The sequence below is a fragment of the Kitasatospora sp. NPDC059646 genome (genome assembly GCF_042734615.1).
Taxonomy (GTDB): Bacteria; Actinomycetota; Actinomycetes; order Streptomycetales; family Streptomycetaceae; genus Kitasatospora.
The window spans coordinates 3,683-53,549 of the sequence record NZ_JBHWDS010000011.1; the positions used below are offsets into that span (position 1 = coordinate 3,683).

The 49,867-nt window shown below is 75.1% G+C and carries 45 protein-coding genes and 1 pseudogene; 23 read left to right on the plus strand and 23 right to left on the minus strand.

Annotation, left to right across the window (positions count from 1 at the left end; all coding sequences use genetic code 11):
- Window positions 1–450 (plus strand): annotated as a pseudogene (locus tag ACFV1L_RS09670) (hypothetical protein); the annotation flags it as partial.
- 60 nt (window positions 451–510) lie between these two features.
- Here ACFV1L_RS09670 and ACFV1L_RS09675 read toward each other — a convergent pair.
- Complete coding sequence (locus ACFV1L_RS09675) at window positions 511–1,908, minus strand: NAD(P)/FAD-dependent oxidoreductase (RefSeq protein WP_380364527.1); 1,398 nt, start codon at window positions 1,906–1,908, stop codon at window positions 511–513.
- A 153-nt stretch (window positions 1,909–2,061) separates the two neighbouring features.
- Entirely contained in the window at window positions 2,062–2,724 is a 663-nt protein-coding gene (locus ACFV1L_RS09680; protein WP_380364529.1) for a TetR/AcrR family transcriptional regulator, read from the minus strand.
- 238 nt (window positions 2,725–2,962) lie between these two features.
- On the opposite strand from ACFV1L_RS09680, the gene ACFV1L_RS09685 reads away from it, so the two are divergent.
- Genes ACFV1L_RS09685 through ACFV1L_RS09700 form a run of 4 tightly spaced genes read left to right on the plus strand, consistent with a single transcriptional unit; the run spans window position 2,963 to window position 8,553 of the window.
- Window positions 2,963–4,216 carry an MFS transporter gene (locus tag ACFV1L_RS09685; RefSeq protein WP_380364530.1) on the plus strand — a complete coding sequence of 418 codons (1,254 nt, stop codon included), beginning with the start codon at window positions 2,963–2,965 and terminating at the stop codon, window positions 4,214–4,216.
- A gap of 38 nt (window positions 4,217–4,254) precedes the next feature.
- Window positions 4,255–6,051 carry a glycoside hydrolase family 3 protein gene (locus ACFV1L_RS09690; RefSeq protein WP_380364532.1) on the plus strand — a complete coding sequence of 599 codons (1,797 nt, stop codon included), beginning with the start codon at window positions 4,255–4,257 and terminating at the stop codon, window positions 6,049–6,051.
- A complete protein-coding gene (gene surE / locus ACFV1L_RS09695) occupies window positions 6,048–7,106 on the plus strand; it encodes a 5'/3'-nucleotidase SurE (protein WP_380364534.1) in 1,059 nt (352 codons plus the stop codon). The genes ACFV1L_RS09690 and surE overlap by 4 nt, the downstream gene beginning before the upstream one ends.
- Before the next feature lie 19 nt (window positions 7,107–7,125).
- Window positions 7,126–8,553, plus strand: a complete 1,428-nt coding sequence (locus ACFV1L_RS09700) for a carboxylesterase/lipase family protein (protein ID WP_380364536.1) — start codon at window positions 7,126–7,128, stop codon at window positions 8,551–8,553.
- Between the two features lie 54 nt (window positions 8,554–8,607).
- Here the strand turns inward: ACFV1L_RS09700 and ACFV1L_RS09705 are convergent, their stop codons facing one another.
- The 3 genes from ACFV1L_RS09705 to ACFV1L_RS09715 form a co-directional block, all read right to left on the minus strand.
- A complete protein-coding gene (locus tag ACFV1L_RS09705; protein ID WP_380364538.1) occupies window positions 8,608–10,443 on the minus strand; it encodes an alpha-keto acid decarboxylase family protein in 1,836 nt (611 codons plus the stop codon).
- Entirely contained in the window at window positions 10,440–10,937 is a 498-nt protein-coding gene (locus ACFV1L_RS09710; protein ID WP_380364540.1) for a hypothetical protein, read from the minus strand. Before ACFV1L_RS09710 ends, ACFV1L_RS09705 begins: the two co-directional genes overlap by 4 nt.
- Before the next feature lie 1,130 nt (window positions 10,938–12,067).
- Window positions 12,068–12,577, minus strand: coding sequence for a GNAT family N-acetyltransferase (locus ACFV1L_RS09715; RefSeq protein ID WP_380364542.1), 510 nt, complete (start codon window positions 12,575–12,577; stop codon window positions 12,068–12,070).
- Window positions 12,578–13,063: 486 nt separating this feature from the next.
- Between ACFV1L_RS09715 and ACFV1L_RS09720 the strand changes: the two genes are divergently transcribed.
- Window positions 13,064–13,285 (plus strand): hypothetical protein, encoded by a 222-nt coding sequence (locus ACFV1L_RS09720; protein ID WP_380364544.1) that lies wholly within the window; start codon window positions 13,064–13,066, stop codon window positions 13,283–13,285.
- 16 nt (window positions 13,286–13,301) lie between these two features.
- Entirely contained in the window at window positions 13,302–13,508 is a 207-nt protein-coding gene (locus ACFV1L_RS09725; RefSeq protein WP_380364545.1) for a hypothetical protein, read from the plus strand.
- 222 nt (window positions 13,509–13,730) lie between these two features.
- Here ACFV1L_RS09725 and ACFV1L_RS09730 read toward each other — a convergent pair whose 3' ends face one another.
- Window positions 13,731–14,372, minus strand: coding sequence for a carbonic anhydrase (locus tag ACFV1L_RS09730; protein ID WP_380364547.1), 642 nt, complete (start codon window positions 14,370–14,372; stop codon window positions 13,731–13,733).
- 287 nt (window positions 14,373–14,659) lie between these two features.
- On the minus strand, window positions 14,660–14,941 hold the full coding sequence (locus ACFV1L_RS09735; RefSeq protein WP_380364549.1) for a hypothetical protein: 282 nt from the start codon (window positions 14,939–14,941) through the stop codon (window positions 14,660–14,662).
- Window positions 14,942–15,372: 431 nt separating this feature from the next.
- Between ACFV1L_RS09735 and ACFV1L_RS09740 the strand changes: the two genes are divergently transcribed.
- Window positions 15,373–16,104, plus strand: coding sequence for a class I SAM-dependent methyltransferase (locus ACFV1L_RS09740; RefSeq protein ID WP_380364551.1), 732 nt, complete (start codon window positions 15,373–15,375; stop codon window positions 16,102–16,104).
- Here ACFV1L_RS09740 and ACFV1L_RS09745 read toward each other — a convergent pair.
- From ACFV1L_RS09745 to ACFV1L_RS09755, 3 genes are all read right to left on the minus strand, one after another.
- Window positions 16,086–16,775, minus strand: a complete 690-nt coding sequence (locus tag ACFV1L_RS09745; RefSeq protein WP_380364553.1) for a YoaK family protein — start codon at window positions 16,773–16,775, stop codon at window positions 16,086–16,088. The two genes, ACFV1L_RS09740 and ACFV1L_RS09745, sit on opposite strands and share 19 nt — an antisense overlap.
- Before the next feature lie 284 nt (window positions 16,776–17,059).
- Complete coding sequence (locus tag ACFV1L_RS09750; RefSeq protein WP_380364555.1) at window positions 17,060–17,539, minus strand: hypothetical protein; 480 nt, start codon at window positions 17,537–17,539, stop codon at window positions 17,060–17,062.
- 232 nt (window positions 17,540–17,771) lie between these two features.
- Window positions 17,772–19,205, minus strand: a complete 1,434-nt coding sequence (locus ACFV1L_RS09755) for an FAD-dependent oxidoreductase (protein ID WP_380364557.1) — start codon at window positions 19,203–19,205, stop codon at window positions 17,772–17,774.
- A 401-nt stretch (window positions 19,206–19,606) separates the two neighbouring features.
- On the opposite strand from ACFV1L_RS09755, the gene ACFV1L_RS09760 reads away from it, so the two are divergent.
- Both ACFV1L_RS09760 and ACFV1L_RS09765 read left to right on the plus strand, forming a co-directional pair.
- The gene (locus tag ACFV1L_RS09760; protein ID WP_380364558.1) at window positions 19,607–20,008 is read left to right on the plus strand and encodes a hypothetical protein; all 402 of its coding nucleotides are present in this window, start codon (window positions 19,607–19,609) and stop codon (window positions 20,006–20,008) included.
- 447 nt (window positions 20,009–20,455) lie between these two features.
- Window positions 20,456–21,940, plus strand: a complete 1,485-nt coding sequence (locus ACFV1L_RS09765) for a SulP family inorganic anion transporter (RefSeq protein ID WP_380364560.1) — start codon at window positions 20,456–20,458, stop codon at window positions 21,938–21,940.
- Between the two features lie 68 nt (window positions 21,941–22,008).
- Here the strand turns inward: ACFV1L_RS09765 and ACFV1L_RS09770 are convergent, their stop codons facing one another.
- From ACFV1L_RS09770 to ACFV1L_RS09785, 4 genes are all read right to left on the minus strand, one after another.
- Window positions 22,009–23,046, minus strand: coding sequence for a hypothetical protein (locus ACFV1L_RS09770; RefSeq protein ID WP_380364562.1), 1,038 nt, complete (start codon window positions 23,044–23,046; stop codon window positions 22,009–22,011).
- Complete coding sequence (locus tag ACFV1L_RS09775) at window positions 23,043–24,008, minus strand: ABC transporter ATP-binding protein (protein ID WP_380364564.1); 966 nt, start codon at window positions 24,006–24,008, stop codon at window positions 23,043–23,045. Before ACFV1L_RS09775 ends, ACFV1L_RS09770 begins: the two co-directional genes overlap by 4 nt.
- Window positions 24,005–24,433, minus strand: a complete 429-nt coding sequence (locus ACFV1L_RS09780; RefSeq protein WP_380364566.1) for a GntR family transcriptional regulator — start codon at window positions 24,431–24,433, stop codon at window positions 24,005–24,007. Before ACFV1L_RS09780 ends, ACFV1L_RS09775 begins: the two co-directional genes overlap by 4 nt.
- A gap of 117 nt (window positions 24,434–24,550) precedes the next feature.
- A complete protein-coding gene (locus tag ACFV1L_RS09785; RefSeq protein ID WP_380364568.1) occupies window positions 24,551–26,287 on the minus strand; it encodes a glycoside hydrolase family 15 protein in 1,737 nt (578 codons plus the stop codon).
- A 179-nt stretch (window positions 26,288–26,466) separates the two neighbouring features.
- Between ACFV1L_RS09785 and ACFV1L_RS09790 the strand changes: the two genes are divergently transcribed.
- Together ACFV1L_RS09790 and ACFV1L_RS09795 are read left to right on the plus strand one after the other, a co-directional pair.
- Window positions 26,467–27,186, plus strand: a complete 720-nt coding sequence (locus tag ACFV1L_RS09790) for a hypothetical protein (protein WP_380364569.1) — start codon at window positions 26,467–26,469, stop codon at window positions 27,184–27,186.
- Between the two features lie 597 nt (window positions 27,187–27,783).
- Entirely contained in the window at window positions 27,784–28,026 is a 243-nt protein-coding gene (locus tag ACFV1L_RS09795) for a hypothetical protein (protein WP_380364571.1), read from the plus strand.
- A gap of 110 nt (window positions 28,027–28,136) precedes the next feature.
- Here the strand turns inward: ACFV1L_RS09795 and ACFV1L_RS09800 are convergent, their stop codons facing one another.
- On the minus strand, window positions 28,137–29,090 hold the full coding sequence (locus ACFV1L_RS09800) for a helix-turn-helix transcriptional regulator (RefSeq protein ID WP_380364573.1): 954 nt from the start codon (window positions 29,088–29,090) through the stop codon (window positions 28,137–28,139).
- 245 nt (window positions 29,091–29,335) lie between these two features.
- Here ACFV1L_RS09800 and ACFV1L_RS09805 point away from each other — a divergent pair, with 245 nt between their 5' ends.
- The 4 genes from ACFV1L_RS09805 to ACFV1L_RS09820 all read left to right on the plus strand — a co-directional run bounded on the left by ACFV1L_RS09805 (window position 29,336) and on the right by ACFV1L_RS09820 (window position 31,396).
- Window positions 29,336–29,707: an STAS domain-containing protein gene (locus ACFV1L_RS09805; RefSeq protein WP_380364575.1), complete on the plus strand. Its 372-nt coding sequence runs from the start codon at window positions 29,336–29,338 to the stop codon at window positions 29,705–29,707.
- A 143-nt stretch (window positions 29,708–29,850) separates the two neighbouring features.
- The gene (locus ACFV1L_RS09810; protein ID WP_380364576.1) at window positions 29,851–30,051 is read left to right on the plus strand and encodes a hypothetical protein; all 201 of its coding nucleotides are present in this window, start codon (window positions 29,851–29,853) and stop codon (window positions 30,049–30,051) included.
- Window positions 30,052–30,262: 211 nt separating this feature from the next.
- A complete protein-coding gene (locus ACFV1L_RS09815; protein WP_380364577.1) occupies window positions 30,263–30,955 on the plus strand; it encodes a D-glycero-alpha-D-manno-heptose-1,7-bisphosphate 7-phosphatase in 693 nt (230 codons plus the stop codon).
- 207 nt (window positions 30,956–31,162) lie between these two features.
- The gene (locus ACFV1L_RS09820; RefSeq protein ID WP_380364579.1) at window positions 31,163–31,396 is read left to right on the plus strand and encodes a DUF6296 family protein; all 234 of its coding nucleotides are present in this window, start codon (window positions 31,163–31,165) and stop codon (window positions 31,394–31,396) included.
- A gap of 45 nt (window positions 31,397–31,441) precedes the next feature.
- On the opposite strand, the gene ACFV1L_RS09825 is transcribed toward ACFV1L_RS09820, so the two are convergent.
- On the minus strand, window positions 31,442–31,924 hold the full coding sequence (locus ACFV1L_RS09825) for a hypothetical protein (protein ID WP_380364581.1): 483 nt from the start codon (window positions 31,922–31,924) through the stop codon (window positions 31,442–31,444).
- A complete protein-coding gene (locus ACFV1L_RS09830; RefSeq protein ID WP_380364582.1) occupies window positions 31,921–34,458 on the minus strand; it encodes a molybdopterin oxidoreductase family protein in 2,538 nt (845 codons plus the stop codon). Before ACFV1L_RS09830 ends, ACFV1L_RS09825 begins: the two co-directional genes overlap by 4 nt.
- Window positions 34,459–34,605: 147 nt before the next feature.
- Between ACFV1L_RS09830 and ACFV1L_RS09835 the strand changes: the two genes are divergently transcribed.
- Entirely contained in the window at window positions 34,606–35,586 is a 981-nt protein-coding gene (locus tag ACFV1L_RS09835) for a TIGR03557 family F420-dependent LLM class oxidoreductase (protein WP_380364584.1), read from the plus strand.
- Between the two features lie 33 nt (window positions 35,587–35,619).
- On the opposite strand, the gene ACFV1L_RS09840 is transcribed toward ACFV1L_RS09835, so the two are convergent.
- A complete protein-coding gene (locus ACFV1L_RS09840; RefSeq protein WP_380364586.1) occupies window positions 35,620–36,807 on the minus strand; it encodes an alcohol dehydrogenase catalytic domain-containing protein in 1,188 nt (395 codons plus the stop codon).
- 183 nt (window positions 36,808–36,990) lie between these two features.
- On the opposite strand from ACFV1L_RS09840, the gene ACFV1L_RS09845 reads away from it, so the two are divergent.
- Complete coding sequence (locus ACFV1L_RS09845; RefSeq protein ID WP_380364588.1) at window positions 36,991–38,457, plus strand: aminotransferase class I/II-fold pyridoxal phosphate-dependent enzyme; 1,467 nt, start codon at window positions 36,991–36,993, stop codon at window positions 38,455–38,457.
- A 42-nt stretch (window positions 38,458–38,499) separates the two neighbouring features.
- Here the strand turns inward: ACFV1L_RS09845 and ACFV1L_RS09850 are convergent, their stop codons facing one another.
- Entirely contained in the window at window positions 38,500–38,895 is a 396-nt protein-coding gene (locus ACFV1L_RS09850) for a hypothetical protein (RefSeq protein ID WP_380364590.1), read from the minus strand.
- 93 nt (window positions 38,896–38,988) lie between these two features.
- Complete coding sequence (locus tag ACFV1L_RS09855) at window positions 38,989–39,948, minus strand: SDR family NAD(P)-dependent oxidoreductase (protein ID WP_380364592.1); 960 nt, start codon at window positions 39,946–39,948, stop codon at window positions 38,989–38,991.
- A gap of 285 nt (window positions 39,949–40,233) precedes the next feature.
- Here ACFV1L_RS09855 and ACFV1L_RS09860 point away from each other — a divergent pair, with 285 nt between their 5' ends.
- On the plus strand, window positions 40,234–42,435 hold the full coding sequence (locus ACFV1L_RS09860; RefSeq protein WP_380364594.1) for a catalase: 2,202 nt from the start codon (window positions 40,234–40,236) through the stop codon (window positions 42,433–42,435).
- A 585-nt stretch (window positions 42,436–43,020) separates the two neighbouring features.
- Here the strand turns inward: ACFV1L_RS09860 and ACFV1L_RS09865 are convergent.
- Entirely contained in the window at window positions 43,021–43,590 is a 570-nt protein-coding gene (locus tag ACFV1L_RS09865) for a type 1 glutamine amidotransferase domain-containing protein (protein WP_380364596.1), read from the minus strand.
- Window positions 43,591–43,833: 243 nt separating this feature from the next.
- On the opposite strand from ACFV1L_RS09865, the gene ACFV1L_RS09870 reads away from it, so the two are divergent.
- Complete coding sequence (locus ACFV1L_RS09870) at window positions 43,834–46,344, plus strand: SpoIIE family protein phosphatase (RefSeq protein WP_380364598.1); 2,511 nt, start codon at window positions 43,834–43,836, stop codon at window positions 46,342–46,344.
- A 137-nt stretch (window positions 46,345–46,481) separates the two neighbouring features.
- Here ACFV1L_RS09870 and ACFV1L_RS09875 read toward each other — a convergent pair whose 3' ends face one another.
- A complete protein-coding gene (locus ACFV1L_RS09875) occupies window positions 46,482–47,078 on the minus strand; it encodes a hemerythrin domain-containing protein (RefSeq protein WP_380364600.1) in 597 nt (198 codons plus the stop codon).
- A gap of 323 nt (window positions 47,079–47,401) precedes the next feature.
- Here ACFV1L_RS09875 and ACFV1L_RS09880 point away from each other — a divergent pair, with 323 nt between their 5' ends.
- Together ACFV1L_RS09880 and ACFV1L_RS09885 are read left to right on the plus strand one after the other, a co-directional pair.
- The gene (locus tag ACFV1L_RS09880; protein WP_380364602.1) at window positions 47,402–47,854 is read left to right on the plus strand and encodes a CinA family protein; all 453 of its coding nucleotides are present in this window, start codon (window positions 47,402–47,404) and stop codon (window positions 47,852–47,854) included.
- Window positions 47,855–47,879: 25 nt separating this feature from the next.
- Complete coding sequence (locus ACFV1L_RS09885; protein ID WP_380364605.1) at window positions 47,880–48,863, plus strand: DNA topoisomerase IB; 984 nt, start codon at window positions 47,880–47,882, stop codon at window positions 48,861–48,863.
- 116 nt (window positions 48,864–48,979) lie between these two features.
- Here ACFV1L_RS09885 and ACFV1L_RS09890 read toward each other — a convergent pair whose 3' ends face one another.
- Window positions 48,980–49,213: a hypothetical protein gene (locus ACFV1L_RS09890; protein WP_380364608.1), complete on the minus strand. Its 234-nt coding sequence runs from the start codon at window positions 49,211–49,213 to the stop codon at window positions 48,980–48,982.
- A gap of 255 nt (window positions 49,214–49,468) precedes the next feature.
- Here ACFV1L_RS09890 and ACFV1L_RS09895 point away from each other — a divergent pair, with 255 nt between their 5' ends.
- The gene (locus ACFV1L_RS09895; RefSeq protein ID WP_380364610.1) at window positions 49,469–49,690 is read left to right on the plus strand and encodes a hypothetical protein; all 222 of its coding nucleotides are present in this window, start codon (window positions 49,469–49,471) and stop codon (window positions 49,688–49,690) included.
- Window positions 49,691–49,867 lie beyond the last annotated feature (177 nt).

Here is a 49,867-nt window from a genome sequence, read left to right on the forward strand (position 1 = left end):
AGCGGCGGGAGCTTCAACCACTGGTGGTTGAAGACGGATCCGGACGTCGGTCCGGCGGGTCAGTGGGTGTCGGCGTTCTACCTGTCCAGGTGGGGCAACGACGTGGCCAAGGACAACAACGGCGCCACCGTCCCCGACTGCTCGGGCGGCAGCAACCCCCCGCCCCCGAGCGGCAAGTACTGGGTGGACACCTTCGCCAATGCGGCGGTCCACGCCTCCCCGACCGCCACCGGCGCGACCGCGACCGGGACGCTGTACCAGGGCACCAACTACGTGTACTGCAAGGCGTGGGGCCGTGAGGTGTCGAGCGGCGGGAGCTTCAACCACTGGTGGTTGAAGACGGATCCGGACGTCGGTCCGGCGGGTCAGTGGGTGTCGGCGTTCTACCTGTCCAGGTGGGGAAACGACGTGGCGAAGGACAACAACGGCGCCACCGTTCCCGACTGCTAGCGCCGCGGCCGGAGTTCTCCGCTCCCGGGCCGTCGGGCCGCGGGAGCGGAGAGCGGGGCCTCAGCTGTCGAAGCCGAGGCCGAACCGGTCGAGGGTGCGCAGCCACAGGTTGCGGTGCCCGGCGTTGGCGTCGGCGCGGGTGAGCGCCCACTGGGTGATGCCGATGCCGATCGACCTGGCCGGCTCGGGCGGGAACGGCAGCGGCTTGCGGCGGACCATCTCCAGCGCGGTGCGTTCGGTGCGGGCGCCGTCCAGCAGGTCGAGCATCACCTCGGCCCCGAAGCGGGTGGCGCCGACGCCCAGCCCGGTGTAGCCGGCCGCGTAGGCGACCCGGCCGTCGTGGGAGAGGTCGAAGAAGGCGCTGAACCGGGTGCAGGTGTCGATGGCGCCGCCCCAGGCGTGGCTGAACCGGACGTCCGCCAGCTGCGGGAAGGTCTGGAAGAAGTGCCGGGCGAGGGTGGCGAAGGTCTCCGGCCGCTGGTCGCGCTCGGCCCGCACCCCGCCGCGGAACCGGTGGACCACGTCGTAGCCGCCGAACAGGATCCGGTTGTCGGCCGACAGCCGCACGTAGTGGAAGTGGTTGGCACTGTCGGCGAACCCCTGCCGGTTGCGCCAGCCCACCGAGGCGAGCTGTTGCTCCGTCAGCGGCTCGGTCATCAGCGCGTAGTCGTAGACCGGCACGGTGTACGGGCGGTGGCGGCGCAGCAGCGACGGGAAGGCGTTGGTGGCCAGCGCCACCCGGCGGGCGCCGACGCGGCCGTACGGGGTGCGGACGGTGATGCCGTGCGGGGAGTCGGTGAGGCCGGTCGCGCGGGTGTGCTCGAAGATCCGCACGCCCTGGTCGAGGCAGGCCTGCCGCAGGCCCCAGGCGAGGCGGGCGGGGTTGAGCATGGCGACGCCCTCGCGGTCCCACAGCGCGCCGAGGAAGGTGGGGGAGTCGATCTCGGCGCGTACGGCGTCCTGGTCGAGCAGGTCGAGCCGGCTGCCGTACCGGGCGGCGAGTTCGGCGAACTCCGCCAGGCCGTCGACCTGGTAGGGCTCGGTGGCGACGACGAGGGAGCCGGTGCGCTCCCAGTCGCAGTCGATGCCGTGGCGCTCGATGCTGTCCTGCATGGCCTGCAGGTTGGCGGTGCCGAGCCGCTCCAGCGTGCCGAGTTCGCCGGGCCAGCGCTGGTACCCGTTGGCGAGGCCGTGGGTCAGGCTGGCCTCGCAGAAGCCGCCGTTGCGGCCGGAGGCGGCCCAGCCGGCCTGCTGCGCCTCGATCAGGACGACGTCGAGCGAGGGGTCGCGCTCCTTGGCGATGAGCGCGGTCCACAGTCCGCTGTAGCCGCCGCCGACCACCAGCAGGTCGCAGCGCACGTCGCCGACCAGGGCGGATGCGGCGGCGGGCCGGGCCGGGTCGTCGAGCCAGAACGGAACGGGCTGGGCGTCCTTCAGCGCGCGGACGGGATCGGCCATGGCGGTGGCTCCTTTGTACATGGCTGCGGTGCACGGAGGTCTCAGGGCTCCGTGGTCCGCCATCAGACCCTCGCGGCACCATCAACGTCAATGCCGTTGACATAAGGGGCCCGGAGCGGCCCGGAAGCCGGTGCGCGGGGCCGGTCGGCCGCCTCAGTCGGTGGTGCGGGGCGGCAGGGCGGTGCCGGAGGCGGACAGCGCCCGGTAGAGGCGGTCGAGGTGGCGGTGCAGCTGGGCGGGCATGTCGACCGCCTCCGGGTCGAGCACCCACTGGAGCTGCAGGCCGTCCATCATCGCCAGCAGCTGCCGGGCCTCGGCCGGGCAGTCGGTGTCGGGGCGCAGTTCGCCGCTGTCCACGCCGCGGCGCAGCGACTGCGCGGCGTCCTCGGCCAGGGTGCGGTAGCGGCGGGTGAAGAAGGCGTGCGCCGGGTGCTCGGGGTCGCCGGACTCGCCGACCAGGGCGTTGAACATCCGGGTCCGGCCGGGCCGGCGGGCGTTGTGGGCGGTCAGGTCGAGCAGGCGGTGGAACCATTCGGCGACGGTGGCGCACTCCTCGGCGAAGAAGCGTTCGATGTCGTGTTCGTCGCTGGCCTCCAGTACCGACACCAACAGGGCTTCCTTGGTGCGGAAATGGTGCAGCAGGCCGCCCTGGGTGATGCCGACGTCCTTGGCGATCCGGGCCAGCGAGGCGGCGTGGAAGCCCCATTGGGCGAAGTGCTCGACGGCGGTGTCCAGGATCCGCGAGCGCCGCTCGTCGCCCACCGCGTAGGTGCCGCGTGCCGTGCCGCGGGTCGTCGGCCTGCCCTTGACGTCCATGACCGTCACCTTAGCCAACCGGTGCGGACGGCCCGGTCCGGTGTGATCCGGGCCACAGAACAAAAACCTACTGCCCACTCGGTTTTCGTGGTTCGCTGTGTGCGCACCCCGGACGGCGCCCCCGAGCCGCTCCGGTCGGCCCACCCGCTCGCCGACCGGAGCAGAGCCGCGCCCGCCCCGGGCACCCCCCGAGACTTCCCGCGACGCACGGGACCTGTGGCCACCCAGGAGGCCGGTCATGACCACCACCGACACCGCCGTCGGCGACCCGAGAACCGGCCCCGGAGCGCCGCCCCCGGCCGCCGGGAACCGACGGCTGATGCCGATGCTCACCCTCGGCAACGCCGCGCTGTACCTGGTCTACCTGGGCGTCGGCGGAGTCCTGCTGCCCGCCCAGATCGAACTGCTCGACCCGGACGGGAAGGTCGGCAGCCTCGGCCTGGTCTCCGGCATCGCCGCCGTGTTCGCCACCCTCCTCAACCCGCTGGCCGGCCTGCTCTCCGACCGCTCCCGCCGCCGCAACCCGTGGATCCTCGCCGGCGGCCTCGCCGCCTTCGGCACGCTCGCGCTGCTCGGACAGGTCCGCACGCTCCTGCTGGTCACCCTCGTCTGGTGCCTGGTGCAGGCCGCGATGAACGTCTACCAGGCCGCCCTCACCGCGATCGTCCCCGACCGGGTCCCGCCGGGGCGCCGCGGCCTGGCCTCCGCGATGGTCGGCATCGGCACCCCGATCGGGTCGGTGGTCGGCGTCATGCTGGCCACCCGCTACGTCCCGGACTCCCTCGGCACCGGCTACCTGGTGATCGGCGCGGTGATCGGCATGATCGCCGTGCTGTTCACCGCACTGGTCCGCGAGGAGAAGCCGCCGCCGGTCGAAGCCGTCCCGCTGCGCCGCCAACTGGCCGCCTTCGCCGAGACGTTGAAGGTCCCGGACTTCCGCTGGGCGTTCATCGGCCGGTTCCTGATGATGCTCGGCTTCTTCGCGGTCTCGCTGTTCCAGTTCTACATCCTGCAGGACCACATCGACCTGCCCGACGGCATGGACGCGGCCGGCGCGCAGGCCGTCCTGGCGCCCGTCGACGCCGTCTCCACGCTGGCCGCCACCGCCCTCGGCGGCTGGCTGTCGGACCGGATCGGGCGGCGCAAGCCGTTCGTCGCGGTCTCCTGCGTGCTGGCCGCGATCACCATGGCCGTCCCCGTGGTGATGCCCGACTGGACCGGCATCCTGCTGTTCACCGTCCTCGCCGGGATCGCCTTCGGCTGCTTCATGGCCGTGGACACCGCCCTGGTCACGCTGGTGCTGCCGAGCGCCGCCGACGCCGCCCGCGACCTCGGCGTGCTGAACATCGCCAACGCCGGACCGCAGATCCTCGCCCCCTTCGTGGCCTCGCTGGTGGTCGGCGCCGCCGGCTACGACGCCCTCTACCTGACCGCCGCGCTGATCATCCTGATCGGCGCGCTCGCGGTCGTACCGATCAGGACCGTCCGCTGACGACCCGTCCGCCCCGACCCTCCCCGGAGACCCCGCCCGTGCGCACCACCACCACAACCGTCCACCCGTACCAGGACCCCAACCGGCCCGTCGACGAACGGGTCGCCGACCTGCTGGCCCGGATGACCCTGGAGGAGAAGGCCGGCCTGCTCTTCCACACCATGATCCCGATGCACCCCGACGGCCGCCCGGTCGAGGCGGCCGACGGCGACGACCCCGACTTCCCCGCCGACACCAGCGGACTGATCCGCCGTCAGGGACTCAACCACTTCAACCTGATCGGCACCGCCGGCCCCCGGCAGCTCGCCGAATGGCACAACGCCGTGCAGCGGATCGCCGCCGACACCCGGCTCGGCATCCCGGTGACCGTCTCCACCGACCCCCGGCACTCCTTCACCCTCAACATCGGCGCCTCCATCCACGCCGGCGCCTTCTCCGCCTGGCCCGAGGCGCTCGGCCTCGCCGCCGTCCGCGACCCCGAACTGGTCCACCGCTTCGCCGACACCGCCCGCCAGGAGTACCTCGCCGTCGGACTGCGGGTCGCGCTGCACCCGCAGATCGACCTCGCCACCGAGCCCCGCTGGTCCCGCCAGCTGGGCACCTTCGGCGCCGACGCCGCCCTCACCTCCGAACTCGTCCAGGCCTACATCCGCGGCTTCCAGGGCGAACGACTCGGCCCGGACAGCGTCGCCACCATGGTCAAGCACTTCCCCGGCGGCGGCCCGCAGAAGGACGGCGAGGACCCGCACTTCCCGCACGGCAAGGAGCAGGTGTACCCGGGCGGCCTGCGCGACCTGCACCTCGCGCCGTTCCGCGCCGCGATCGCCGCCGGCGCCGCCCAGATGATGCCCTACTACGGCCAGCCGATCGGCACCGACTGGGAGGAGGTCGGCTTCGGATTCAACCGCGGCGTCGTCACCGGCCTGCTCCGCGAGCAGCTCGGCTTCGACGGCATCATCTGCACCGACTGGGGACTGCTCAACGACGACGAGATCCTCGGCGAACCGCACCGCGCCCGGGCCTGGGGCGTCGAGCACCTCACCGTCGCCGAACGCGCCGCCAAGGCCCTCGACGCGGGCGTCGACCAGTTCGGCGGCGAGGAGTGCCCCGAGGTGGTCGTCGAACTGGTCCGCTCCGGCCGGATCGACGAACAGCGCATCGACCGCTCCGCCCGCCGGCTGCTGCGCGAGAAGTTCGTGCTCGGGCTGTTCGACGAACGGCGCTTCGTCGACCCCGACGCCGCCGAGGAGACCGTCGGCCGGGCGGACTTCCGCGCCGCCGGAGCCGCCGCCCAGCGCCGCTCGCTCACCGTCCTGACCAACCGCGACCGCACCCTCCCGGTCACCCGGACCGCCCCCCGCCTCTACACCGAGGGCCTCGACCCCGCCGCCGTCGCCCGCCACGGCCGCCCGGCCGCCACCCCGGCCGAGGCCGACCTCGCCCTGCTGCGCCTGTTCACCCCGTACGAGCACCGCGAGAACCGCTTCGAGTCGATGTTCCACTCCGGCCGCCTCGACTTCCCCGAGGACGAGCTCGCCGCCGTCCTGCGGGTGCTCGACACCGTGCCGACCGTCGTCCTGATCAACCTCGAACGGCCCGCCGTCATCCCGGAGATCGCCGCCCGCGCCGCCGCCCTGATCGCCGACTGGGGCGCGAGCGACGAGGCGATGCTCGACGTCGTCTTCGGCCGCGCCCGCGCCGAGGGGCGGCTGCCCTTCGAACTGCCGCGCTCGATGGCCGCCGTCGAAGCCTCCCGCCCGGACGTCCCGCACGACACCGCCGACCCGGTCTTCCCGTACGGCGCCGGCCTCGACCTGGAAGGACCGCCCGCGTGAGACCCGCCGCCCGCAAGACCCTCGCCGCCGCGGCCGCCGCAGCCGCACTCGCCGGCAGCGCCACCGCCTCCGCCGCCGAACCCGCCGCCCGGCCCCGCCCGCTGGCCGGCCTGCGGGTGCTGCTCACCAACGACGACTCCATGCAGGCCGCCAAGGCCTCCCACTCCGACGGCCTCGGCCTGTACGAGGTGCGCCGCGCCCTCTGCGCCGCCGGGGCGGACGTCGTGGTGATGGCGCCCTGGCGGGAGCAGTCCGGCAAGGGCACGGCCGTCAGCAACACCGGCACCCTCACCCTGAGCCGCCGCGCCGACCTCCCGGCCGGCTACCGGGACGACTGCGCCGGGGCACCGTCCGGCGCCCCGGTCTACGGGGTCTGCCTCGCCGCCGGCCCGTGCGGCCCCGACAGCCCCAGCGCCACCCCCGTCGACACCGTGAAACTCGCCCTGCGGGCCGGCCTCGCCGCCAAGGCCGGCTGGACGGACGGCCCCGACCTGGTCGTCACCGGCATCAACTCCGGCCCCAACGTGAGCGCCCAGGTCAGCGACTCCGGCACGGTCGGCGCCGCACTGGCCGCCGTCGAGGAGGGCGTCCCGGCCGTCGCCCTCTCCTCGGCCGGCGACGACAGCGGCGCCTCCTTCCCGACCGCCGACTACCGCGCCGCCGCCGACCACGCCGCCCGCCTGCTGGCCGGCCTGCGCGACCGGCACCTGCTGAGCACCCGCCTCGCGCTCAAGGTCGACTACCCCGACATCACCGCCGGCCGCCCCGCCGGGCCCGCCCGCTGGACCACCGTCGGCCGCGGCCGCGAAGTGTGGCACGCCTACGAACCCGCCGGAGCGGACAGCTTCGCCGTCACCCTCGGCCTCTGCGAGCACCTGCCCGGCGACCCCTGCACCGAGACCGACCCCGACGCCGACGCGCTCGCCCTGCTGCGCGACGGCCGGATCTCCGTCACCCCCGTCACCCCCGACCGGACCTACGGTGTCCGCACGGCCGACCCGCAGGAGCTGAACCGGCTCCGGCACTACATCGACCACGAGGCGCCGCGCCCGTGACCCGCACCGGAGGACCCGCATGACCACCCCCGACCACCCCGTCGTCCAGACCCGCCCGGGCCCGGTGCGCGGCGAGCGCCGGGCCGACGGCAGCATCCGCTTCCTGGGCATCCCGTACGCCCAACCGCCGGTCGGTGCCCTGCGGTTCGCCGCGCCCGAGCCGCCCCGGCCGTGGACCGCGCCGCTCGACGCGACCGCCTACGGACCGACCGCCCAGCGCCGGCCGTTCGCCGAGATCACCACCATCCCCGAGCCGACGATCCCCGGCGCGGACATCCTCAACCTCAACGTGTTCACCCCGGACCTCGCCCCGGCCGCCGGACTGCCGGTGCTGGTGTGGATCCACGGCGGCGGCTTCGTCGCCGGCAGCCAGGCCAGCCCCTGGTACGACGGCGCGGCCTTCAACCGGGACGGCGTGGTCGTCGTCTCGATCGGCTACCGGCTCGGCATCGAGGGCTTCCTGCACCTGCCCGACGCCCCCGACAACCGGGGCGTGCGGGACTGGATCGCCGCCCTGGAATGGGTGCGGGACAACATCGCCGCCTTCGGCGGGGACCCGGCGAAGGTCACCGTCGCCGGGCAGTCGGCGGGCGGCGGCGCCGTCCAGACGCTGCTGGCCGCGCCGGCCGCCCGCGGGCTGTTCCGGGCGGCGATCTCGGCCTCCGGCGCGGTGATGCGCCCGCAGGACCGGGCCGCCGCCGAGGCCGTCACCCGGGCCTTCGCCGACCGCACCGGCGTCCCCGCCACGGCCGCCGCCCTGCGCGACGCCACCGACGCCGACCTGCTGGCCCTCCAGGACGCGCTCGCCGAGGGCGACGACCTGCCGCCGCTGCACCTCGCCCCGTTCGCCGACGGCGACCAGGTCCCGGTCCCGGTGCCCGAGGCGCTGGCCGACGCGGACGTGCCGCTGCTGCTCGGCTTCACCGCGGACGAGTTCGCCGCCCCGGCCGGCGAGGAGCCCCCGCCCTCGGACGCCGAACTCCTCGGCCTGCTCGGAGCGTTCGGCCTGGACGACGCCCGCGCCGCCCGCTTCCTCGCCGAACGCCCCGGCGCGGACGGCCGCGCCGCGATCACCGACTGGCTGTTCCGCGCCCCGGCGCTGGCCGCCGCCGAGGCCCGCGCCGAACGCCGACGACCCACCTGGCTCTACCAGTTCGACTGGTCGGGCACCGCACCCGGCCGCGCCGGGCAGGCCTACCACTGCACCGACCTGCCGTTCGCCTTCGACCTGCTGGCCGCCGAGGGCGTCGACGCGGCCCTCGGCGCCGACCCGCCGCAGGCCCTGGCCGACGCCGTCCACGCGGCGTGGACCGCCTTCGTCCGCGACCTCGACCCGGGCGCCGACTGGCCCCCGTACGGGGACGGCCGCACCACCATGCGCTGGTCCGCCCGGCCCCGGGCCGAGCGCGACCCGCTGCGCACCGTCCGGGAGGTCTGGCTGCCCTGACGCGCGTCGGCCCCCGTCCGCCGGGGACGGGGGCCGACGCGTCGCCCGGCCGTGCTACGACGGGCAGTTCTCGTCGATCTTGTACTGCAGGGCGCTCGGGTAGTCGTGCCGGTTGAGGCGGACACGGGCCAGCACCGGGGAGTGGTTGAGGTCGTTGCCGGGATCGGCGAGGCTCCCCAGGAGGGAGTCGAGCTCGTCGTGGGTGGAGAGTTCGAAGCCGTGCATGCGGTCCTTCTCCGAGCCGAAGACCTCGGCGAGCTTCTCGTAGCGCCACGGGTGCAGCACGTTGTAGAAGTCGGCGCCGTCGGACTGCCCGCCCTTGAAGTAGCAGGGGTCGACCAGCATCTGCTCGATGCCGTAGAAGCCCTCGTTGTCCAGCACGAAGAACACCGGAGCCAGGTGCTGGCGGACCTGGGTGGACAGCTCCTGGCAGATCTCCTGGAACGAGCCGTCGCCGACGAAGACCAGCGGGCGCTTCATGGCCTGCTGCCGGCCCAGCGCCACGCCGGTGGCCGCGCCGACCGAGTAGCCGATGGACAGCCAACTGTTCTGCGCCAGGTAGCCGGAGCGGTCGTTGATGCGCAGGTTCATCGAGCCGAGCAGCGCGAACGCCGCGTCGGAGACGACGGTGAACGGCGAGGGCGCGTCCGGGTCGCCGCCGGTGGCCCGGTTCTCCAGGAAGAAGTTGACGTGCTTGAAGAAGCTGTCGTACGTCAGCTCGGTCGGGTGCTCGTCGGAGCTCAGCGAGTCCAGGAACGCGGAGGTGGTGGCGGGAACGTCCAGGCCGGCCGCGCGGGCCAGCGCGAAGTGGTCGGCGGGGAACGTCTGCCCCTCCAGGGCGTCCTTCAACGCCGGGACGAACTGCCGGAGTTGGACGTCGGGGAAGTACTTGGCGCCGACGCTCAGGCCGCCGCGCGCCGCCACGATCCAGTCGTCGCCGATGTTCTGCTCGCCGTTGAGGTTCTTGGACGTGGACCAGGTGCCGAGACCGATCCGGCAGCCGGCGTTCTTGAAAGTGGCGCGGATCTCCTTGAGGCTGGCCTTGCCGTTGTAGACGCCGGCGAACAGCGGGTGCCGCTCCGAGACCACGGACTTGGCGCCGACCGTGGTGCAGAACTGGATCCGGGTGGCCTCCACGAACTCCAGCAGCTCGCCCTCCAGGCGCTGGCGGACCAGCTCCTCGCCGGCCCAGACGATCGGGGTGCCGAACTTCCGGATCAGCTCCACCGCCGCGGCGACCGCCCGGTTCAGGATCTCCTGGTTGCGGGCGGTGAACGGCCGCTCGTGCGCCCGGAGTTCGCCCTTCGGCGGCTCGCAGGGCGCCTCCCAGACGTCCTCCATGACCTCCAGGTAGACCGGCTTGCGCTCGGTCAGGCAGGCGGTGATCGCACTGTCGATCTGCGAGGGCGCGAGCCCGGGGTTGGAGAGCACCTGGGCGTCCACCGTGACCTGCCGGTAGACGTCCAGGTTGCTCTCCCGGCGCGGGCTCATGTGCGAGGTGAGCAGGCCGACCGCCTGGAAGTTGAGCCACTGCTCGTACGACGGGCCGGCGTTGATCGCGATCAGCGGGACGTCCTCGACGTACGCCCCGCCGACGGTGTTGAGCAGGCTGAACGCGCCCACGCTGTACGTCACCGCGACCGCCGCGACGCCCCGTGCGGGGTCGTCCGCGGCGGCGTCGGCGGCCCGTACCCGGGCGTAGCCGTCCGCGGCGTAGCCGGCGCCCATCTCGGTCGGGGTGCCGACCCAGCGCACGGCGGTGGTGTTCTGCATGATCGTCAGGAACGGGCCGAGGAAGTCCCCCGGCACGCCGAACAGGTGCCGGATGCCCAGCTGTTCGAGCCTGGTGGCCAGGTAGCGGCCGACCGTCCACTCGTCATCGGTGCTCATCTGTGCGATGCCTCCTTCTGGTGCGGGGTGACGGCGGGTCGGGCGCCGCTGGACCGGCGGGGCAGGTCCTGGCCCTCGGCGAGCAGCCGCAGGGTGCTGATCGACGGGGCGACGGCGTACGGCGCGCCCGTGGTGCGGACGAAGCGCCTCACGTCGACCGTGCCGCGAGTGCCGTCCGCCCGTGCGATCCCGGCCGGTCCGCCGGGCCGGGCGGCCTCGTCGAGGCCGGTCGGGGCGTCCTCGTCGGCCTTCGGGCCGCCGGGGGTGAACGCCGGTCGGTGGTGAGGAGCGCGGAGAGCCGGCCCCGGCCGCGGCCCCTGGCGGCGTCCGGGAAGGGGCAGGTGGCGGAAGTCGGGGGAGTCGGGGGAGTCGGGGAAGTCCTTGTCGACCGCCGCCGGGATGCTGCCCAGCAGGTCGGCGCTGGTCCGCAGTCCCGGCTGCGGCAGCTGGGCGACGGACGGGACGGCGGCGGGGCGGGCGGAGGTCGTGGTCACGCTCGGCTCCTCGGTGGGCATGGCTGATCACGCGATGCGGTCGGCTCAGCACTCCACGTTGCTGCGTCGCCGAGCGGCCCGCCAACCGGGCATCGGCCTTTCGAAGCCCCCGGGGCGCGGCCGAGGCCTTCGCACCGGCAGATGGTGTGCCGTCGAACGGATCCGCGGGCGCACGTCGCGGCCCGCAGGCAGCCGCACCCCGCGGGTGGTGATCCACGGCCGGGGCGACCGCGCCGGCGCGCCCCGACCGGCGCTCGACCCGGTGGCCGCCGCGGTCGTGGTGCTGCGCCTCCGGTCGATCGTCGCCCAGGAGCTCTCCCGCTCCGGGCAGCTGGTGCTCACCGTCGGCTCTTCGGACGCCGTGGCGCAGGCAAACGCGACCCGGCCGGGGCGCTCTCGTGGTGAGGGTGCGGGTCGTCGCCAGGGACGTGCTGGAGCGTGCCCGCCCTGTATCGCCGTCCGACGGGTCGTTGTCGGCGAGGCCGCCGGCTCCGGTTGCCCGCGAGCGGGAGACCTGGGAGTTCGCCCGCTCCGGGCAGAGCTGGTGGTCGCCGTCGGCTCTCCGGAAGCGGTGGCGCAGGGCAAATGTGATCCCCGGTCGGGGTGCCCTCGTGGTGAGGGTGCGGGTCGTCGCCAGGGACGTGCTGGAGCGTGCCCGCCCTGCATCGCCGTCCGACGGGTCGTTGTCGGCGAGGCCGCCGGCTCCGGTTGCCCGTGAGCCGGAGACCTGGGAGCTCGCCCGCTCCGGTGTCAACCTGCCGGGTGCCGTCGTCGCCCGGTAACTGCGCGCCGCGGATCGGGAGTTGTTCGGACCGGCCGATCCGGGTCACCGACCGGTCGTCGGCCCTGGTCCCCGAGGGCGTGCCGCTGTTCGGCCGCGTCGGTGAAGGGCTGTCCGGTGTGTCCGTCATCCGCGCCGCCTGCCGGATGCTCGGCACGGCCGGCCCCGAGCAGTGGGCCGCCGCTCCTGGCGCCGGAGCCGCACAGAAACCAGCCGCCCTGCCCTGCCCGCCGGTCACTCGCCCGGGTTCCGGCCCCTCTGCGCACGGGCTGCCACCCTGTCCTGCCGAGGCGGGCCCCGGGCCAGCTCCTCGGGGCAGGGGCCGCCGGGCGTCCGGCGCGGGAAGCGGTTACGGCCGCTCGGCGGGTGAGTCGAAGGAGATCCAGACGTCGGGTGGGAGATCGGGCCGGTTCGGCACCCCGCGCCGCTCCTCGGTCCAGTCGTCCCCGGCGACGTCGGAGGCGACGCGGCGCCAGAAGCGCACCGCCCTCGCGTTGGCGTCCTGGAACGCGACCTCCCACGGCCCCGGATGCCCGGCCAGGATCTCCCGCACCGCCCGCAGGCCGACCCCGCTGCGCCGGGCGGCGCGCACCACGAAGAAGCTGTTCAACACCCGCTTCGGGCCGGTCAGTCCCCGGACGAACGCGAACCCGGCCGCGCCCCCACCCTCGCCCGTCAGCAGGTACGGCACCCAGTCGGGATCGGAGAACGCCAGGTGCAGCCGCTCACTGCGGAACGTCCCGTCGGCGTTCGGCAACGTGCCGTTGAACTCCGACATGTCGTGGTGGAACATCAGCCACAGCCGCTCCACGGCGGGGCGGTCGGCGGTGCCTGCGAGGCGGACGGACACGTCTGGCACGGGACTCCTCCACGGATCGACCGAGCGGGCCCGGGCCGGGCCAGGCCGCTCGGCCCGAAGCGCAGCCGCCGTCGAACTCGGCGACCGTTGGAGAACCTACCAGCAGCCCGCGACTGCCAAAGGCGGTCAAATCCGTCCGAAATGCGGGCAGTTCGGGGCGGCGGGCACCCGCCCGCCGTCGGACCCGACGCCGAGTACTCCGCACACGACGCCGTCACCGCCCACCACGCTGCTCGGCGGCCCGACGGCGTTCGCGCCGCCACTGTCGTCGGCGCCGTCGTCGATGCGGGCTCCGTCCTCGCGTACTCGCCGTCCGGCACCTGCTCCCCGCGGTGCCGGACCTGAGCTGCCGTCAGGTTCTCCGGCCCGGAAGGAAGATCGTTTCGGTCCGGGGCGGCGGCGCGGCCGGGGGTGAATCGAGGGAGTCGCCGAACCGTGACGTGCCGAACGGCCCGCAGCCGCCGGCGGCGGCGCATACTGGCAGGGATGAGGAAAAGCGAAGCAGTCCACCGGCACCTGCCCACCAGCCCCTTCAAGCCGCGGGTCGAGCCGCCCCGCAAGGAGTTCGCGGTCGGCGACCGCGTCACCCACGACACCTACGGCCTCGGCCGGGCCATCGCCGTCGAGGGCGACACCGCCGTCCTGGTCGACTTCGGCACCCGCCAGGAGCGGATCACCCAGCCGTTCACCGGGATGTTCAAGCTCTGACCCGCCGGGAGGCGCGATGACCTGCTGCCCGACCCGCCCGACCGACCCTCGGATCGCCCTCGGCGCCGTCGCCCTGGTCGCCGCGGTCACTTGGCTCCAGACCAAGATCGACCTCCACCTCCGCCGCACCGAAGGCCGCACCGACTACGACCTCCGCATCGGCAAACAGGCCACCGACCCCACCACCGTCCACACCCTCGCCGACCTGGCCGCCAGGCACTGACCGCTGCGCGGGGAGTTCGAGCTGTCCGGGCGGGAGCCCTGGCGGGCGCTGGTGGCGGCGCTGATCGGGACCAGTGCGATCATCCGGGCGAAGTACCGGTGGATCGAGGCGGGCACGACGGTGCTGCTGGTCGCGCTGGTGCAGTTCGGGGTGGTGCTGGGGGCCGGCTGACGTGCCGCAGCCCCGGCCGGGTGGGCCGGGGCTGCGGGGGAGCCGGGAGGGTCAGGCGGCGGCGGGGGCCGTGACGTCGAGGCCGCGGGCGGTGACCACGTGGGCGGTGCCGTCGACCAGGCGGTAGGAGAGGCCGACGACCGCGGTGCGCCCCGCGGCGACCGCGTCCGAGAGGATGCGCGACCGCTCCATCAGGAGGGTCACGGTGTGCTTTATGTGCTCGTCGATGAAGTGGGAGTTGTCGGTGTGTCCGGCGGCGTTCGCGGCGAGCACGCTCGGGGTGACCCGCTCGATCACGTCGCGGACGAAGCCCTCGACGGTGGTGCCGGCGGCGACCGCCTCACGGGTGGCGGCGACGGCGCCGCAGGAGTCGTGGCCGAGGACCACGACGAGCGGGGTGCCGAGCAGGCTCACGCCGTACTCGATGCTGCCGAGGACCTCGGTGCCGATCACGTGGCCGGCGGTGCGGACCACGAAGAGGTCGCCGAGGCCCTGGTCGAAGATGATCTCGGCAGCGAGTCGGGAGTCCGAGCACCCGAACAGCACCGCGAAGGGTGCCTGCGACGGTGCGGTCTGGGCTCGGCGGGCGGCGTCCTGGTTCGGGTGCTGGGGGCCGCCGGCGACGAACCGGCTGTTGCCTGCCAGCAGCAAATCGAAGGCTTCCGTGGGAGTGAGCTGCGCGGCATCTGTCATGCCCGCAGACTACGTCCCCGGCCCGCCCCAGGTCTTGCCCGGGCCACCTCCTGGACGTCCGCAGGACCTGAGCGAAGCGGGGCGAAACGGTCGAGAACGACCGGAATCGTCCGGATAACGCTGTTGTGGTGGCGATAATCATGCAGCGGGTTGCACCGTCGGTGCGGCCCTCGTGGACCTTGCGGACCGTCCCGGCGGCGGCGTTGACGCCCCCTGACGTCCGGCGGCGTTGACGCCCCCGGGTGTCCGGCGGCGTTGACGCCCCCGGACCCCCGCGGGCCGGCCGGTCAGTAGCAGCGGTAGTCGCGGGATCCCTCGTTGGTGTCGCCGAAGTTGTTCCGGAACACCACGTTGTAGTGGCCGTACCGGTAGCCGTTGCCGCCCGTGTAGGTGTACGTCAGCGTCTGCACGAAGCCGCCGTTGCCGTAGTAGTTGGTGTACGAGGTGGGGCAGCCCATGCCGGACAGGTCGGCGATCGGGGCGGCGGAGGCGTTGCCGGCCGGCCCGAGCGCCAGGGCGCCGCCGAGGGCGAGGGCGGATGCGGCCTTGGCGGCGCGACGGACGGCCATGCGGGGGCTCCTCGGGCTTCCGGGGGATCGACAGGGGCGATCTTGCCCGACTTGAGTTGATCGCGTCAATGGTATGGACCAATTGAGGGGTGGGTGGCCGGATCGCGGTGCGTGGCCCGGACGGTCGGTCAGTTCCGTTGCGGCGAACGGCAGTCGGGGCGGGCGAGGACGGGGCGGGCGACTGTGAACAGCAGGTGCCTACGCCCGGTCGGGGCGCGGCAGGAGCGGAAAAGGCCTGGACCGGGCGGACCGCCCGGGCGTATCAAAGTGGCCGAACACAACATCCGGGCGGGCGAGCCGAGGGCGACACGTCCCGCAGGACCGGTCGGGACGGGCGCGCTGCTCTCCCGGACCACTCGGCAGGAGGTCAGGTGGATGGTGCGGCGGAGCGGGACGGGCCGGGGCGGCCGCGGGGACGCCGGGGTCGGCCGGTGACCGACTCCTGGGACTCCATCGCCGACTGGTACGCGGCGCTGCTGCGGGACGGCTCTGCGATGCACGTCTTCAACCGCGACGTGCTGCTCGGCCAGTTGCCCGCGCGCCTCGACGGGCAGCGCGTCCTCGACCTGGGCTGCGGTGAGGGGATCATCGCGCGCGCCGTGGCGGCCCGTGGGGCGACCGTGCTGGGCATCGACCCGTCGCCCGCGATGATCGAGCACGCCCGGGCGCGCGGGGGCGGGGCGGTCTACGCGGTGGACGACGGCTGCGCGTTGCGGACCGTCGCCGACGGCTCCGTGGACTTGGTCACCGCCGGGCTGTCGCTCAACAACGTGCCCGACCTGGACGCCGCGCTCGCCGCCGTCCGACGCGTGCTCGTCCCGCACGGCTCACTCGTCCTGACGATCCCGCACCCCTGCTTCGAAGCGCCGCACGCGAGTTGGACGACGGGGCCCGACGGCACCGCCCGCCGCGTCGTCGGCCACTACCTCACCGAGGGCTTCTGGCGCTCCGTCAACCCCGAGGGCGCCCGCCGGGCCGGCAACCAGCACCGTACGCTCGCCGGCTACCTCGCCGCGCTGCTCCGCCACGGCTTCGTCCTGGACGCCGTCGCCGAGCCGGCCCCGACACCCGCCCTGGTGGCCGCCCAGCCCCGACGGGCCGGGCTTCCGCCGTTCCTCGCGGCCCGCGTCCACCGGGGCGGTTGTCAGGCGGCTTCGCGGTAGAGGAGGAGGGTGGCACCGGTGAGGGCGGCGGCGAGGACGAGGGCCCAGGGGAGGTGGTGGTGGAGGACCAGGACCGCGCCGGGGACGGTGCCGGCGGTCATGGTGAGGGTGGCGAGGAGGCGGCGGCGCTGGCGCGGGGAGGGCCGGCCGGAGAGGCGGGTGTCGGCGGCCAGGCCGGTGAGGGTCATGGTGAGGACGGTGGTGGTGAGGTCGGGGACGCCGAGGCTGCGGACGGTGGCGTTGCGCAGTCCCATGGCCAGGGCGAGCAGGGCGATCAGTCCGTACTGGAGGAGCGCGCCGTGGGTGCCCCGGGCGAAGACGACGGCGGCGGCCGCGAGGTGGAGCAGGGTCTCCGCGGCGAGGGCGGGGCGCAGGCGGCCGGTGGTGAGGCGGCCGGCGAGCGCGGCGCCGAGCAGGAACGCGGCCAGCGAGGTGAGGGAGCCGAGGACGGAGAACCCGGGCGCGCCGGCCAGCGCGAAACCGATGACGACCACGTTGCCGGTCATGTTGGCGGCGAACACGTGGTCCAGGCCGAGATAGCTGACGGCGTCGATCAGGCCGCTGACCGCCGTGAGCCCGAACAGGGCCAGGGCCAGTGGGTCGCCGTCCTCGGTGGTCGCGCCGATCGGGTCGGACGGCGGCGGTGGCGACGGCGGGGCGGCGGCGGACACGGCACTCCTCTGCGACGTCGGGCGGGCGGTCAGTAGCCTGCCAGAGCAGTACCGCGCGGAGAGGGAACCCGCCGACGGAAATCCGCCGAGACGTGCTGTCGAACGGCCGGATGCGGACGGCGAACACGTCCCGTCGAACTGCCGGGGGAGCGGAGCCGATCGTCGATCGCGGCAGAAGGGGATGACGAGACGTCAGGAGTCCCAGCCGTACCGACAATCGGACCGGAAGGGGCGCCGTGCGGGGGCACCGTCCTTCCGAGGCACCGGTCAGGTCCCAGGGGGAGTCAGCAGCGGTCGGGGAAGCGGTGGGCGAGGTCCGCCTCCGGGTCGCGGGCGGTGCGGTGCGGGACGGGTGGCAGGCCGATGGCGTGCCGGGCGTCGGTGAGGGCGGACGCCCAGTCGCCGGTGAAGCGGATCGCCCGGTCGTCGATGTAGACGGCGGCGCCCAGCTTCTTGTTCGTCACCAGCAGGCAGTCGCCCTGCCAGTAGGCGCGCTCCGGATCCTCGTCGACGATGGTCTCCAGGCCCGTGTGGGTGCGCAGCCAGCCCGCGACGGCGGGGTGGAAGCGGCGCGGGCGGGCGGTCATGATGAACACCGACCGGACCTTGTTCAGCGCGTGCAGCGACTCGATCGCCCCCGGGATCGGCTTGCCGTAGATGCGGCCGTCCTGCCATCCGTCGTCGTGGGCCACCAGGGTCTGGTCGAAGTCGATGCCCACGGCGTGCGAGGCGGGCGAAGCGGGGTCGAGCGGAACGACGGTCATGGAGCTTTCCCCTTCACGTTCACGAGAGGCGCGCCCCTGCGGGCCGCGCGATCGGCACCGGCTGCTGACCGGCTCGTGGGGGATGAGTCCCGTCCGACCGTCCGCTTACCGCGTTTCCGTACCCAAGGTGACTGATCCACCCCTTGGGGTGACGGCAACGCTCCGGCGAACCGCCGACTCCGCCCGGGGAAGGGGGAGCCGACCGCCCGTCACGGCCCCGCCACCGGCCCGGTCAGGCGGCGCGGGGCGACGGCGCGCCGAACCAGCGGGTCAGGGCGGCCGCCAGCCCGGCCTGGTCGTCCCCGAGCCAGGCCACGTGGCCGTCGGGGCGCAACAGGACCGCGGGGGCCGCCAGTTCGGGGCACTCGTCGCGGACCAGGTCGACCCGGTCGGGCCAGTCGCCGGCCGACAGACCGCCCGTACGGTCCAGCAGGAGGCCGCGGCCGGCGTGCATCCGGCCGTACAGGCGGCCGTCGGCGAGCGCGACGTCCCGCTGGCGGCGGCCGAGCAACTCCGGGCCCTCGCCGAAGTCGTAGCGGATGTCCACCGCCGTGATGACGCCCGTGATGTGACGGTTCACCTCGGTGAAGTCCATCAGGCGGGCGAACAGTTCGCGCAGCGCGGCGGCGCCGGGACCGTCGTCGAGCAGGGTGATCTGCGCCCGGGTGTTGGCCAGCACGGACGCGCCCACCGGGTGGCGCTCCGCGTGGTAGGAGTCCAACAGGCCCGCCGGGGCCCAGCCGTTGACCTCCGCGGCCAGCTTCCAGCCCAGATTGAACGCGTCCTGCACGCCCAGGTTCAGGCCCTGGCCGCCCGTCGGCGGATGGATGTGCGCGGCATCGCCCGCCAGCAGCACCCGGCCCACCCGGTACCGCTCGGCCTGGCGCGTCGCGTCCCCGAAGCGGGACAGCCAGCGCGGCGAGTGCACGCCGAAGTCCGTGCCCGCCACCGCGCACAGCTGCCGCCGGAACTCCTCCAGCGTCGGCGCCGCCCGGTCCTCCGACACGCCGTCGGCCGGCACCACCACCCGGTACTGCCCGTCGCCCTCCGGCTGCACGCCGAACCGCAACTGGGTACGCCGCACCTCCGCCACCACCTCGGCGATCCGGTCCGGATCCTCCGTCGCCGACATCTGCCCGAGCAGCGTCTCCACCGTCGCAGGCTCACCCGGGAACGCCACGCCCGCCAGCCGGCGCACCGTGCTGCGCCCGCCGTCGCAGCCCACCAGCCAGCGCGCCCGCAGCCGCGAGCCGTCCGCCGTCCCGACCTCCACCCCTTCCTCGTCCTGCGCCAGCTCCACCACGTCGCAGCCGCGCCGCAGCTCGACGCCCAACTCCGCGGCGCGCTCCGCCAGCAGACGCTCCGTCACCGGCTGGGGCGTCGCCAGCCCGTACGGGTGCGCCGTGTCCATCCCCTCCGGCCAGTCCTTCACCACGCCGCCGAACAGGCCGCCCGCCCGGAACTCCGGACTCACCGCCCGGAACCGCTCCAGCAGCCCGCGCTGATCCATCACCTCCACGCTGCGCGTGTGCAGACCCTGACCCCGCGACTCCCCGGTCGGAGCCGTCAACCGCTCGAGAACCACCACCTCCACCCCGTGCAGCCGCAACTCGCACGCCAGCATCAGCCCGGTCGGCCCGCCGCCGACCACCAGCACGTCGATCATCAATCCTCCGAAATCGCCCGGCAAGTGATTTTCCGTCAGAACCCGGACGTTCCACGCGTACCGCGCGCATCCCGGCCTCGGCCGGACATTCTGCGCCACCACCCGGGCCTTGCCACAAGCCCCCCGTCGCGCTATAGCTTGAGAGTGGCAGGAGCGGCCCGACCGCCCTGCCGTTGCTGTGCCCGCCGCCGACGCCACCGGTGCGGCGCGGGTGCGACGGGGAACCGCCCCCGGATGCGGCGTGTGCGCGGCGTGTGCGCGGCCGGGAACCGGACAAACCGTGGCCGAGACGCCGGCGAACCGCCCGCGGCCGCGCACCCATGGTGACCGCCCGGATACGATGGCGGCACATCAGGTCCGACGGCGGGGAGCCGGCCGGACGCGAGCCGGGGAGGGCGGGGATGCGCAGAGCCGTGCTGCCGATCGGGCTGCTGCTCGTCGCCCTGGTCGCCTCCCTCCTGGTCGGACTGACGGTCGGTCAGCCGGCGGACCGGTCGCCGTCGGCGGTCCGGCCCGCCCCCACCGCCGGCCCCGCCGGCAGCACGGTGGAGGAGGAGCCGGAGAGCGAACGCGGCCGCGGCTCCACCGCCCCCGGCACGCCCGAGCGCCACGACACCCGGACGCCCGGAACGCTCCGGACCTCCCGGGCCGCGGCCGGATTCGCCGCCTGCCCCGGATGCGCACGCTCCGCAGACCGCGCCGCCGAGGCCGACGCCCCGCGCACGCCGCCCGATACCGCCGGCCGTCGGGCCCGGGCCGTCCGCCCGGCCGACCCGGCCGCTCTGCAGGTCTTCCGCTGCTGAGCGGACCCCCGGGCCCGCGCGCCCGTGCGGGCCTAGCCCGCGTCGGAGCCGGAGCCGGAGCCGGAGCCGGAGCCGGAGCCCGAGCCTGCGTCCACGTCGCCGCCCGCGTCGGCGCACACGCCGGACCGGTCGGCGGAGCACAGGCCGGACCGTGCGGCAGCAGAGCCCGCGCGGAAGCCCGACAGCGGCGACGGAGCTGAACCCGGCCCGCCCGGCCCGGCCCTGACGCGCCGTCACCGCCACCCGCCAGCCGTCACCCGATCACCGCCCGTCCACCACGCAACGCCACACCACGCCACACCACGCAACGCCAGGTCGCGCCGCGAGCCTTCGTCTCGCGCGCCCTCCCGCACGCCCTCGTCCGGCCCCGCCCCCGCGGCGCGCCCGGGGCGGGGCCGTGCCCGCACCACCGGAAGTCCCCGTCACTGCTACGTCCGAGGACCCGCCATGCCCTGGAACCCCGCCCGGGTGCGCGCCGTGCTGCGCACCGACCTGCCCGCCTCGATCACCGTCTTCCTGGTCGCCGTCCCGCTCTGCGTCGGCGTCTCCGTCGCCTCCGGCGCGCCCGCCGAACTCGGCCTGGTCACCGGCATCGTCGGCGGCCTGGTGGCCGGCGCGCTGCCCGGCAGCAGCCTGCAGGTCAGCGGGCCGGCCGCCGGACTGACCGTGCTGGTCCACTCCGCCGTCACCGCCTTCGGACTGCCCGCACTCGGCGTGCTCGTGCTGACCGCCGGCCTGGTGCAGGTGCTGCTCGCCCTGCTCCGCCTGGGCCGCTGGTTCCGGGCCGTCTCCTCGGCCGTGGTGGAGGGGATGCTCACCGGCATCGGCATCGTGCTGATCTCCTCCCAGGCGTACGTGCTGCTGGGCCGCAAGTCCGGCGGGAAAGCGCTTGCCGACCTCGCCGGGCTGCCCGCCGCGGCCGTCCGGGCGGTCGGCACCGCGGCCGGCGGCGCGTCCCTCGCCGTCGGCGCCGGGGTGATCGCCGTCCTGGTGCTGTGGAAGCACGTCCCGCGCCGGCTCGCGCTGCTGCCCGGCCCGCTGGTCGCCGTGGTGCTCGCCGCGGCCGCCGTCCGGCTGCTGCACCTGCCGGTGCCGACCGTCCGGGTCGACGGGCTGCTCGGCACCCTGCAGCCGCCGGGCGCCGAGCAGTTCGCGATGCTCGGGCGGCCCGACGTGTGGGGCACCGTGCTGGCGTTCGCGCTGATCGCGTCCGCCGAGAGCCTGTTCAGCGCGTCCGCCGTCGACCACATGCACGCCGGGCGGCGCACCGACTACAACCGGGAGCTGCTCGCCCAGGGCGTCGGCAACACCGTGGCCGGGGCGCTCGGCGCGCTGCCGATGACCGCGGTGATCGTCCGCAGTGCCGCCAACGTCCAGGCGGGGGCGCGGACCAAGGCCTCGCGGGTCCTGCACGGCGTGTGGCTGCTGCTGTTCGCGCTGGTGCTGCCCGGCCTGCTGCACCTGGTGCCGCTGGCCGCGCTCGCCGGCCTGCTGGTCCACGCGGGCGGCAAGCTGGTCGCGCCCCGGGCCCGGCTGCGGCTGTGGCGCACCGACCGCTCCGAGGCGCTCGTCCTGCTCGCCACCGCGACCGGCATCGTCACCCTCAACCTGCTGGAGGGCGTGGCCATCGGCCTGGTCGCCGCGCTCGCCAAGACCGCCTGGGACGTCACCCACATCCGGCTGCACGTCGAACAGTCACCGGCCGGCACCGTGGTCCGGGTGCACGGGAACGCCACGTTCGTCAAACTCCCCACCCTGGTCGACCGGTTGGAGGACGTCACGCCGACCGGCCCGGTCGAGCTCGACCTGTCCGCCCTCACCCACCTCGACGCGGCCTGCCGCCAGGCCCTGACGGCCTGGGCCGACCAGCACCGCCGACGCGGCGTCCCCGTCACCGTCACGCCCGAGGCCGAGTTGGTCCGCACCGCCTGACGGACCGTCAAAAACACGCTCGGCACCACCGTGGACGGGTGTCCACGGTGTTGCCGGGCGGCCGGTGCTCAGGCGGTGGTACGGCCGACCAGGCGGTAGACCAGCAGGACCAGCGCGGCCGAGACGACCAGCAGCAGCCCGCCCTCGACGAGCTGCATCGGGGCGAAGTGCGAGAGCGGGTGGTAGCTGCCCCAGGCCAGGTCGGACGCCGAGCACGCGTCGCCGTGGCGGTAGCACTCGCTCTCCGACAGCCGGGTGCCGTCGGCCAGCACCGGCCCGTGGTCCACCAGCCAGGCGTTGCTGCGCCACGCCTCGGGCGGAACGACGTGCTGGGCCCGGCCGCCCGGGATCGCGTACGTGGCCACCGACGGCGTGACGAAGTGCACCCGGACGGACTGCACCAGCACCTGCGCCCCCAGCACCAGCACGCCGGTCACCAGCACCGACGCCACGGTGCGGCGCACCAGTTGACCGACCGCCACGCCCAGGGCGAGCGCGAACAGCGACCAGGCGAGCGGCGCCAGGCCGATCGTCGCGTAGGTGAAGCCCGGGAACACCTCGTCGCCGGCGAAGCGCAGGCGGTGCATGTCGTACCAGAGCCAGGTGTTCACGGCCGCGAACAGCCCGACCGCGACGGTCACCAGCAGGGCGGGCGCGGCGAGCCGGGCCGTCAGCCAGCGCAGCGGCGAGACCGACTGCGAACGGATCATCAGCAGGGTGCCGCGCTCGTGCTCCTGGGCGAGCAGCGGGGCGCCCAGGAACATGCCGACCAGCGCGGGCAGGAGGAAGAAGGGCTTGTGCGTCACCCGGGCGTACAGGTCCATCAGGTCGGCGCGGTCCGCGGTGATCGTGGCGCAGGCCGGGTCGTTCCAGCTGCCGGCGGGGGCGCAGCGGCCGAGGGTCAGCGAGATCACGTCCTGGAACTGCCAGTGCAGGACGAACAGTCCGACGGACACCAGCAGCAGGGCGCCGCCCAGCGTCCACACCGCGAGGCGGTTCTGCCGCCAGGCCAGCCAGGCCAGGCCGTGCAGGCGGGAGCGCCGGGCCGGGGCCGGGGCGGGCGACGTGCCGGGCGCGGTGGGTGCGGTCAGCTGTGCGGTGCTCATGCGGCGGCCTCGCGGGTGGTCGAAGGGCGGTCCGGGCAAGCGCTTTCCGTTCCCGGTGCGGACGGCCCGGCGGGGCCGGCCGGGTTGCGCAGGTGGGCCAGCAGCAGTTCGTCGAAGCGTGGCCTGACCGCCTCCCACGGGGCCGGAACCGGCTCCGCCGGGGCGCCGGAGGCTCCGGTGCGGATCAGGCCGGTGGCCTGGCGGCCGGTGACCCGCCACTCGACCACCTGCCCGGCGGGGCGCTCGGCGTCGGCGAGTCCGGTCACCAGGCGGTGCGCGTCCAGGAGTTCGTCCAGGTCGCCGGCCAGGCGGATGCCCCCGGACTGCACCAGCAGCACGTGGTCGAGCACGTCCTCCAGCTCGGAGACCAGGTGGGAGGAGATCAGCACCGTGGTGCCGTGCTCGGCGGCCCGGGCGAGCAGGATGCCGGTCAGCTCGTGCCGGGCCAGCGGGTCCAGGTCCGCGAACGGCTCGTCCAGCAGCAGGAGTTCGGCCCGCTTGCCGAGCGCGAGCGCCAGCGCGACCCGGCTGCGCTGGCCGCCGGAGAGCGCGCCGACCCGTGCGGTCTGCGGCAACTCGCCCAGATCGATCACGCGTCGGGCGGTCTCCTCGTCCCAGTGCGGGTTCAGCTCGCGGCCGAGCCGGAGCGTCTCGGCCACCGTGAACGTCCGGTACAGCGGCTTCTCCTGCGTCACGTGGGCGACCCTGGCGCGGAGTTCGGGCGTCGCCCGGACCGCCACCGACTCGCCGAGCACCCGGAGCTCGCCCTCGGACGGCGCGAACAGCCGGGCCGCCAGCCCGAACAGGGTGCTCTTGCCCGCCCCGTTCGGCCCCACCACGCCGCTGATCCGGCCGGTCGGAACCGTGAAGTCGCAGTGCCTGAGCGCCCATTGACCGGACCGGTAGCTCTTGCCCAGGTCCTTCGCCGCCAGCGCGAGCGGTCCGTCCATCGCTGCTGTCATTCCTCCCCCTTGCCCAGTGCGGTCCGCTCCGCCGGGCCGACCCCGGTCTCGAAGCGCTGATCCAGTACGGAGGCCATCAGCGCCGTGATGTCCTCCCGGTCGAGCCCGGCCTCCCGGGCCCCGTCCACCCATGCCGTCAACTGCGCCCGCAGCGGCCCGCCCTCGGCGGTCTCCGGCCGGGACAGCGACCGCAGGACGAACGTCCCGAGGCCCGGCCGCGGCGCGACCAGCCCCTCGCGTTCCAGCTCCCGGTACGCCTTCAGCACGGTGTTCGGGTTGACGGCCGTGCGCTCCACCACCTCCCGGGCGGTCGGCAGCCGATCCCCGGGCTGCAGGGCGCCGAGCCGCAGCGCGTGCCTGGTCTGCTGCACGATCTGCTGATACGTCGGGACGCCGCTGCGCCGATCGAGGCGGTACTCGATCACCGGCACCACCACCCTTTCACTAATTGATTAGTGGAATGGTGGCGGAGTGCCGTCCGGCGGGTCAAGTCGCCTGATGAGAGCGGTGTTTGACGGTGGATCGGGCAACGGGAGCGATCGTCAGGAGGCGTCGGCGAGCCGGGCCGCGCACTCCAGCAGCAGCGCGTGGACGAAGGACTGCGGGAGGTTGCCGCGGAGTTGGCGCTGGGTGACGTCGAACTCCTCGGCGAACAGGCCGGCGGGGCCGCAGGCGGCGCGGTTGCGCTCGAACCAGCGGAAGGCCTCCGGGAGGTCGTGCCGGTCGAGCCGGGAGAGGGCGACCAGGAAGCCGCAGAGCAGGAAAGCGCCTTCCGCGTCCGCGAGCGGGCGCTCGTCGTGGCGGAAGCGGTAGCAGAAGTGATCGTCCGTCAGCTCCGCCTGGACGGCGGCCAGGGTGGCGCGGGCGACCGGCGCGTCCGGAGGAACGGCCCCCCGCAGGGCGGGCAGCAGCAGCGCCGCGTCGACCGCCGGGTCGGACGGCGAGCGCTGCCAACGCCCGGACGGATGGCGGGAGTCGGCGAACGCGTCGGCGGTCAGGCGGTCGGCGAGCGGCAGGCAGTCGGCGGCGGGGAGCACCGCCGACCCGGCGGCGGCACGCAGGCCGGCCGCGCAGGTGAGACGGCTGTGGGTCCAGCGGTCGGGGTGGATCTCCCAGATGCCGGAGTCCGGTTCGCGGTGCCGGGCGGCTATCGCGGCGGCGGCGATCCGGGCCGCTCGCCGCCCGTCCCCGTCCAGCAGGTCGTGCCGGGCGGCGGCCGCGAACAGCAGCAGGCACTCGCCGAACGCGTCGAGCTGGAACTGCCGGCGGACCCGGTTGCCCACCACGTCGAACCCGCCCGGGTAGCCCGGAAGATCGAGCGAGCGCAGGTCGGGCACCGGCCCGCCGCGCACCGTGTACGCGGGAGCCAGCCGCGGACCGTGTTCGAGCAGCCGGGCCGCCACGAACCGCGCCGAGCCGGCGAGCAGCGGATGCGGCCCGCAGGCGGCGACGCCCTGCCCGATGTACGCCTGGTCGCGGATCCACACGTACCGGTAGTCGTAGTTGCGCCCCTGCTCGGCCCGCTCCGGCAGGCTGGTGGTCGCCGCCGCGACCGTCCCGCCGTCCGGGCCGGTCAGCCCCGTCAGCACCGCGAACGCGTGCCGCGCGTCCCGCCGCCCCGGCAGTCCCGGGAGCGCGGGGACGTCCGCCGCCCACGCCGACCCGGTGGCGCGCCAGGCCTCCGACGGATCCGACGGAACGTCGATCGGCCGGTCGGCGACGTCCAGCACCAGGTCGTGGTGCGCCCCCGCCGCCAGGCGGAGGACGGCGTGCAGCCCGCCGCAGGGCAGCACGCGGGCGTCCGGCGCGCCCGCCAGCACCGCGCGCAGCGGGCCGCTGTGCAGCGACCAGCGCCCCGCCTCGTCCCGGGCGGCCCGGGCCGGGCCGTGCGCGCCGAACCCGGCGGCCAGGTGCAGCGCGACCTCGACCTCGGCCGGGCCGTCCACCGCGAGGATCCGGCGCAGCAGCACCGCCCGGTGCGAACTGCCCGGCCGGGCAAGGGCCTCGCGGCACTCCACGACCCCGCCCCGGGTGATCCACCGGCTGCGCCGGACCAGCCCGCCGTCCTCGTACCAGCCGCCCGAGACGTGCGTCCCGGTCGGCGCGACCCGGTACCAGCCCGGCCCGCCGATCAGTGCGGAGAGGACCGCGTCACTGTCCCAGTGCGGCGCGCACAGCCACACCACGTCGCCGTCCGGGCCGAGCAGCGCACCCCGGTGGCCGTCGGCGAGCAGCGCGTAGTCGCGCAGGGCGTGCGGGGCGGGAGGGGTGCACGGCATGGCGGAACTCCGGGACGGGGCAGGTCTCGCAGCAGCGCATTGCCGCAGCCCGGACGGCGAAACCTGGGGGCCGGGCGATCGTTTCGCCGGTCGTCGGGAGGGCACACGCGCGGGCGCAGACGTATCCGCGGCCGGGTGGCCCCACTTGGCGCCGCAGCACTCCGATCGGAGGACCGACGATGACCGAGCGCAAGCGCCCGCTGCACGACATGGGAGGCGCGATCGGCCCCGCCGACACCGCCGGCGGCCACGACGAGAAGGGCGACCGGGTACCCGCCCCGATCGGCAAGGGCGACACCCCCAACGTGGCCGGCAGCGACGAACAGCAGCCCGAGATCGCGGAAGGCCCGGTGCCCGGCACCACCCCGGAGGAGTCGGGCGACAGCGGTGGCGACGGGGACGGCGACGGAGGCGACGGGGGGTCGGTGACGCGTCAGGAGCCGGATCCGCCGGGCCCGCCGCGCGCGACCGAACGGGAGATCCCCCCGGACGCCGTGCAGGACGCGCCCGCCGCGATCGACCCCGACCGTGCCCGGCCCGCCGACCCCGGCGCGGCCCCCGAGGACGAGGGCCTGCCCGACCTCGCCGACGGCTCGCCCACCGCCGCCCGCGCCTCCGACCCGCAGCGCCCGCCCGTCCCCGGCGACCGGCCGGTGGCGGCGGAGTCGTACGGGGTGACGGGCGACGAGCAGGCGCGCGGCGAGTCGCTGGACGCCAAGCTCGCGGCGGAACGCCCGGACGTGACCGGCGCCGGGACGGGCGAGCCGGACGACCCGGCGGGCCAGATCGCCCTCTCCGACCCGCGGACCGACCTGCGCGGCGAGGAGAGCGGCCCCCGGCCGGGACTCTCGGCCGAGGAGGAGGCGGTGCGGGTCCGGTCGGAGGAGGCGGAGGACTAGCTGGGGCCCCGTCGCGGGGGATGGGCTGACTGGCCGTCGGCGGAGGTTCCGGCGCTCGGTGCACGGCAGGCCGGGGCGGTGCTTCCGCGGCGGCCGGCCGTCGCGTCCGGGCGGCGGAGCGTTCGGTCACGCGGCGGTGGGGCCCGGGGAACTGACGTCCTGCCAGGCCGGAGCGGCGATCGGGCACGGTCGGCCGTGCTGCGGTCGGGCCCTGGGCGGCTCCCTGCTGGCGGAGCTGTCCTGACCGTGTTCAGATCTGCACATCCAAGGCTTTTCGGGCATGCCGCGCGCGTGTTGCCGCTGCCCGGTGTGCGGGGTGCGCCCGGAGGCCGAACACCCAGGGAGGACAGCTTGAGACGGAAACACACTGCCCTGCTGCGACGTGCGGCCCTGCCCGTGCTGGTCGGCGCGCTGCTGATGGGAACGGCCTCGACCCGGGCCGTCGCCGGCGGCGAAGAGGGCCACGGAGGGGACGGCAGCTGCGCGGACAGCTGCTCGCACGGAAGGCCGGGGCCGCCCGGACCTCCCGGACCCGAGGGTCCTCCCGGCCCTCCCGGGCCGGCGGGCCCTCCCGGACCGACGCTGCCGACCCGGATCGTGCAGCAGACCTACCCGTTGGTGTACGGGCTCAACTCGGGAACCGCGACCTGCCCGTCGGGCACCGTCATCACGGGCGGCGGCCTGCGGACGCCCCTCGGGGGCAACAACCTCACGGCCCAGCTGTACGAGTCCTACCCCTCCGCCGACAACAGCTGGACGGTGTCCTTCAACAACTCGGCCGGTACCGCGGGCACGTACGACGTCTACGCCGTCTGTCTCCCGGTGACGCCGGTGGCCTGATCCGACCGCGGCCGGTGTCGTCCGGGTGCCGCACGCTTCGCGTCGAAGCGTGCGGCACCCGTCTTTGGACGGTCGGCCGGTCGCCTGCGCGGGGACGGGGTGACGGGCCGTCAGGGCCGGCGGCGCAGGGTGGTGGTCGGGGTGGTGCGGAAGGTGTCGCGGTAGTGGGCGGCGAAGTGGCCGGGGTGGGCGAAGCCCCAGCGCATGGCGACGGCGGTGACGGTGGTGGTGGCGGGGTCGGCGGCGAGCAGGTCGCGGTGGGCGGCGTGCAGGCGGACCTGGCGCAGGTGGGCGAGGGGGGTGGTGCCGAGGTGGCGGCGGAACGCGTACTGCAGGGCGCGGGGCGTGACGTACGAGGCGCGGGCGATGTCGGCGACGGTGATGTTGTCCTGCTGGGCGTGCGCGTCGATCCAGGAGAGGGCGCGGCGCAGCGTGGCGGGGGTGGCGTCGCGGCTGTCGGTGCGGGTGGGTTCGGTGCGGGCGCTGTGCGGCAGGGCGGCGAGGGCCGCGGCCGCGAGGTGCTGGGCGGCGGTGGCGGCGAGCAGGTCGGTGGGCGGGGCGGCGGCGTCGCCGAGGACGTGGTCGCGCAGGTAGGCGATGGTCGAGCCGAGGGCGTGGCCGGCGGCGGGGGTGAGCGGGCGGGCGCCGGTGAGCCGGACCGGGCCGGGGGAGTCCGAGCCGGCGGGGGCGAGCGCGTCCAACAGGTCGGCGTCGAACATCGCGATGGTGTACCGGGCGGAGCGGACCTCGCCCCGGTAGGGCGTCCCGGGCGGGGTCAGCAGGAACGTCTCGCCGGGGCCGTAGACGCGCTCCTCGCCGCCGGTCCGGTCGACCAGGGTGCCGCTGTGCATGCTGATCAGGCAGACGCCGGGCAGGCCGTTCGCGTCGAAGGCCATGTCGTAGCCGAAGCTGAGCCGGTCGATGCTGAACTGCTGGACCGCGTGGCGGTCGATCCGGACCCGGGCGTCCTCGACCGGACCGCCGATCCGCATCGGCGTGTACGCCGTCGACAGGAACTCCTCCGTCGCATCGACGCTGGTGCTGTCGAACCGCAGGGTCTGCACGCTGTTGCCACCGGCACGGGGCCGCCGACGGCCGACCCGGCGAATGCCGCCTCCTCTTCGGCCCGAGGGTACGCGTGCCGCCGCGCGGGTGGAACTCGGGGCGTCCCGTTTCGGCCGGGGGCTTCGCTCCGGCGGCTGACGGGAGCCGGCGTTTCGTTCTCGGGGCTGCGCGGGCGCGGCGACTCGGCCACGGTCGAAGGAAGGCCCCAGCGCGGGCGCCCGGCGACCGCGAAAGGAGTCCGGCCATGTACGGGGAACAGCCGAAGGAACCGCGTCGTGAACCGGCGACAGGACTGCGGATCACCCACCGCCCCGGCCCGTCGGGCACCTGCGTCGTCGAGGTGGCCGGCGAGGCCGACATGGACACCGCCCCCGCACTCGCCCAGGCGCTGCGCGGGGCGCTGGACGGACGGCCCGCGCCGCGCGCCGTGGTGGTGGACTGCTCGGAGCTCGGCTTCTGCTCGTCCTCCGGCCTGAACGAGCTGATCCGCGCCCACCGGGCGGCACTCGACGCGGGCGTGACGTTCCGGATCGGTGCGCCCAGCCCGCAGGTGTCGCGGCTGTTCCAGGTCACCGAGACGGACCGGGTCTTCGACATCGTCGACCGGGTGCCGTAGGCGTCCGGGCCCGGGCACAGCGGATTGACGGGACGTCAGCGGGCGGCCGGCCGCGTTTCCGGGCCGCCCGGCCGGGTAGGCGCGCCGCCCGGGAGGGGAACCCAAGGACCAGTGGACGAGGGGGGAACGGAAAGGACCTCGTCATGGACACCCGTCGATCCACCACTTCGGTGCCGCGGCTTCCGCCGGCCGTACGGCCCGCGGCGCGGCTCGCCGCCGGGCCCGGCGAGCGTCGGCGCGCCTCCCGGGCGGAGACGGCGGCCGCGCCGTCCCGGCACGCTGCGGAGCCGCCGGCGGATCCCACGTCGGACGCGGAACGGTACGCCGTCCTCGGCGAGGACTGACGCCGGGACAGCCGCCGGGACCTCCGGGGGCGGCAGCGACGGAGTTGCGGCCGGACCGAGCTGAGCGGCCGTCAGGACAACGGGCCCCGCGCCGCGGCGAGCGGCGGCGCGGGGCCCGGTGGTGTCCGGGCGCACCCAGGTGCGCTGTGCGCCCGCCGCGGGCCCGGTGCGGCGGGTGTTTGAGCTGCCGGGCACTGGCTAGCCGCTGGGCATGGCCTTCACACCGGAGTCCCGCACACCGCGACCCGCCGCCGCCCGCGTCGCCGGCGGCCGGCCGGTCCCCGAACCGCGACCGTCCGGGCCGGTCGGAGCGGCGCAGGCGGCGCCGTGGATCCGACCGGGGCGCACCGAGCAGCGGCGGGCGGCCGGCCACCGGACCGCGGCCGTCCTGCTGGACCGCGACGGCACCCTGATCGAGGGAATCGCCTACAACGGCGACCCCGGCCGGGTCTATCCGCGGCGCGGCGTCCGGGAGGCCCTCGAAGAACTGCGCGCCCTCGGGCTGCCGCTCGGCGTGGTCACCAACCAGTCCGGCGTGGGCCGGGGCATCCTGACCCGGGACCAGGTGGAGGTCGTCAACCGCCGGGTCGAGGAGATGCTCGGCCCGTTCGACGTCTGGGCGGTCTGCCCGCACACCCCCGCCGACCGGTGCGAGTGCCGCAAGCCCGCGCCCGGGCTCGTCCTGGCCGCCATCCGCGCCCTGCGGGCCGACCCCCGGCACGCCACCGTGATCGGCGACACCGGCGCGGACCTGGCCGCGGCCGCCGCCGCCGGCGCCCACGGCATCCTGGTGCCCAGCCTCGCCACCCTCCCCGAGGAGATCGAAACCGCCGGTCCGCACTGCGCCGCCGACCTGCCCGCCGCCGTACGGAAGCTGCCGGCCGCCGCGACGGCACCGCGCTGAACGCCCGCCTGCCAACAGCCGTAGGGCGGAGCGGACTTGCGGTGGCCCGGCCCCGCCGGTGATGACCCGGCCGGTGCGGTCCGGGGCGGCGCCGTCGAGGGGCGCCGGAAGCGGGGTGGTTCGGGCGAACACCCGGAGGGTATGCGCCGGTTACGGGGCCGGGCGGGGCACGTCGGGTCCCCGGAGCAGCAGCGCCGAGGTGGAGTGATGGACAGCCCGCACGGTTACCGGATCGCCGTACCCGGGCGTCCGGGTTCGCACGCTCCGCAGGAGACGGTGGTGGTGTACCGGACGGACGACACCACCCCGGAGGGCCACGTCGTCTACCTGGGCGAGGGCGGCCTGCGGGTCGTCGTGCACGGTCTGGTGGCCCGCTTCCTGGAGCCCTACCCGGAAGGGCTGTGCCACCCGTTCGGCTACGCGTACCCGCTGGGCGACTGACGGGGCGTCGGCCGGCCTGCGGGCCCGGGTGGCGGGGCGCGCGGTTCAGTCGGCCGTGAGGAGTTGCGGCGACAGCGTCTTGATCATCGTGTTGGTCCAGCGCATCTGCCGGAGCGTCTGCGGGTGGCAGCGGGTGGCGAGGTCGAGCAGGGCGCTGTCGCGGAGGGCCTGCGCGGCCTGGGCGAGCATCTCCCAGTGCAGGGAGTTGCGGGTGGCGTCGAGGTGCAGCGCGCAGAGGTCGTCCAGCAGGGCGAGTTCGGGTGCGGGGCGCGGGGCGAGGTCCTCGGCGGCCTTGCGGCGCAGCCGGGTGAGCGGGGCGGGCTCGGGCGGGCCGGGCAGGTGCAGTCCGCGGTCGGCGGCGGTGTCGGCGATCCGGCGGGCGTGCTCGCCGGACCAGCGGGCCAGGTCGCTCGCCACGTGGCGCAGTTCGGGTTCGTCGCGGTGCCGGTCGGCGGCGGCCAACAGGTCCTGTTGGAGGGCGAGTTCGCCGTGGTGCAGGGTGCGCAGGACGGCGCTGGTGCCGTTCATGGGATGTCCTTCTCGGCGGTGTCGGAGGTGTCGGAGGTGTCGGCGGCGGGGGGCCGGGGCCCGGCGTCCGGGTCCGGCCCGGGGTCGGTCCGCTGGTCGGCACAGGCGTCGGGCCCGCCGGTGGTGGCGGGGACGGCGGCCGGGTCGGCGGGGGCGGAGGCGGTGGTGGTCGGGGCGGGGGACGGGGTGCCGGCGGAGCGTGCCAGCAGGGTGAGGCGGGCCGCGGCGGTCTTGTACAGCGGCTGCTTGGAGACCGGGTCCCAGTCGGTGACGGTGGTCTCGTTGGCGGCCCGCCCGCCCTCGGGACCGGGGCCGGTGCGGCCGGGGGTGTCCCAGTAGCCGTAGTGGAAGGGCAGGAACAGCAGTCCGTCGCGGATCGCGGTGATCCGCAGCCGGGCGCGGACGGTGCCGCGCCGCGTGCCGACCTCGACCAGGTCGCCCTCCCGCAGGTCCCGCCGCCCGGCCTCGGCGGCGGACAGCTCGACCCACACCTCCGGTGCGGCGGCGTCGAGTTGGGGCACGCGGCCGGTCTTGGTGCGGGTGTGGAAGTGGTACAGGGTACGGCCGGTGGTGAGCTGCAGCGGGTACTGCTCGTCGGTGTCCTCGTGCGGCGGCAGGTACTCGGCGGCCTTCAGCACCGCCCGGCCGTGCGGGTTGAGCGCCCGGTACTCGGTCTCGGAGACGGCCGCGCCGGTGACCAGGTCGCGCCCGTAGGTCTCGCACCGGTCGGGCGCGGCCCAGGAGATGCCGTCGGTGTAGAGGCGCTCGGTGCCCTCGGGGGCGTCGGCGGTGCACGGCCACTGGATGCCGCCGGACTCGCGCAGCCGCGGGTAGGACAGGCCGGTGTAGTCGCACGGGCGGCCGGCCGAGCAGCGCTGCCAGGCGGCGAACGCGGAGGGCGGGTCGTCCCAGCCGATCAGCGGATCGCCGTCGCGGTCGCGGAAGTCCATCCGGCGGGCGTAGTCGAGCAGGATGGCGAGGTCGGAGCGGGCCCCGCCGGGCGGCTCGACGGCCTGTTCGCACAGGTGGACGGTGCGGTCGGCGTTGGTGAAGGTGCCGGTCTTCTCCGCCCAGGTGGCGGCGGGCAGCACCACGTCGGCGAGCAGCGCGGTCTCGGTCGGGTAGATGTCCTGCACCACGGTGAACAGGCCCTCCGAGCGCAGCAGTCGGCGGATCCGGGCGAGTTCGGGCAGCGAGACGGCGGGGTTGGTGCCGGAGATCCACAGCAGCCCGATCGAGCCCTGTTCGGCGTACCGGAAGATCTGCATCGCGGGCGTCGGCGGCCCGTGGTGCGGAATGCGCTCCGGTTCGACGTTCCACAGCTCGGCCAGCTCGGCGACGTGCGAGGCGTTCTCCCAGTTGCGGAAGCCCGGCAGGTCGCCGTCGGCGCCGCACTCGCGGGTGTTCTGGGCGGTCGGCTGGCCGTTCATCTGCAGCACCCCGCAGCCGGGCCGGCCGAGCATGCCGCGCAGCAGGTGCAGGTTGTTCACCTGCACCGCCGCGGCGGTCGCCTGGTGCGACTGGTACACGCCCTGCAGCACGGTGGACAGCAGCGCCCGTGCGTCGCCCAGCAGTTCGGCGGCGCGCTCGATCTCGCGGGCGGGCACGTCGCAGATCGCGGACGCCCAGCGGGGCGTGCAGCGTTCGACGTTCGCGGCCAGCTCGTCGAAGCCGACGGTGTGCGCGTCCAGGAACGCCCGGTCGAGCCGGCCGGTGCGGACGACCTCGTGCAGCAGGGCGTTCAGCAGGGCGACGTTGGTGCCGACCAGGGGCGCCAGGTGCACCTCGGCGCGGGCGGCGACCGGCGTGGGCCGCGGGTCGACGCACAGCAGCCGGGGCGGCGCGGCGCCGGCCAGCCGGTCCAGCACCCGCATCCACAGCACCGGCTGGGTCTCCGCCATGTTGTGCCCGAACAGCGCGAGGGCGTCGCAGTGGTCGACGTCGCGGTACGAGGCGGGCTGGCCGTCGCAGCCGAAGGTCTCCTTCAGCGCCTCGGCGGCGGTCGCGGTGCACAGCCGGGTGTTGCCGTCCAGGTGGCCGGTGCCGATCCCGGCGCGGGCGATCACCGCCAGCGTGTAGTACTCCTCCAGGAACAGCTGCCCGGAGGTGTAGAAGCCGATCGATCCCGGACCGTGCCGCTCCAGGAGCTCCTTCGAACGCCGGACGACCTCGCCCATCGCGGTGTCCCAGTCGGTCTCCACCAGCTGCCCGCCGCGCCGCACCAGCGGCGCGGTCAGCCGGTCGCCGGACCGGTTGGCCTGCCAGCCGAACAGGTCCTTCGGCCCGAGCCGCCCCCGGTTCACCCGGTCCCCGACGCGGCCGCGCACCCCCACGATCCGGCCGTCGCGCACCGCCACGTCCATCGCGTCGCCGTTGGAGTGCAGCAGCGACGCGGCCGGTACCCAGCGCTGCACGTCCCGCTCGGTCAGGCCGTCGGCCAGGTGGGTGTCGCGGCGCACCGGCCACGGCTCCCCCGGTCCGTACGGGGTGCGGTCGCCCCACGGCTCGGCGATCCGGTCCAGTCGTCGGCGCATGACGGCCCTCCTCCACTCGGACGGTGTCGGCACGGCCGCGTGTACCCGGTCGGCGCCGCCTCAGCCCCCCGCCCGGCCACTGCTGCGAACGGACGGAAAACCCGGTGATCCGCGTGCGGACCGCGGCGGCGCGGGCACACGCGAACCATGGTGCGAATCGGATACACGATGATGACGGAGCAGCGCGGACCGACCGACCTGGTGGACGACGCGGTGCGCGCGGAGCGGGCCGGGTTCGACTTCTCGGTGACCTCCGACCACTACTTCCCGTGGCTGGACGAACAGGGCCACGCCCCCAACGCCTGGGCGGTGCTCGGCGCGGCGGCCCGGGCCACCGACGCGCTGCCGCTGATGACGTACGTGACCTGCCCGACCTTCCGCTACCACCCGGTGGTGGTGGCGCAGCAGGCCGCGACCGTCCAGCTGCTCTCCGGCGGCCGGTTCCGGCTCGGGCTGGGCAGCGGCGAGAACCTCAACGAGCACGTGGTGGGCCGGGGTTGGCCGGCCGCCGCGGTGCGTCAGGAGATGCTGGCGGAGGCCGTGGAGATCATCCGGGCGCTGTTCGCCGGCGGGTACGTCACCCACCACGGGCGGCACTTCCAGGTGGACGGCGCGAAACTGTGGGACCTGCCCGATGAGCCCCCGCCGATCGGCGTCGCCGTGTCCGGCCCGGTCTCCTGCGCGCTCGCCGGACGCCTCGCCGACCTGGTGATCGCCGTCCAGCCGGAACGGCGGCTGCTGACCTCGTTCGCCGAGCACGGCGGCGCCGGGAAGCCCGCCGTCGGACAGGTGCCGGTCTGCTTCGACCGCGACCGCGACGCCGCCGTCACCCGCGCCCACCAGCAGTTCCGCTGGTTCGGCGGCGGCTGGAAGGTCAACGCCGACATCCCCGGCACCGCCGGCTTCGCCGCCGCCACCGCGTACGTCCGACCCGAGGACGTCGCCGCGTCCATCCCCTGCGGCGACCGGACCGAGGACTTCGTCGACGCCGTCCGCCCCTACGTGGAGGCCGGGTTCGACGAGGTGGCGCTGATCCAGATCGGCGGCGACAGCCAGCCCGCCTTCACGGACTGGGCGGAGCGCGAACTGCTGCCCGCGCTCCGCGAACTCCGACGGCCCGGTCACTGACGGCACGTCACCTCCAGCGACGGGGCGGCACGGTCAGGGCCGGAAGAGCACCTTGACCGCGCCGTCCCGCTTCTGCTGGAACATCTCGTACGCGGCGGGCGCCTCGTCCAGCGGCAGGTGGTGGGTGGCGAAGCCGTCCACGCCGAGCGGGTCGGCGTCGGTGAGCAGCGGCAGCAGGTCGTCCGTCCAGCGGCGGACGTTGGCCTGGCCCATCCGCAACTGGATCTGCTTGTCGAACATGGTGAGCAGCGGCAGCGGGTCGGTCATGCCGCCGTACACGCCCACCACGGAGATCGTGCCGCCGCGGCGCACCAGGTCGACGGCCAGGTGCAGGGCGTGCAGGCGGTCCACGCCGGCACGCTGCATCAGGGCACGGGCCAGGGCGTCCGGCAGCAGCCCGGCGGCGCGCTGCGCGACCGCCGCGCCGGGGGAGCCGTGCGCCTCCATGCCGACCGCGTCGATCACGCTGTCCGCGCCGAGGCCGTCGGTCAGGTCGAGCACCGTCTCCGGCAGCAGCTCGGGCCGGTCGGTCAGGTCCAGGACGATCGCCCCGCGCTCCCGGGCGCGCTCCAGCCGCTCGGGCACCAGGTCCACGCCGATCACCCGCCGCACGCCGGGCCGCTGGAGGGCGATCCGCACGCACATGTCGCCGATCGGCCCGAGCCCGAGCACCAGCAGCGTCCCGCCGTCCGGGACGTCCGCGTACTCGACGGCCTGCCAGGCCGTCGGCAGCACGTCCGACAGGAACACGAACCGGTCGTCCGGCGGCCCCTCCGGCACCTTCACCGGCAGCGTGTCGCCGAACGGGACGCGCAGCAGCTCCGCCTGCCCGCCGGGGACCTGGCCGTACAGCTTGGTGTAGCCGAACAGCGCCGCGCCGCTCCCGTAGTCGCGCACCTGAGTGGTCTCGCACTGCGACTGCAGGCCGGCCGCGCACATCCGGCAGGTGCCGCAGCTGACGTTGAACGGCACCACCACCCGGTCGCCCGGATGCAGGGTGCGCACCTCCGGGCCGGTCTCCCGGACCACGCCCATCGCCTCGTGGCCGAGGATGTCGCCCGGATCGAGGAACGGCCCGAGCACCTCGTACAGGTGCAGGTCGGAACCGCACAGGCCGGTCGACGTCACCTCCACCAGCACATCCGTCGGGTCCTCGATCCGCGGGTCGGGCACCTGCTCCACCCGGACGTCCCGCCTGCCCTGCCACGTCACCGCACGCATCGTGCACTCCCATCGCTCGGCACTCGGCTTCGGGCCCGCGTCTGCCCGGGACGGCCGAAGGCCAAGCGGCCCCGCCGCCGTCCGCACCGACGGCCGGGCATGTCCGGTCGCGGCCGCCCCCGCCGGGCCGGTCGGCGGCAGGGCCGGCGGTTTCCGCTCGCGGCAGGCGGGCAGGCGCGGCGCATGGACCAGTCGCAGGCTCCCGTGCTGGAAGCGCTTTCCGCACTGCACGCCAACCCGCTCACCGCGTTCACGCCGCCCGGCCACAAGCAGGGCCGCGGCACCGACCCCCGGGTGCTGGACGTGCTCGGCGCGGACGTGTTCCGCTCCGACGTCCTCGCCACCGGCGGCCTGGACGACCGCACCGACTCGCACGGCACCCTCCAACGCGCCCAGGAGCTGATGGCCGAAGCCGTCGACGCCGACCACACCTTCTTCTCCACCTGCGGCAGCTCGCTGTCCGTGAAGGCCGCGATGCTGGCCGTCGCCGGACCGCACGAACACCTGCTGGTCGGCCGGGACGCCCACAAGTCGGTGATCGCCGGGCTGATCCTGGCCGGCATCCGCCCGATCTGGGTCGACCCGGCCTGGGACGCCGAACGCCACCTCGCACACCCGCCCACCGCCGACGCCTACCGGGCCGCCCTCGCCGCCCACCCCGAGGCCCGCGGCGCACTCGTCACCTCGCCCACCCCGTACGGCAGTTGCGCCGACCTCCGGGCGATCGCCGACGCCTGCCACGAGCACGGCGTCCCGCTGCTGGTCGACGAGGCATGGGGCGCGCACCTGCCGTTCCACCACCAGCTGCCCGCCTGGGCGATGGACGCCGGCGCCGACCTCTGCGTCACCTCCGTCCACAAGATGGGCTCCGGCCTGGAACAGGGCTCCGTCTTCCACCTGCGCGGCGACCTGATCGACCCCGTCGTGCTCGGCCGGTGCGCCGACCTGCTCGACACCACCAGCCCCAACGTCCTGATCTACGCGGCCCTCGACGGCTGGCGCCGGCAAATGGTCCAGCACGGCCCCCGGCTGTACGACGACGCGCTCGCGCTGGCCGCGCAGACCCGCGACCGGATCGACGCCATCGACGGCATGCACGTCCACGGCCGCGCCGACTTCTGCGGACCCGGCCTCGCCGCCGACCTCGACCCGCTCCAGATCATCATCGACATCACCGCGCTCGGCACCACCGGCTACCGGGCCGGCGACTGGCTGCGCGCCCACCACCAGATCACCGCCCACCTGTGCGACCACCGCCGGATCAGCGCCCAACTCACTCACGCCGACGACCCGGTGAGCACCGGCGCCCTGCTCGACGCGCTCGCCGAACTCGCCGTCCACGCCCCGGAACTGACCCCCGCCCAGCAGGTCGACGTCCCCGATCCCAAGGAACTCCGGCTGGAACAGGCCGAGTTGCCGCGCGACGCGTTCTTCGGACCGGTCGAGACGGTCGAACTCACCGACGCGGACGGCCGGATCGCCGCCGAGATGCTCACCCCCTACCCGCCCGGCATCCCCGCCGCACTGCCCGGCGAACGGCTGAACCGCCCCGTCCTCGACTACCTGCGCACCGGCCGCGCCGCCGGCATGCTCGTCCCGGACGCCGCCGACCCGGAGCTGCGCACCGTCCGCGTGGCGGCGAGAAGCTGACGCAGGGTCACGACCGCGGCCGACGCCCGGACCGGACGGCCGTCAGAGGGCGAGGCGGCGGGCCTCGGCCACGACCTCCTCGTCGATCTCCGACCGCGACCCCGGACACCCGTGGCCGAGCACGTCGTACGCCTCGTCGAGCGCGGCGAGCTGCTCCACCAACGGCGGCTCGTGGCCGAAGTGCCGGTGGATCCGCGACGCGAGCTGCCGGGCGGTCAGCTCACCGGCGAGCATCCGGCGGGCGAGGGCCCGGGCGGCGGCCTCCCGGCCGGGAACGGTGTTGGCGGGAGGCAGGACGTCGGCGGGAGGCAGGAGGAGGCCGAGTTCGGCGAAGGCGGCAGGGAGCAGGTCGGGCACCTCGCGGTCGGCTTCGGCGCGGGTGCAGGCCGCGAGCTCCCGCAGGCCGGGGCTGTCGAGGCGATTTCGAGCGGGGCTCAAGGTCGACTGCGGGGGCCGTGCGGGTGGTGCGGGGCGGGGCAGGGCGGTTGGTGGGGCGGGCGGTTTGGTGGCCGGGGTGAGGTCGGTCGGGGCTCAAGATCCCTGGGCTCCGGGCTCGTTGGTCCGGCCGGCCGCGCGGTCCGCGAGGGTGGTGAGGGCCGGGACGAGGCGGCCGGTGCGGCGGGCGGCCTCGTGGCCCGGGCAGTTGTGGTCCGGGTCCGGGCCGGGTCCCGGGAGCAGCCGGCCGGCGAAGGCGAGCAGCCGGCCGGTGGTCGCGGGGGCGACGCCCTGGAGGCGGGTGGCGAGCTTCGCGGCCGGGGTCAGGGTCAGCTCGGCCCGGCCGGACTCGGCGGCGCGGACGATGCGCCGGGCGGCGCGGCCCGCGTCCATGGACAGCAGCGGCGCGCCGGACGCGGTGGCGAACCAGGAGTACTCGTGCCGGGCCCGGCCCGAGAACCGGGCGGCCAGGTGGGAGCCGGTCCGCATCAGTCCCGGTGTCACCGTGGTGACCTGGACCCCGGTGCCGGACAGCTCCACCCGCAGGCCGCGGGAGAGCGCGGCCAGCGCGGCCTTCGCCGTGTCGTACGGCAGCAGGTGCGGGGCGGGCACGGGGCCGCCGATCGAGGCGATGGTCACCAGCGAGCCCGTGCCGCGTTCGCGCATGCCGGGCAGGACGGCCAGGATCAGTTCGAGCGGGGCGCGGACCATGGTGTCCCAGGCGGTGCGGAAGTCGTCCTCGTCCAGGGCGGCCAGCGGGCCGACCTGGATCACCCCGGCGTTGTTGACCAGCAGGTCGATCGGCCCGAGCCGGGCGGTCACCCGTTCCACGAGGTCGCGTGGCGCGCCGGGTGCCGTCAGGTCGCACTCCAGGGCCGCGAAGCCGGTGGTCAGTTCCGCCAACCGCCGCTCGGCGACCAGGAGTTGCTGCCGGTCGCGGGCGCACACGGCGACCCGGCAGCCGCGCCGGGCCAGCTCCTCGGCGATCAGCAGGCCCAGCCCGCGCGAGCCGCCCGTCACCAGCGCCGTCCTCCCTGCCAGATCCACCCGTGCCACGGCCGCCACCTCTCCTTCGCCGGTTTCTGTCGCTTCCTGTGCGGCGCGCCTGCCCGAGCCGGGCGGGGCAGAAACGGCAGCGGGACGGATCCGGCGGAGCCGGCAGCCGGCGGGCACGACGGCGACCGACCGGCGGAACCGCACCGGGCGCGGCCGGGTGCGGAAGGGGATTTCACCCGATGAGTCCCGTTTCCTGTTCCGCTCGGCCGGTTAGCCGTGTCGATGAGCGTGACGCCCGCCGGCCGGATCCGACGGGCCACCGACCACGTCCCGGAGGAGAACCTCATGCACGGCGAAGACACCCATCCCGACGTCCCAGGCGCGCCGACGTCCGAGGAGCCGACGGTGCAGGAGCCGACGGAGCCGCGCGAGCCGCTGCCGCCCAAGCCGGACCAGGGCGCTCCGGCCCCGCTCTCCGCGACCGGTCGCGGCCCGCAGGACGGTACGGCGGCCAGGTCGCAGGACGGTGCGTACCTGACGAACGCCCAGGGCACCCGGCTGCCGGACTCCGACCACTCGCTGAAGGCCGGCCCGCGCGGGCCGGTGCTGCTCCAGGACCACCACCTGCGCGAGAAGATCACCCACTTCGACCACGAGCGGATCCCCGAGCGGGTCGTCCACGCCCGCGGGGCCGCCGCGCACGGCGTCTTCGAGTCGTACGGGGCGGGCGCCGGGATCACCCGTGCCGCGTTCCTCGCCGCCGGGGCCCGGACCCCGGTGTTCGTGCGGTTCTCCACCGTGCTCGGCTCGCGCGGCTCCGCCGACACCGTCCGCGACACCCGCGGCTTCGCGACCAAGTTCTACACCGACGAGGGCGTGTTCGACCTGGTCGGCAACAACATCCCGGTGTTCTTCATCCAGGACGCGATCAAGTTCCCGGACGTCATCCATGCGGGCAAGCCGCACCCGGACCGGGAGATCCCGCAGGCGCAGTCCGCCCACGACACGTTCTGGGACTTCGTCTCGCTGCACACCGAGGCCACCCACCACACGCTGTGGAACATGTCCGACCGGGGCATCCCGCGTTCCTACCGGATGATGGAGGGCTTCGGCATCCACACCTTCCGGCTGGTCGCCGAGGACGGCTCCACCTGCCTGGTCAAGTGGCACTGGAAGCCGAAGCTCGGCGTGCACTCGCTGACCTGGGACGAGGCCCAGCAACTCGGCGGCCTCGACCCGGACTTCCACCGCCGCGACCTCGCCGACGCGATCGAGGCCGGCGCGTTCCCGCAGTGGGAGCTGGGCGTCCAGGTCATGCCCGACACGCCGGAGCAGACCTTCGAGGGCATCGACCTGCTCGACCCGACCAAGATCGTCCCCGAGGAGCTGGTCCCGGTCCGGCCGCTCGGCCTGATGACGCTCAACGCCAACCCCACCAACTTCTTCGCCGAGACCGAACAGGTCGCCTTCCACCCCGGGCACCTCGTCCCCGGCATCGACATCACCGACGACCCGCTGCTGTCCGGGCGGCTGTTCTCCTACCTGGACACCCAGATCACCCGGCTCGGCGGCCCCAACTTCGCGCAGATCCCGATCAACCGCACCCACGCGCCCGTCAACGACATGCTGCGCGACGGCTTCCACCAGGACGCCGTCCACACCGGCGTCGCCCCGTACAAGCCCAACTCGCTGGACGGCGGCTGCCCGTTCTTCGCCGGCGCCGACGAGCACGCGTTCATCGAACACCCGCTGCCCGTCGCCGAGTCGAAGAAGGTACGGGAGTCCCCGGCGTCCTTCGCCGACCACTTCAGCCAGCCCCGGCAGTTCTGGCTGAGCATGACGCCCGTCGAGCAGGAACACATCATCGCCGCCTACACCTTCGAACTCGGCAAGTGCCGGGAGCCCGCCGTCCGCGAACGCACCCTGCTCGCCCTCGCCCGGATCGACGCCCGGCTCTGCGCCCAGGTCGCCGACGGCCTCGGCCTGCCCGCACCCGAGGCCGAGACCGTCGACATCGACCCCAGTCCCGCGCTGTCCCAGCTCGGCGGACGCTGGCCGGTCGCCGGGCGCACCGTCGGCATCCTCACCGGGCCCGACACCGATCCCGACGCGCTCGCCGCCGTCCGCGAGGCCGCCCTCGCCGCCGACCTCGTCCCCCTGGTGGTCGCCGCCACCGGCGGCGACCCCGACAGCGTCCAGCGCAGCTTCGCCACCGCCCGGTCCGTCGAGTTCGACGCCGTCCTGCTGGCCGGCACCCCCGCCCCCGCGGGCGACGCCACGCCCGCCCGCGACGCCCGCGCCGCCGGCCCCGACGACACCGTCGACCCGCGCATCGTCCTGCTGCTCGGCGAAGCCTGGCGCCACGCCAAGGCCATCGGCGGCTGGGGCCCGGCCCGCGACGCCCTCGCCGCCGCCGGCCTGCCCGCCGACGGCGAGGGCGTGGTGCTGGGCGACGACCCCGTACGGGTGCTGCGCGAGGTGGCCGATCTGCTCGCCGAGCACCGGGTGTGGAAGCGCTTTCCCGCTCCGGGCGGGGACGGGCAGTGAGTGACGGGGCGTCCGGTCGGCCGCCGAGCAGCAGCCGCCTCCCGACCGGGTAGACGTCCCGGGCCCCGGTGTCGCCGTACGCCCCGTAGCGGACGGCGACACCGGGGCCTTCGCCGCTGGAGCCCCGCGAGAAGCAGGTCGAGGAAGACCGGCCGCGGGCGACACGCACGCCGTACGGGTCGATGCGCGGGGGCCACCTCCCTCGGCGCGGCCACCGGCGGGCTCCACGGCGGCTCCCCCGAATCGCGACGCCCTGCCCACCGAGATGTTCGGCACCTGAGGGCGGCCGGGACACCGACGACATCCTCGACGACCGGGGTGGCGCCCCCGAGGCCGTCGGCCCGGCCGGCTCGGCCCCCGTGGCGCAGGACCGGTCCGTGCGGTCGGTGCGGTCGGTCGGTGTCGGAACCTGCGGCCGCCCGGGGCCGACGCGCGTGCGGGGTGAGTTGCTGCGCGTCCGGCCCCGGGCGGGGCTTGACGGGGGATCAGGTTGTCGAGGGGCCTGCCCGAGGTGGGGCGAGTCGGGCAGGCGGCGTCGGCCCGGAAGACGGTGGCTCGGAAGACGGCGGCTCAGACGACGTCGGCTCAGACGACGTCGGCCGGGCGGCCCGCGAAGGCGCTCACCAGGGCGCGGTCGAAGGCCGACAGGTCCGCCGGCTTGCGGCTGGAGACCAGCGTGTTGGGGCCGTCCACACAGATCACCACCTCCTGGTCCACCCAGCGGGCACCCGCGTTCAGCAGGTCCGTCCGCAGGCTCGGCCAGGACGTCAGGGTGCGGCCGTTCACCGCGCCGGCCTCGATCAGCGTCCACGGGCCGTGGCAGATCACCGCGACCGGCTTGCCGCGCGCGAAGAAGCCGCTGACGAAGTCCACGGCATGCCGGTCGGTCCGCAGGAAGTCCGGGTTCGCCACGCCGCCGGGCAGCACCAACGCGTCGAAGTCGGCGGCCGAGGTGTTCGCGGCGACCGCGTCGACGGTGAACTCGTCCCCGCGGTCGAGGTGGTTGAACGCCCGGATCTTCCCCGCCTCGGTGGACACCAGCCGTGGCGTCCCCCCGTGGTCCAGGACCGCCTGCCACGGCGAGGTCAACTCGACCTGCTCCGTCCCTTCGGGGGCCGCCAGAAACGCGACAGTGACTCCGTCCAACTCGTTCATGTCCGCTCTCCGCTCCGGAATTCGCTCGTTCGACCCCCCTCGCGCCGCGTCTCACCACGAACGCCGCCCGCCAAACCGGCCGCCGCCGCCCACGGCGGACCGGTCGGATCCGGCGGGGCCGACACGAAGAGAGAAGAAGGGGAACGACGAGGGAAGGCGAAAACGGGAGGAAATGGACCGGAACGGGCATCCGGGCGGCATAGGCTGGAGCCCGAGGACGGCGGAGGCGGAGGCGAGGAGACGGTGACGGTCGACGAGAACCGGCCCGCGATGGAGGCCACGGTCGACCGGTTGCGGACGGAGCTGGAGGGTCTGCGCTCCGCGATGCGCACCCGGGCGGTGATCGAACAGGCCAAGGGCCTGCTCGTCGGCCGGCTGGGATGCACCCCCGAGGAGGCGTTCGAGGAACTGTCGCGCCGCTCCCAGCAGGAGAACCGCAAACTCGCCCGGATCGCCGCCGACCTGATCGCCACCGCCGCACCCCCACCGGCCGCCCGCACGGCCGGACCGGACCGGACGCCCGGGAGCGCCCCGCCGGCCCGCGACGCCGCTGCGGCCGAGGCACCCGAGGCCGCCGCAGCCGCCCGGACCACCGAGGCCGTTGACGTGTCCGGGCCCGTCGAGGCGGAAGGCCCGGACGGTGCCGCTCCGCCGCCCGCCGGGCCTGCCGCACCCGGGCGGCGCTCCGCCCGGGCCGCGCGGGAGGCCGAACTCGCCACCCGGTTCCACCTCGCCGCCGCGGCCGCCGCCACCGCGGCCAACCCCGACGACCTCGCCGAACGCCTGCACCGGGCCGTCCTCGCCCCGCTCGGCGCGCAGGCCGTCGCACTCGCCGTCCGCGAACCCGACGGCGCCCTGCGGCTGGTGGGCGCGCACGGGGTGACGGCCGGTCAACTCAGCCAGTGGCAGCGGATTCCGCCGCGCACCAGGGTCCCGATGACCGAGGCGCTGCGCACCGGACGCGTCGTGTGGGTCGCCGACCGCGGACAGTTCGCCGCCCGCTACCCGGACCTCACGGGCGAGGACCTGGTCCCCGGCGTCACCGTCTGCGCCCTGCCGCTGCGGACCGAGGACCGGCTGATCGGGGCGATGAAGATCGGCTGGGCCGAACGGTACCGCCCGAGCCGCGCTGCCGAAGCACACCTGGGCGCGCTCGCCGACCTCACCGCCGACGTCCTGGTGCGGATGCCCGCCGGTCCGTCCCCCGACATCGTCGACCCGGCCGGGGCACCCTGGTTCCGGGCGGTGCTGGACGGACTGATCGACCCGGTCCTGGTGCTGACCGCCGTCCGGGACGCCGACGGAGCGGTCACCGACCTGCTGGTGGAGCACGCCAACACCGCCACCGTCGACCTGGCCGGCCGCGCCGCCGCCGACCTGCAGGGACGCCGGCTGTCCGAGCTGTACCCCGGCATGGTCGCCTCCGGCGCGTTCGACCGGCTGCGGGCCGCCGCGGCCGACGGGCTGCCCTACCGCGGCGAGGCGGAACGTTACGTCGAAACCGTCGCCGGCAGCGCCCGCGCCACCGCGATGACGCTGCACGCCACGCCCTTCCAGGACGGCCTGCTGCTCACCTGGCGCTCCCACGACGAGGCCGAACGGCACCTCGTCCAGGCCGCCCAAGCCGCCCGGCTGGCCGGGCTCGGCACCTGGGAGTGGCGGCCCGGAGAGCGCGAGCTCGGCTGCTCCGACGGCGTTCCCGCCCTGTTCGGCGCCCCCGCCGACGCCGTCCGTCTCGACCCGCGCACCGCGCTCGCCGCCGTCGCCCCCGCCGACCGGGACGCCGTCCGCGCCGCCGCCGACGAGCTGCTGGCCGGCCGGACCACCGGGCCCGTCGACTTCGCCGTCTGCGCCCCCGACGGCTACCGCAGCCTGCGCGCCCTCGGTGAGGCCACCGTCGCCCCCGACGGCCGGCTGCTGGCCGTCGCCGGCGTGGTCCAGGACGTCACCCCCTGGCGGCGTGCCGAACAGGCGCTCAGCGACACCCGCGACCGCCTCGCCGACCAGCGCCGCCGCATCGGCGGCGAACAGCGCGCCGTCCGGGCCCTCCAGCAGGCCCTGATGAGCGCCCCCGCCGGGCGGCCGGTGGCCGGAGTGGAAAGCGCTTTCCGGTACCTGCCGGCCGAACGCGACGGCAAGGTCGGCGGCGACTGGTACGACCTGCTCGACCTCCCCGACGGGTCCGTCCTGCTCGCCGTCGGCGACGTCTCCGGACACGGCCTGCCCGCCGCCGCCGCGATGTCCCAACTGCGCCACGCGCTGCGCGGCATCGCCTACGACGCCCCCGAGCCCGCCCGCATCCTCGACCGGCTCAACCGGATCCTCTGCCACCAGCGCGCCGACCACATCGCCGGCGTCGCCGTCGCCCGCCTCGACCCCCGCACCGGCCGGCTCACCTGGGCCCGGGCCGGCCACCTGCCGCCCGTCCTGCTGCACCGCGGCGCCGCCCGCCCGCTCGACCCTCCCGCCGGCATGGTCCTCGGCGTCGCCCCCCGCGCCCGCTACGGCACCGCCGAACTGACCCTCGCCCCCGGCGACCGGCTCCTGCTCTACACCGACGGCCTGATCGAACGACGCGGCACCGACCTCGGCACCGGCCTCGACCGACTGCTGCACGCCTGCAGCGAGTACCGGGCCCCCGGACTCGACGGCCTCCTCGACCACCTGCTCCGCCGCCTCGGCGCACCCAACCCCCTCGACGACACCTGCCTCCTCGCCGTCCGCCTCACCGGCACGGGCGGGGAAGCCTACTGACGACCCCTCAGGGCGTGCGACGCGTCGGGGCGTGCCACGGTCGGAGCCGCGGATTCCGGTCGGCCGCCGTCGAGGCCGGCCCCGCCGGGCCCCTCACCGGAGGCCTCGGAACCGGAGGCCTCGGACGATCGGCCGGGTCAGTTCTCGCGGGTGTCGCCGAAGCGGAACAGGCGGTGCATCCGCTCGTGCCAGGGCAGTTCGGGGGCGACCAGGTCGTCCGGCGGCAGGGTGGTGCGCGGACCGGTGGTCGGGGGCAGCGGGGCCGGGGTCCGTTCGGTGTCGCGGGCCTGTTCGCCCAGCGCCACCAGCCGGACCGGGGTGGCCTGCTCGCGGACCGCCGGGAACACCCGGGCCTCCTCCAGGCCGAAGTGCCCCGTCGCCTCCTCGATCAGCCGGGCCAGCAGCCGGTCGAACTCCGCAGAGCCGGCCGGAGCCGCCCGCAACCCGCGCACCAGGCTGTACATCGCCGCATGCGAGTTCCGGCAGTGCGCCACCGGATCGTCGGCCGGCGGGCGTCCGTGACCGGCGATCGGGTACAGGTACTCGTCCTCCGCCGCCAGGTGCCGCACCAGCGTGTCGGCAGTGAGGAACGCCAAACGGTCCCGCCGGGGGTCGCCCAGCGGCAGACCGGCGAGCTCACTGAAGCGCACCCGCAGCACGTCGTGGTCGGTGGTCAGCTGTTCCAACAGGTCCAACTCCAGCTCGGTCGCCATCGTCAGCACCTCTTCGTCCACGGTCCAGCCCCCTTCCCATGGCCTGCCCGGCCCCGCGCACCGGAAACCCGTGACGGACCACCGCAGCGTGCGAGCGACCGGTGCGAACGCGCTGGTCGGCCCGGTCGGCGGCCCGCCGGTGCGCCGCGCGGTCGAAGGCGCCCGGGCGAGCGGTTTGCGGGCGGCCACGGGCCCGTGGGTGGGCGGTCGGCCGTTTCGGGCGCGCGCCGGTGGGCAGCCGCGAGTCCGTGCGAGTGCCATCGAACGGTTCTTCCGCCGGCTGCAGTGCGCGGCTGGCGCGGCAGGTGACGGCGGCGTTGGCGGCTTCGGGGCACACGGTGGCGGTGGCCGAGTCGCTGACCGGCGGGCTGCTGGCGGCGGCGCTGGCGGACGCGCCCGGCGCCGGGACGGTGTTCCGGGGCGGGGTGGTGGCGTACGCGACCGGACTGAAGCGGGAGTTGCTCGGCGTGGACGAAGAACTGCTGCGTGCGGAGGGGCCGGTGGATCCGCAGGTCGCGGCAGCCATGGCGGACGGCGTCCGGCGGATCTGCGACACCACGTACGGTCTGGCGACCACGGGGGCGGCCGGTCCGGAGCCGCAGGGGGACGCCGAACCGGGCGTCGTGTACGTGGCGTTGGCGACTCCGACGCTCACCCTGGTGGACCGTCCGTCCCCGGTCTCCGGGGACCGCCACGCCGTCCAGCAGCGGGCCGTCCGCAGCGCCCTGGAGCTGTTCCGGCGGACGTTGCGGCCGTCGGCCGACGGCGGGGGCGACGGTGCGGCTGCGGACGAGTGACCCGAACCGTCCCGGGTGGCGGCGGGTGCGGCAGGGGCGCGGGTTCGGCTACCGGGACGTCCACGGGGCGGTGATCCACGATCCGGCGGTGCGCCGCCGCCTGGCCGAACTGGCCATTCCGCCCGCCTGGACGGAGGTGTGGATCTGTCCCGATCCGCGCGGCCACCTCCAGGCGGTCGGCACCGACGCGGCGGGTCGGCGGCAGTACCTGTACCACCCGGAGTTCCGGGCCCAGCAGGAGGCGGCGAAGCACGCGCACGTGCTGGCGGTCGCGGAGCGGCTGCCGGCGGTGCGGGCCGTGGTGGCCGAGGACCTGGCGCGGCGCGGACTGTGCCGGGCCAGGGTGCTGGCCGCCGCCGCGCGGCTGCTCGACCTCGGACTGTTCCGCGCCGGATCGTCGACCTACGTCGAGGAGAACGGGAGCTACGGGCTGACGACGCTGCTGCGCGAGCAGGTCGCGGTGCGCGGCGAACGGATCCGGTTCGAGTATCCGGCGAAGTCCGGGCGGCGGCGCGAACTGACCGTCGTGGACCGGGAGTGCGCCGCCGTGGTGCGGTCCCTGCTGCGGCGGCGCGACCCGGCGCCCGGCCTGTGGGCGTACTGGGAGGGCCGTCGGTGGCGTCCGGTGGACGCCGGTGCGCTCAACGCCTACCTGCGCGAGGCGTCCGGCGTCGACCTGACCGCGAAGGACCACCGCACCTGGCACGCGACAGTCCTGGCCGCCGTCGGGCTGGCCGTCTCCTGGCCGCAGGCGGCCCGCTCGCCGGCGGCGCGGCGGCGGGCCGCGACCCGGGTCGTGCGCGAGGTGGCCGGCTACCTCGGCAACACCCCGGCCGTCTGCCGCGCCTCCTACCTGAACCCGACGCTGTTCGAGTGCTTCGACCGCGGCGTCACGGTGGCCGACGCGCTGCCCGACCTCGCCGCCGAGACCCAGAACCCCGGGCCGGGCCTGCCGGGCATCGGGCCGGCCGTGGAGCGGGCCGTCGCCCGGATGCTCGGCGGCGACTGAGGGCCTGCGCGGGTCAACTCCGGTGATGCGTCCTCATGCGTCCGGGGAGTCGGCGCGGGGCTCCAGGGCGTCCGGAGGCGTCCGGCGGCCGGATGTTCGCGGCCGTGAGGGCCCGGCTACTTCTCCGGGGGCAGCTCAAGGTCGTCAATGGGGCGGCGGTGGCGGGGCTCGGCCGCGTCGGCGAGCGCGTCGTCCCACGCGTCCGGGGCGTAGCCGTCGTCCGGGCGGTCGGGGGTGTCCGGTGCGGGGGCGGGCTCCGGCCGGTCTTCCGGGAGTTGACCGATCGACGGGTCGCGCAGGCCCTGCTTCCGGGCGAAGTCGGCGGGGGTGGGGGTGTCGCGGTGGGCCATGGGAACTCCCGGGTGGCGGGATCGAGACTGGTCGGGATCCGTCCGGGGACGGGCTGACCAGCGTCTGTACCGGTGGCGCGACCGCGAAACACGGTGCGGGCGGTTGGCGCGGATCTTGCCGGGTAGGCGCGGGGGCGACCCGGCAACCGATCGACAGCGATCACGAACGGCCGAGGGCGGCTGCGCGTGCGCACAGGTGCGAGCGCGACCGTTCCGTGGCGATCGTTCGAGGACAACCGTGAAGGAGCGTGGCCCATGACCGGAGAACACCGCACGTCGTCGCAGCGACCGGAGGACCCCGAGCTGACGGAGGGTCAGGAGCGGCATCTCGGCGAGGGCGACGGCGCACCGATCGTCACGCCGACCCCGACCGAGGTCAGGGACCACCGGCGGGACGAGGCCGGGCAGGAGCCGAAGGCCGAGACCGCGGACCCGGACGAGCCCGAGCCGCCGGCCGCCAACGTCCAGGCGCCGTGAGCCCGGCCGTGAGCCCGGCCGTGACCAGGGCGAGGGCGGTGCCGGCTGCCGCGGACCGGGGCGGAGTGCCGTACCGGCGTACGCCGCGCGGGCGGGGCCGTCCCTGAGAGAGCCGACGCGCCGGGGAGCCCGCCCCCCCCAAACAGGCGGCCCGCGACCCCCCGGGGGTTCGGGTTG

Coding starts and splice junctions, on each gene's coding strand:
- ACFV1L_RS09775 (WP_380364564.1), bottom strand. CDS start 24,008: ATGACAGCAGCGATGGACGGACCGCTCGCGCTGGCGGCGAAGGACCTG.
- ACFV1L_RS09895 (WP_380364610.1), top strand. CDS start 49,469: ATGACCGGAGAACACCGCACGTCGTCGCAGCGACCGGAGGACCCCGAG.
- ACFV1L_RS09865 (WP_380364596.1), bottom strand. CDS start 43,590: ATGAACGAGTTGGACGGAGTCACTGTCGCGTTTCTGGCGGCCCCCGAA.
- ACFV1L_RS09835 (WP_380364584.1), top strand. CDS start 34,606: ATGGTGCGAATCGGATACACGATGATGACGGAGCAGCGCGGACCGACC.
- ACFV1L_RS09770 (WP_380364562.1), bottom strand. CDS start 23,046: ATGAGCACCGCACAGCTGACCGCACCCACCGCGCCCGGCACGTCGCCC.
- ACFV1L_RS09680 (WP_380364529.1), bottom strand. CDS start 2,724: ATGGACGTCAAGGGCAGGCCGACGACCCGCGGCACGGCACGCGGCACC.
- ACFV1L_RS09685 (WP_380364530.1), top strand. CDS start 2,963: ATGACCACCACCGACACCGCCGTCGGCGACCCGAGAACCGGCCCCGGA.
- ACFV1L_RS09750 (WP_380364555.1), bottom strand. CDS start 17,539: ATGACCGTCGTTCCGCTCGACCCCGCTTCGCCCGCCTCGCACGCCGTG.
- ACFV1L_RS09700 (WP_380364536.1), top strand. CDS start 7,126: ATGACCACCCCCGACCACCCCGTCGTCCAGACCCGCCCGGGCCCGGTG.
- ACFV1L_RS09815 (WP_380364577.1), top strand. CDS start 30,263: ATGGCCTTCACACCGGAGTCCCGCACACCGCGACCCGCCGCCGCCCGC.
- ACFV1L_RS09735 (WP_380364549.1), bottom strand. CDS start 14,941: ATGGCCGTCCGTCGCGCCGCCAAGGCCGCATCCGCCCTCGCCCTCGGC.
- ACFV1L_RS09840 (WP_380364586.1), bottom strand. CDS start 36,807: ATGCGTGCGGTGACGTGGCAGGGCAGGCGGGACGTCCGGGTGGAGCAG.
- ACFV1L_RS09675 (WP_380364527.1), bottom strand. CDS start 1,908: ATGGCCGATCCCGTCCGCGCGCTGAAGGACGCCCAGCCCGTTCCGTTC.
- ACFV1L_RS09705 (WP_380364538.1), bottom strand. CDS start 10,443: ATGAGCACCGATGACGAGTGGACGGTCGGCCGCTACCTGGCCACCAGG.
- ACFV1L_RS09725 (WP_380364545.1), top strand. CDS start 13,302: ATGACCTGCTGCCCGACCCGCCCGACCGACCCTCGGATCGCCCTCGGC.
- ACFV1L_RS09820 (WP_380364579.1), top strand. CDS start 31,163: ATGGACAGCCCGCACGGTTACCGGATCGCCGTACCCGGGCGTCCGGGT.
- ACFV1L_RS09825 (WP_380364581.1), bottom strand. CDS start 31,924: ATGAACGGCACCAGCGCCGTCCTGCGCACCCTGCACCACGGCGAACTC.
- ACFV1L_RS09760 (WP_380364558.1), top strand. CDS start 19,607: ATGCGCAGAGCCGTGCTGCCGATCGGGCTGCTGCTCGTCGCCCTGGTC.
- ACFV1L_RS09810 (WP_380364576.1), top strand. CDS start 29,851: ATGGACACCCGTCGATCCACCACTTCGGTGCCGCGGCTTCCGCCGGCC.
- ACFV1L_RS09860 (WP_380364594.1), top strand. CDS start 40,234: ATGCACGGCGAAGACACCCATCCCGACGTCCCAGGCGCGCCGACGTCC.
- ACFV1L_RS09755 (WP_380364557.1), bottom strand. CDS start 19,205: ATGATCGACGTGCTGGTGGTCGGCGGCGGGCCGACCGGGCTGATGCTG.
- ACFV1L_RS09805 (WP_380364575.1), top strand. CDS start 29,336: ATGTACGGGGAACAGCCGAAGGAACCGCGTCGTGAACCGGCGACAGGA.
- ACFV1L_RS09890 (WP_380364608.1), bottom strand. CDS start 49,213: ATGGCCCACCGCGACACCCCCACCCCCGCCGACTTCGCCCGGAAGCAG.
- ACFV1L_RS09790 (WP_380364569.1), top strand. CDS start 26,467: ATGACCGAGCGCAAGCGCCCGCTGCACGACATGGGAGGCGCGATCGGC.
- ACFV1L_RS09785 (WP_380364568.1), bottom strand. CDS start 26,287: ATGCCGTGCACCCCTCCCGCCCCGCACGCCCTGCGCGACTACGCGCTG.
- ACFV1L_RS09730 (WP_380364547.1), bottom strand. CDS start 14,372: ATGACAGATGCCGCGCAGCTCACTCCCACGGAAGCCTTCGATTTGCTG.
- ACFV1L_RS09845 (WP_380364588.1), top strand. CDS start 36,991: ATGGACCAGTCGCAGGCTCCCGTGCTGGAAGCGCTTTCCGCACTGCAC.
- ACFV1L_RS09720 (WP_380364544.1), top strand. CDS start 13,064: ATGAGGAAAAGCGAAGCAGTCCACCGGCACCTGCCCACCAGCCCCTTC.
- ACFV1L_RS09830 (WP_380364582.1), bottom strand. CDS start 34,458: ATGCGCCGACGACTGGACCGGATCGCCGAGCCGTGGGGCGACCGCACC.
- ACFV1L_RS09765 (WP_380364560.1), top strand. CDS start 20,456: ATGCCCTGGAACCCCGCCCGGGTGCGCGCCGTGCTGCGCACCGACCTG.